Below are 42,077 nucleotides of genomic sequence, written 5' to 3'. Positions count from 1 at the left end.
GGCCTCGGTCACGTTCTCACTGGTCATCGGTGCATCCTCCATGATCGGGAGTTACACCGAACGATTTACAGTCCCCGGCGCCGGCAGCCCGGCCGCCGCACTCGCCATGGTGTTCAAGCTCGTCGAGTCCGCCCAGGCCCGCTGGCGGGCGATCACCGGCGCCCACCTGGTCCCCCTCGTCCGCGCCGGCGCCAGATTCGAGAACGGCGTCCTGGTCGAACGACCGGAAACGGCGGCCGCGGCCTGACCACAACCCGGTGCGAGGCCCGCCGGCAGCTTGGCGATCATGGACCTCACTCGGGTGTGAGTCTGCGGGCCATGAAGATGATCACCGACCCGGCCATGGCCTCGTGGTTCCGGGTAATCGCTCGCCCCGCCCTCACCGGCCCTTGGCCAGGACCAACAGGAACACCGCTTTGTCGCCGAAAGACCGGCTCAGCCGATCGCCGGCCCGACCCGTCAGTTATTGAATGGTCGCGCGCGGCCGAATGACCACTCGCGGCCGTCGGGCCGTTCGCTCCAGGCGAGATGGTCGCCCCACCACAGCTCCTCGGGCCGCTCGGGCCAGACGTCACCCCTTCCGGGCGCGTAATGAGCGGGAGGCTCCGGCCAGTCGGCCCCGAACGGCTCCCCGTAGTTGAGTTCCCGATTCTTCATCTCATCGATGGCCCAGTCGATCGCCCTGGCGCCGTCTGCGATCTGCCACACGGCCAGCAGGGCCTCAGCGGTGTCGGTGCCAGGATCGAACAGCTTGGCGGCGTCCCGGTCGCTGAGTCCGAGCGCGAGTTGACCGGCTCGGCAGACACTCACAACGCACTCCTCCTTGGACGCCTCGACGTTCCCATCCACAGACCGGAGCGTCCACCCGTCCAGGTGCGCGGCCCACGCCGCAATGGACAGCCTGGTGCCAGCGGGCACGGCCCGATGTGGTCCCAGATCGGCATCCCAAGACGGAATAGACAGCCAGTCATCCTCATCAAGCCGATCGGGACAGGCGTGAATGGCTACCAGGAGCAGTCGGGCAAGCTCGACATCAGGCAAGGTGTATTCCTCTGCAACATCGTGGTCCATGTAGTCGCGAACATCATCTCCCGTCCACAGGTTTTGGCAATTCCTCCGTTGTGAGACGTCAGCCCGCCACCCGATCAGTGGCCATTCTGAACAGCTCACTCAACGAGAAACGCACCCAGCAGGGGATCAGGTCCCCTGAGGAACTCAAGTTGATCTGAGACCACCCACACGTCGGTTATCTTGCCGTTCTCCACCTTCAGCACATCGATCGTGTGAACGCGTACACGCCTTCCTGTGGGCAGGATCTCACCCATTGGCGTCATCATCCGGCCGGTGTGATGGCCGAGCAGGAAGAAGACGACAGTGATGGTGTCTGTGCTGTCGACCCGACGGATCACATCGACATCCAGATCGGCCAGTGCGCGATGCAGGGCTCGCATCCGGGTCACCAAATCAGTGGCAGTCGTGGCAACACCGTTGATCGACACCGGGTCGGCGTAACAGGCACGGAAGGCCTGCGCGGCGGCCGCGTCGTCCGTGGAAGGATTGCACCACAACTCGAATACGCGATCGAGAAGTTCTGTCATTTCATGCCGCATGGCAGCCCTTGCTATCAGTTCACTGCCGCACCCGACCAAGGCGTGGGCCGTTCCAGGGAGGGGGATCAGCAGAACCCATCCAGCCCCAACTGCGGACAGCCGGCGCTGGCCCCGGCTCGCGCCGTTACCGCGTCGACGAAGTGCCTCAGTCCTTCCATGCTGCTTTGAAGGAACAGATTCGGTTCGATGAGCTCCAGTTCCAGGACCACGGGTTCCCCGATGTTGTTCAGCACCAGATCCACCCGGGCGAACAGCGGTGCTTTCGGCGACGGAATGGCTGCCAGCGCTGCCAACGCGGTGCGGATCTCCTCCTTGGTGGGTTGGTACGGGGCGACGCCGAGATGCGGAACCCGATCGTTGTCGATTACTCCTGGCTCCGTAAGCAGGGGATCCTTGCGGATCGCATGGCTGAATCCACCGCCGATGAAGATCAGAGCGCGCTCTCCCTCTGCCACCCGGGGCAGATACGGCTGAACCATCACGCTGCGGCCCTGGTTCAGGAGCATCTGGGCATGACGAGCGGCATCTTCGTGCCGCCCGGGCTCGTAGCGTGCGGTGTCCAAGGCACCCGCGGAAACCGATGGCTTGACCACCACACCGTCCGCCTGCGTGAAGTCTGCTGGGGTGAACTGCGTTCCCGGCTCGAGAAAGCGGGTCGGCACAACGGCGACCTCCCGCTGGGCGAGTGCCCGCAGGTAGTGCTTGTCGCTGTTCCAGCGGATCACGGGTGCGGGGTTCCACAGCCGAGTGCGCACCCCGGTGGTGTCGGCCCAGACCAGGAAATCGTCGAGCCGTTCCACGTAGTCCCAGGTCGACCGGATCACCGCTAGGTCAAACCGCTCCCAGGCCGCTGCGGGCGCATCCCACAGCACAGTCTCCACTGTCAGCCCATCGGCGCGCAGCGCATCTACGATCAGCGGAAGATCCACGTCGTACTCGATGCCGGCATCACTGGTCACGATCGCAATCCTGGTAACGCTCATGCAACTCTCCTGTGGGCATCTCGGCCGCATCTCGGAGACGTTGCAAGGCATCCCGACGCTGACCACTTGCCCTCCGAACCTACCCCTGGTCGGCATCGGCGCCGTGAGTAGTCATTACCTCATGCCTTTGCCCGACGCGCCCTGCGGTCACGCTGGGCTGATGAACATGGATTCGCACAGTGCGCAGCCGTACCGATGTGTCCGCTGTGTCCGCACGGCGCAGGCGACGATATGACTGGCTGGGTCGTCGGATGCGGTGGCCGAGCCAGCGGCGTGCCAGCCGGCATGCAGAGCGTCGATGGCCGCTGTCGTCCACTGGGGCTGCCGATGTGATCGAGCAGTCGTGGCGCTGTTGTTTGCGGGGCGGTGACCGGGTGCAGCGCATATTCGAGGGCTACGCCGAGGAAGCGGCGGCGGTAGGACTCGGCTGGTGTCTCCGGCAGCTCCGCAGGCCAGCTCAGTGGATCGCAGGAGAGGGCCGCCAGGGCGAGCAATGACACATCTGCCCAGGTTCGTAGTAAGCCGCGATCCTCGTTGCTGTGGCACAGCTTGGTCACTTGATCGCGGGCGCGGGCCAGGATCGCCGAGACAGTCAGAGGGGTGAGTACTGGTGAAGGCGGGGCTCTGGGGCTCTGCTGTGAGTTCTGTGGTGCCGCCTTCCATATCCTCGACTGCCCGTCGTTCGGACGGCGTCGTGGAGGGCCATGGTTAGGCCGTGTTACTCGCTGACCTGCCTGGTTGACCGTCCGGGGAAGTCGCGGGCAGCCAACCAGATAGTGAGGTCGCGGGCGATGTCGTTGATGCTGGTCGCCGTAGTGACCTCGTGCTCTTTGCGGGCGTTGTCACGGCGGACGATCTCGTAGCCGCTCTCGGCGAACTGCAGCACCAGAGCCAGTCGGCCCGGTGACCAGGCACGCTTGCCCCGTGCCGGGAACAGAGCGGCGAAGTCCTGATCCTCGAAGATCACCCCGAGCACATCCCGGATCCTGATCGCCAGGCTCTCCTTCGGGAAGGCGGGCCTGTGCAGTCGCGGTCGATGCTGCCGGCCACCAGGTGGCCCAGCGTCGGCCTGCGGCCTGTGGTCCCCGAGGACCAGACTACGATCCTGTGGCTGCTGAGCGAGCGGCACGACGACCTGGCCCACGAACGCACCCGCGTCCTCAACCGGCTGCACGCCGTCCTGCATGACCTGGTGCTTGGCGGCGCTCCCACTGGTCTGTCCGCCGACTAGGCCGCTGCCATCATGAAGAGCATCCGGCCCGCGACCGCCACGGATGCCTATGGCTGTCCGTGATCGTCGAGATGGTTGTCTTGGACATCTCGGCGCTGTAGACCTCGGCCAGGTGGGCGGAGATCTCTCCATGAGTCAGGCCGCGGGCGAACAGGGACAGCACCCTCTCGTCCACGCCGGACAGACGACGCTGCCGCTTCCTGAAGATTTGCGGCTCGAACGAGCCCTCACGGTCCCTGAGAACCTCGCTCTCGACAGGCCCGACCCCCGTCGTCACGGTCTTGGCACGGGGGCCGTTGCGTGTGTGGTCTTCTCATGCTTCTCGTGCCCGAGATGGTCGGTGATCTCTCCCCCCAGGGCGGACTCGAGGATCCTCTTCGTCAGCTGCTGCAGCAGTCCGCCTTCGCCGGTGAGCTTGATCCCGTCGGCCTGGGCCCGGTCGACCAGCTGACTGATCAGCTGGTCGTTCAGAGCGTCCAGCTCTCGAAGATCCACTGTTGACCGTACAGACCCGCCGGGCACACGCTCACCACAACCCGATGGACTTCAAGCCCAGTGGTTGAGTACGGATTCCTCTGCCTAGTTGGGTGTTGTGGCGCGTATGTGTTTGCAGTACTCGTCTGGCCTGCTCTTCGTGACATAGGAGGTTCTCTTGTCTGGACCGTGTGGCGTTGGGGGTTGTGAAGTGGGTGTGGGGCGGCGCTCGTTTGTGGTGGGTGCTGTGGGTGCTGTGGGCGTTCTGTTGAACGGGTGCTCGGCAGGGCCGGCGCCGAATCCGCGAGGTCTGGAGGATTCCCGGAAGGGGGCGTCAATCGCGGATGCTTCGAGCATTCCCAAGGGGGGTGGGGTTGTGGTTTCCGATGCGGGGATCGTGGTGGCCCGGGACGGGGAGGGGCGGCTTCATGGGTTCAGCGCGGTGTGTACACATGCGGGATGCCTAGTCGGCGAGGTCACCGATGGGCTGATCGTGTGCCCGTGTCATGGCAGCCGTTTTGATGCGTCCACCGGCGCACCGGTTGCGGGTCCGGCGAAGGCCCCGTTGGTGCGGGTGCCGGTCGGTGAGCTCGAGGGGAAGGTTGTCATCGGTTGACAAAGCCAGAACTCGTTGACTCATCGTTGGAACTCTGATCTGCGGCGGCTCTGCGAGGGGAAGTCATGTTTCCCGACGCAATCCGGTCAAATTCCAGTTGACGCGCTGAATCGAATTCCTGTGGCTGCCGCTTCCTAGTGGTTCGCTGCACTGGTAGATCAAGGCACAGCAACCGCGACTTTTGGGTTTCCGCCTGTGGCGTTTTGGCCTGACTGCGGAGGCCCCATGTTCCGCTCATGCCTTGTTCGGTTTTCATTGCGCCGTTTATTGCGATTTTGGAGTTTTTGATGGATGGAAGAGTGCGGTGGCCGATGTTGCGGTCGCTTGCTGTGGCGGTGTCGGGGGCGCTGTTGGCGGGGGTTGCTCCGTCAGTGGCGTTGGCGGCAGTGGATCCGCCAGGTGTGCCGAGGCCGCCGGTGCCGTTGTCGGTGTCGGCTTCGGGGTTGTCGGGGGCTGTGGGGGGTGGCTATCTGCCGGGCTCGTCGGCGGTGGATTCCTCAGGCGCCTACACGTATACGCTGCCGTTGGAGGTGCCTACGGGACGGGCGGGGGTGCAGCCGCGCCTTGCACTGCGGTACTCGAGCTCGGCCGGTGACGGCCTGTTGGGCATGGGATGGTCGATCGACGGTCTGTCGGCGATCCTTCGATGCGGGCAGACACTGACGGAGGACGGCCACAGGACGGCGGTGCGGTTCGCGGACACGGACCGGTACTGCCTGGACGGGCAGCGGTTGATGGCCCAGGGCGGGGCCAAGGACGGCGCGGACGGGACGCAGTACCGCACGCGGGATGAGTCGTTTGTGCGGGTGACGTCGAAGGGCGGAACCGCGGCTGCGGGTCCGGATTCGTTCACGGTCGAGGGCCGGGACGGGCGGATACGGACGTACAAGGCGTACACGCAGTCGTCGGTGGCGTCGGCGGCGGGCTTCAGTTCCTCGGGCTGGGCGGACAGCGACAAGACGACATCGACGCCTAAGGCGTTGTGGCTGCTGTCGGTGGAGGCGGACCGGTCGGGCAACGAGACGCGGTTCGAGTACACGCCGGACGATGCGCATCTGCCGCAGCGGATCACCTACACGCACGGCGCGGGTGGCCGGGCCGGTGTACGGAAGGTGGAGTTCACCTACGAGGACCGCGCAGACAAGTCGTTCACCTACGGCACTGGCGTGCGCATCGAGTCGAGCAAGCGCATCAAGTCGATCGACATGTACGCCCCGAACCCGGACGCGACCGCGCTGGTGTGGCAATACAACATCGGCTACAAGTCGGGCAAGTCAGGACACAGCATGCTGGCGTCGGCTGCTCTGTGTGGTCCGTCGTCGGGTTCGTGTTCGCGGGCGAAGAAGTTCGACTACAGCGATCCGTCCAGGTTTCCGTCGTTCACCACATCCACCCTTGCCACACCATCTGGCTGGCAGTCGGGTCTGAGTGGCAAGCCGGCGGCGATGCAGACCGGAGACTTCAACGGCGATGGCGTCGACGATGTGGTGGTGACCCCGGGCGGCGAGTCGGACGCGGTCGGGCTGGGGGTACAGCACTGGATCCGGCTGGGGAAGCGGACGGGGTCGACGGTTGCGCCGTTGGACTCGGCGTTCCGTCTGGACAATGCGGGGGAGTGGCACGACAACGGGGTGCTGTCCGGGTCGTTGCCATTCGACTTTGACGGGGACGGGCGGACCGAGTTCGCCGAGTCGTACTCGGACGCCGGCGGTGCCCATTTGTCGGGTCTGCGGTGGGATGAGGCGTCGCACACGTTCAAGTCAGCGGGCGGTTCGCTCCCGGCCGGTGCTGCGGCGGACCGGATCCGCACGTCGCAGGTCGACCTGAACGGGGACGGCCGTGCGGACACGGTGACGCAGGAGCTCGGATCGCGGCCGACGGCGGGGACGACTCTGCCGGCGGCGCCGTTCACGGCGCGGTTGAACACCTCCACCGCGGCGGCGACGAGTTTCGGCAACCAGTTGACGGGGGCGATGAACGCCTCGCTGTGCGATGTGCGGGTCGTCGACATGGACGGCGACGGCCGGGGCGAGCTGGTCGGCAAGCTCTACTCCGAGACGGGCCCCGACCCGAACAACAACGTGCCGCTCACCTCGGAGTGCGACAACACCAGCCTGTTCTCGGTGAAGCTGGATGACGCGGGCGGGTTGAAGGTCGAGCCGATGAGCAAGCAGGTCGGCGGGAAGACGTCGTTCTGGGCGATGAGTTCCGCGGTCTCGGGTGACTTCAACGGTGACGGCCTGCCGGACTTTCTGGTCCGGCACGAGGACAACATTGCGATCGACTTCCGGGTGCTGTTCAACACCGGGCGGGGTCTTGCCGTAGGTCCTGCGATCACGCTGGCCGCGGGTGACATGCGGGTGGCGGATGTCGACAACGACGGCCGGGACGATGTGGTACTGGTCGGGTTGAACGGTGTTGAGACGGACGTGGCGCTGTCCAACGGCGACGGTACGTTCACCGGCTGGGGCAAGCTGGCCGCCGCGACCGGTGACAAGGGCGTGTCCGGCCGGTACCCGGGCACGCAATTGGGCGACTTCAACGGCGACGGCCGCACCGACATGGCCTGGATCGACAACAGCGTGCTCAAGGTGGCTGTTCAGGACGCGCGCACGCAGGCGGACCGGATGGTGTCGGTCACCGACGCGGACACCCCGTGGCCGAACGAGGAGATCGGCTACAAGACGTCCTGGACCGAGCATCCGGACCAGATGGGCAACGTGCAGAATTGCGCGGCGGCATTCCCGCTGGTGTGTCTGCGGCACGGGCGGACCGTGGTCCGCTCGGTGCAGTCGCGGGCGCACAGCATGGCCGCCTCCGCGCAGGACGTGAAGCCGGTCGGCACGTATTACGCGTTTGAGGACCCGGTCGCCGATGTGCGCACGGGCTTCGTCGGGTTCGGTGAGATGCGGACCTGGGAGCCGTTGCGGAACGCGGAGACGATCACCACGTTCGACGTGCGGACGCTGACCGACGGGGTGTTCCACCCGGGCGTGGGCAAGGCCAAGGACGTGCTCACGGTCCAGCCGATCCTCACTGACCAGCAGGTCGCGAATCTGGCGACCAAAGCCACTGCCCGGATCGTGCACACCGTTTACACCGACGACACGGTGAAGATGAACGCCGGTACCACGTATGCGGTGCTGCCCGCCGGGTCGACCACCACCGAGTGGGAACAGCCCGTCAGCATCGAGTGGCGCGGCCTGGACGAGCCCGGTGTCACCGCGACCCGGCACGTGGGCGGCGTGAACGAGGCCGGGGCGACGATCCTGCGCAAGACCACCGTCACCGACAAGCACGACGACGGTTTCGGCAACACCACCAGCCACACGGTGGAGACCACCGGTGGCACCAAGGAAGTGACCGTCACCGGCTACGACAACCGCACCACGCCGTGGCTGATCGGCCTGCCGAACACCGCCACCGTCACCGCAACCGAACCCGACGGCACCACCAGCAGCCGCTCCAGCACCTCGCACTTCGATGACTACGGCCGCCTGGACATGGTCGAGGTCGAGAAGAACAACACCGACCCCGACGCCGACGACGTCAAGCAGACCACCACCTACGGCTACGACGCGCTTGGCGTGCTCACCACGACCACGCTGTCTACGCCGCACCGGCCGAATGCGGTCACCCACACCGAGTACAAGCCCGTCTTCGAGAACCAGCCCGACGAGGAGATCTACCCCTCCCTGGTCTGGAGCGAGCACGACGTGGCCGAGATGAGGCCCTCCACCTGGATGATCACCCATCCCGGCTACGGAGTGACCCTCGCATCCGAGGACGTCAACGGCCGGATCACCACCACCACCTACGACCAGCTCGGCCGGCCGTTGACCCTCAAGACCGCCGGCGAGGCCGACACCACCATCTCCTACGCCCGCACACCGGTGACCGGCGGCAGCAACGGCCAGACCGTCACCACCACCAAGGCTGGCACCACCACCAAGGTCACCACCGACCCGCTGGGCCGCGCGGTCTCCTCCGGCGCCACCGCCTTCGATGGCAACACGGCCACCAGCACCACCGCCTATGACCTCCTCGGCCGCAAGGCGTCCGAGACCGCCGCCGCCCCCGGCGGCACCACCCGCTACGAGTACGACACCCTGGACCGGCCGATCAAAACGATCCTGCCGGACGGCAAGACCATCACCACTGACAACACCTTCTCCAAAACCACCACCACCGATGCGGCAGGCCTCAAGAAGGAGATCTCCTTCGACCTCGACGGCCGCATGACCAAGAGCACCAGCTACCTCACCAGCGGCTCCACCACCACCGCAGTCCCGACCACCTTCGGCTACGCACCGTTCGGCCTGCTCGCCAAGACCACCGACGACAAGGGCAACACCACCGTCTTCGGCTACGACGTCCGCGGCCGCCGCACCAGCATCGACGACCCGGACAAGGGCACCACCACCACCCACTACTACGGCACCGGCCTGGTCCGCGACGAAACCCACGCCAAGTCCGGCCACACCACCTCGTTCACGTACGACGACCTGGGCCGCAAGATCTCCCAGACCAGCGAGGACGGCACCTCCACCTACGAGTGGGACACCGCCGCTCACGGCATCGGCCAGATGGCCACCGCCACCAACCAGGCCGACAACATCACCACCGCGTTCCGCTACGACGCCCAGGGCCGCCCCGCCGGCACCGACTGGACGGTCAGCGGCACCAGGTACTCCACCGACACCACCTACGACTCCTCCGGCCGTGCCGCCACACTCACCTACCCCGACGCCCCCGGCCGCACCCGCGCCGGTGGCAACGCCTTCACCATCACCTACGGCTACAACACCGCCGGCCAGCTGAAGACCCTCACCGACACCACCGGCGGCGGCCACAACATCACCAGCCCCACTACCGGCAGCCCGCAGACCCTGTGGACCGTGGGCTCCCGCAAGCCGGCCGGCGACCTCGCCTCCGCCACCCTCGGCAACGGCACGTCCATCACCCGTGCCTACGACCCCAACGGCACCGGCCGTACCACCAACATCACCGCCACCACCAGCGCCGCCCAAGGCTCCGCCAAGCGCCTCGACCTCGCCTACACCTACACCGACAACGGCCGCGTCAAGACCCGCACCCAGGACGACACCCGCGGCAAGCGCACCGAGACCTACACCTACGACACCCTCGACCGGCTCACCAACTGGAACCTCCAAAACGGCACCGCTCAGGCCATCGACCACGGCTACACCTACGACACCCTCGGCAACATCACCCCCGCCGGCCAGGACCGCACCTACGGCAAACCCGACACCGGCGGCCTCGCCCGCCCGCACCTGCTCGCCACCAACGACGCCGGCACCACCGGCGGCGTCATGAGCTACGACTACGACAGCGAAGGCCGCCAGACCACCGTCACCGACGAAGCCGGCACCACCCTGCGCAAAACCACCTACACCGCCGACGACCTCCCCCGCACCATCACCGACAAGGACGGCAAGGTCACCACCTACCTCTACGACGCCTTCGGCCACCGCATCGCTGCCCTCGACCCCGCCGGCATGACCCTCACCCCCGGCGGCCTCTTCGAACAGCGCACCACCACCGGCACCACCCCCCCCACCACCACCCAGACCTACACCATCGACAGCCCCGACGGCCCCGTCGCCCAGATCACATGGAACGGCACCACCCCCACCACCACCTACGCCCTCACCGACCTCCTCGGCTCCACCAACGCCACCCTTAACACCACCGGCACCACCACCAACACCACCCTCACCGACCCCTGGGGCGCTCCCGTCAACCCCGACGGAACCCCCCTCACGACCAACCCCACCCACCAGACCCACGGTTACACCGGCCACGAAACCGACCCCACCGGCCTCATCAACATGACCGGCCGCATCTACGACCCCACCCAGCAACGCTTCCTCACCCCCGACCCCTACATCGCCGACACCACCAACTCCCAGGCCTACAACCCCTACGTCTACGTCAACAACAACCCCACCAATAACATCGACCCCACCGGCTACCTCACCTGCGCCTTCGTCATCACCGGCCCCTGCGAGGAACCCGGCACCGGCGCCAAGACCCCCACCAGCACCGCCGGCGGCTGGTACACCCCCAAGGGAACCACCGTCCTCGGCGCCACCTACGACCAGACCAGCACCTGGGAACAGAACGAAACCGTCGCCCGCGCTGCCTGGAAACAAACCCGGGAAGCCTTCTTCGCCGCCGCATTCCGCGATCAATACAAAGCTGCACACCATAACCCCACGCCTGCACCCGTCAAAAAGACCACCACCGGCGGATACGTCTGCCTCCTCAACTGCAACACCGGCGCTGACCCAAGCCACCTGTCCGTCGTCTTCGCGGCCAATCCCGGATCCGACATCTCGCGCGAAGCCGATGCTAAGCAAAAGGCCCTCAACGAGAAAATCGCCACTGTCGAGAAGGTCAAGGCCGGCCTCCAGTACGTCCTGACAGGCGCCGCCTACGCCGAATGGGTTCTCCTCGCCATCTACACCAATGGCGCCACTGCCCCCGTCACCCCTGCCTCCATCGCTGGTATCCAAGCCGAAATCGCAGCCTCCGACGCAGCTGCCACCAGCGCAACCGTCGCCGGCGCCAGCGGCACTGGAGCCACCGTCGCCGCCGGCGAAGTCGCGGCCGGAGCATGCGCCACCAACCCCGAAAAATGCCAAGCAGTAGCCGAAAAAGTCGTACAGCAAATAGTTACGAAAAATGGAGGCTCTGCTGCAGCTGAAATTCAAGCCGCAATCGATCGAAGCCAGTCAATTCGCCAAACTCTAACTGCACTGGAGTCTGAATTCTCCCGCGTAACACTGTCGCCAGGGACTTCAATATCGGCCGGTGCCGCAAGGCTGGGATTCTCATCGGTCGAACAATATTGGGAGTATCATGACCACCTGATGCACTCAATAGCAGCCACGCGGGCACTCCTCCCTAAGTAACATTCCCGTCGGGATGATCGCGGTGGATTCCGTGATCATCCCGACGGGCATTCTTAGGGATTCATCTCCCAAGGGAATCGCTGGGGGTGTGTCAATTTAACGGCTGATCTTGGTTGTTGAGGGGGTAGTTGGCGGCCGGGGTGAGGCGGCCCTCGAAGGCGATCTGGAAGGCGTTGAGCGGTGCCTTCCAGCGCAGGGTCCACCGCCTGCGGCCCTTGCCCGTCGGGTCCAGTGGACATCAGCGCCATGTACACGCACTTGAGTGCGGTGGCCTCGTTCGGGAAGTGTCTGCGGGCCGGGACCGTCCTGCGGATGCACGCGTGCGGCGAAGCCCTGGACCGGTTGTGGTCCCTGATCAAGGGCGCACGCCATCCAGTGGGTGAGGTTGCGGCCGCGGCGTTCGCGGGCGATGGTGCTGAACTCCTGGGCGAGGTCGTGGGCCATGGCGAGATCAGGGCAGGCGTCCAGGATGCGTTCGAGGTGTTTGCGCTGGCTGTCGGTCAGGGTGTCGGGGTGGCGCATGATCCAGGTGGTGATCCGGCGAGGGCTGGGTATCGGCTGGGCGGGTTCCGGGGCTGCAGTGCCGGCGCGGAGGGCCGCGATGTCCTTGGTCACGACGACGCGGCTTCCGCGGTAGCCGCGTTCGCGGATCTCACGGAAGAGACCAGCAGCGTTGGTGGCGCTGCCGCGAAGCGTTGTGATCGCAGCCCAGATGCTGAGGGTTTCGGAGCGCTGGACAAAGGCGTTCGTAGTCACGTGTGTGCCGGCGGGCGTTCATCATCCAGGTCAGGGCGCGTTCCCTGACACAGAGGCGGGGGAGGATGACGAATCCGGATGCATCCCTCGGCCACCTGACGGTCTTGACCGTCAGGTTGTGGAGATCGGCTAGGGTGACCATCACCATCAGTGGGAGGCCGCGCGAGTCCAGACCAGGTGACGTTTGCGTCCGTTGATCTTCTTGCCTGCGTCGTAGCCGCGGGAGTCCTTGCCCACCGTGGAGGCCGCCTTCACGGACTGGGAGTCGATGATGGCGGCGACAGCCCGGAGAGCCATGCCCATCTCGCGGCGTATCCGCCCGGCGAGGTGGTCGCGGATCTGGCCGATCACGCCGCAGGCGGCCCCGCGGGCCATGAAGCCCCAGACCGTGCCGCCAGGGCGGATAGCCGCAGGTAACGCCCGCCCATTTGCAACCGGTGTCGACCACGTAGCGGATCGCGTCGACGATCTCGCGGCGAGGATACTTCTCCGGCCGGCCCCCGCCACGGGTTTCGCAGGCGGGGCCGGCAGCAGTGGTTCGATCAGAGCCCGTTCTCCAGCTTCGCGGCCGGTCGGCCGCGAAGCTGGAAGAGCCTGGCCGGTCAGGCGGTGGCGATGACGTCCAGGGTCGATTCGATGGAGTTGAGCTGGGCGACGATGTGCCGTACCCCATTTGTCGTTCGGGTGGGCGGCGTGCGGTGCGACGGTCCCGGTGATGAACCGGCGGAACTCGGTCAGCTTCTCCGAGACGACGGCCCGTTCGTATGCCTCCAGCGCGGCCCGTTCGGCGCCGAGCTGGTAGCCGTTCACGCGGGTCCAGATCAGCGGGTGCCAGCCCTGCGATCCCGCCTCGTCCTTCAGCGCGGCGAGACCTGAGCGGCCCTGGCTGGGTGACAGGCCGCTGGCCAGGGTGAGCTGATGGAACTCCAGCCCCGCCGGGCAGGCTTTGGACACGACGAAGCAGACGGTGTCTGCGTGCCGCCGGGCAGCGTCTCCCCGCCGCCCAGACGCGAGGCCCACGACTACTCGCCCTTCAGCAGACGGGCGAGCTCCTCGTCCATGTCGACCTTGCCGGTGTCCACAGCCTGCTCGATCCAGTCGAGTGTGGCCCGCACCCGGGCGACGTTCTCGTGCACGATCACCCGCTCGTCGCCCGACAGCTGACGGTCCCGCAGCCCGGGAACCGTGCGGCCGGCCGCCGCGACGACGGAGCGGCAGGCTGTGACCAGCTCCAGGAACTCCACCGTCCGCTCGATCCGGCAACCGCTGGGGCGACCGGGGCGGTGGTCTCGAAGTGCTCACGGGCTTACCGGACCGCTCGGGCCTGGGCATGGTTGACCTGAAAGCGGGCCGTGTCGTCGCTCATCGCCCGGAATGCGACGTCCGGTCGGCGCAGCAGGCTGGCCGCGGCTGTCGCCGCGACGCCCAATCAGGCGGCTGTCGGTGCGACGCGTGCCCAATGGGTGCTGTGACCGTTGGTGTGCGCGCAGGTGCCGTGCGCCTCGCAGAGAGCCTTCACCAGGTCCAGGCCGCGGCCGTGCTCGTCGTGGGAACACGAGCGGGTCCATGCGCCGTCGCGCGGGGCGGGGCCGCCATCAGTGACGCCGATCCAGATGCGGTGTTCAGCGCGTTCGCGGTGCAGATGGAGAACTACAGGTGCAAGGGCGTGTTCGACGGCATTGGTGACGAGCTCGGAGACCACGAGGAGCACCACGTCTGTGATGTCCTCGGCGACGTGCCAGTGTTCCAGTATGGCCTGGGTGCGGTGCCGGGCATCAGCCACTGCCTCAGGCCGGTGCAGAAGAGGCCACGACCTGTCATTGCAGGACGGCTGTTGCGCGGGGATCTGTACCGGCACCTGACGGTTGTCTGGTGTGATGCCCTCTGCTGCGGCCAGGATAGCGGCCCGCTGTGTCACGAGGGTGCCACCGGCCGGGCCGGTGAGGCTGGTGTCGGTGGCGTACATGGTGATCACATCCGAACTTGATGCTGCCGATCTGGTGAGACCGGGATCAGATTCATGGTTCCTTGTTCACACCTTCCGCCTTCGGCTCTTCAGCAGCCTGAGCAACCGCTACCCAAACGGGCAGCACCGTCAAATACCGGCTTATATAGCGCATAGTCGTCTATGAAGTGAATAAGTGCCCACTGTCAAGTCTTGTGAGAGGCTCAGGACTGTGGCGCACCTGCCCCTACCTGTGCACCCACGTCGGTTGGATGTTGTTGTTCAGGTGCGGCCGAATCCCCGGGCTCGAGTATTGCCCCGCGCCCGAGAGGGAGAGGCGTTCGAGCTGGCGGCGGGCCATCCGGCGCCATGCCGGACCCGCGACGCCTTCATCCTTGCGGGGGAGCAGCGGCAGGCAAGCCACATGGGGTAGCCAGGGGATCGATGTGGATGCGAGCGCGCTACGTGAGCAAGTCGCACGGGATCGTCCGCTGCTCTGTTCGAGGCCACCGCCTGCCGTTGTCTCACCATTCGTGGCGACGCTGGCTGTGGCCCCGTCGGTTATCCCTGTACTCCTGCGCCCAGCCTTCCCCTTCGGGGGCCTGAGAGGTATTGCGAGGCACTACCACCACCAAGGGGCCGCCAAGTCCACAGCGGCACTGTTCGGAGGCTCCCAGCCTCGCCCAGGCCCTTTCGGAGTTGCGTGCTCTCCTCGGCATCGCTGCCGGCTGCGAGAGGGCCGTCGCCCTGAACGCTCAAGCTCGTCGATGGTCTCGATTCGCGCGCCCTGGCGGCTATCGTCCGCAAGTCGCACCGGCCGCCGGGAGACAGCCGGCCCCGGATCTCCTGCTTGTTCTGCTACTTCGTCTCGTCCTGACCGGGCCAGCTCAATTTCCTTCCCGTACAGGGCTGGTGGGGGGCGGCACCTAGTTCGTTCAGCACGCACAGGGACCGTTCTAAGTCGGCTCCGTACGAGGTCGCCTGCGGCCGTGTGGGCACCTGGAGCTGGTGCCAGGGAACACATGTGTCTCTTCGGTGTCACCAGCCCACATCGGCCCGTGACACTGCTGGCGCCTCCTTGCCAACGGTGCTTCGCTCCGGGTCCGAAACACGCGCCGGCCGAAGCCTCGCTGCAATCGCGGCGCGGCCAGAGCATCACGAAGGTCACTCCGGTCAAGCCTATTGACGTGGCCTGGTGGGCGACGTGGCTGCGGCGCAACCGGGAGTCACCATGCCGCGCACACAAACGGTTTCGTCGTCCTGTGCGTAGGGCTGGGGATGCAGACGCCACACTGCAATGCGGCGAACGGGTCGGCCGGCCGTGCGGCGGCAGCAGGCACGGAGCAAAGGTGAGTAGCCCTTACTCATCCGCTCACAGCGGACGGGATCGCAGGGTGGCCACTCGATCGAGTGCGCATTGCCGCTGGACGGCGAGCCAGTGACCCACAAGGAATTATGCCCATGGCAGGACAAGACAGCGGTGAGCCCGGGAACATCCGGGTGCGTCTGACATCGCAACCGCGCTTGGTGGGGCGCGAGATTCTGCTGTCGCAGATCAAGGCGGAACTGGCCGCATCCGACCGCGCGGGGGTGGTTCTGTCCGGGGAAGCAGGTTGCGGCAAGACCCGTCTGCTGCAGGAAGCGTCCGCGATGCTGCAGGAGCAGGGCGTTCGTTCTCTTACCGTGCAGGCGGGACAGTCGACGCAGGGCGTACCGTTGCAGGCCCTGGCCAGCGCGATGGCATCGGCGGGGTTGCCCATTCCTCAATCCGCTGCAGAGGCCTGCGCCGTGGTATCTCGAGAGCATCGCCGACGACCTCTGCTCGTGTGTGTCGACGATGCCCACTACCTGGACCACGCCACTGGGGCGCTGCTGGCGCAGCTCGCTCGTGAACGACGCTGCCTGCTGGCGCTGGCGGTGACGGGCAGCCGGACCACATCGCAAGAGGTCCTCGGCCTGTGGAAGGACGGCTGGCTGTGCCGACTGCCCGTGACCAGTCTCTCCGAGAGCCAGCTCGTTGCTGTGTGCAGTGAACTACTCGCAGAACCCGTGGAGTTCACCACTGCAGCCAGATTCGCCATCCTCGCCCAGGGGAACTTGATAGTTCTGCGCGAGCTGATCGACAGCGCCCTGGAGAGCGGCATCCTGACCCGCAACACGCATGGCATGTGGGCTGATGCCGGTGACCACGTCGGGGCGCGCCTGCAGGAGCTGACAGCCCCCCGCACCGAGGCCTTGTCCGAAGCAGGGAGGACTGCCCTCGAGGCGCTCAGCCTGGCGCAGACACTGCCGCTGACGGCCGCACTGCGCATCGCCGACGCGGCAGTATGGGAGGAGCTTGAGTCACACACCCTGGCGCAGGTTGAGGAGGGGCCCGAGGGCGCTGACATCAGCCTGGCCGACCAGCTCGTGGGGCGGGTGACAGCCTGGAATGTTTCAGCTTTGCGCAGGCGCAGGCTGCTGCGGCAGTTGCTGTACACCTTGCAGCGCGAGGGCCATGCCGAGGGGCGTGAAGTGCAGTTCACGCTCTGGCGTCACGAAGTGGGGCGGAACGTGGCCGAGGGGGAGTTGCTGTCATCCGCACGCACGGCCTGGTGGTCGAGGGACTGGACAACGGCGCATGCCCTGGCTGAGGCGGCATGGCGCTCACACAGGACTCCAGCCGCCGGGCTCCTCTTCAGCAAGATCCTCAGCCATGCGGGCCGTCAGGCGCAGGCCCACGGCGTCCTGGACGTCCTGGCTTCGTCTCCCGAACCCCATGTCGCAGCGGCCGCGCAGAGCATCAGCAATCGAGCAAACATCCTGCATGCGCTTCCCATGGCCGAGGAGATCGGGGAGCCGTTGGGACTGCATCCCGATGCCCTGACCTACTCGCCCGCGGACCTCAGCGGCCTGCAGGTCCAAACCACCTTGGCCTCATCGGACCTCGACAAAGCCGTCCTCGCGTTCATGAGCGGCGACTGCCGCACGGCGTGGAAGTCTGCGAAGCGGCTGCTCGACGACAGCGATCCCCTACGCGTCGCCGTAGCAGGAGCGGTGGCTCTTCCGGCACTTCTGAGATTGGGCAGGCCCCTGGACTGCCTCGGCATCACCCCTCGCCTGGAATGGGCCATGCGGTCCCTCGACGAGGCTGACCTGCCCGACTACGAGATACTGAATATCCCCGTTCTGACCTGTTATGCCGAGGGCATCACAGGCAGACGACCCGGAGCCGTCGCGCGCCTGCGCAAGCTTGCCCGCGACGCCGCGACATCACGCAACACGATGCTCGCCAGCCGTGCCGGCTTGGCTCTGGCCCGTCTGCTGTTCGAACAAGGCGAAGTGGCGGAGGCGCACCGACTCTTCTGCGGCGCCGGCGGAAACGACGACCTACCACTGGTCCAGCAGCTCGCACGCGCGGGAGAAGTAATCTCCGCACTTCATCTCGATGACACCCACCTCAGGGAGGCAGCCCAGCTCCGCCTGGACCCTTACCTGAACGACGGCCCGCAACCCGTTGACATCGATCTGGCCCTGGCGACCTGCGACATGCACGACGGCCGCCGCCAGTCCGCCGCGAAACGCCTCACAGAGGCAGGACGACGCGTGCTGGAACACGGCGCTCTTGGCGAACTCGCCGACGTCGTACACGCCCTGACCCGAATCGGACACAGCGAGACCGCGGCAGCGCTGTGCCCCCCCGACAGCCAGAACGTCCAAGGCACAGTCGACAAGATCCGCATCGCCTTCGCGAAGTCCACAGCCATGGGATCAGCCAAGGACGTCACGCTGTGCGCCGAGATGTTCGAACAGGCCCAGGCCCCCCTGTACGCGGCGGAAGCGTGGGCGGTGGCCTCCCGCCTTCACCAGCGCGCCCACGAACCACGAATGGCGACCGCCGCCGCGCACAGGTGCGCAAAGGCACGCGAGAACTACCGCGGGTTCCCTACGTTCCTCCTGTACGCCGTCGAGGAACGCGAGCCGCTCAGCAACCGTGAGAAGGAGATAGCGCTGCTGGCCGCCGCCGGACACACCAGCCAGGAGATCGCCCAACGGCTCGTCGTCTCACCCCGCACCGTCGACAACCACCTCTACCGCATCTACCGCAAGCTCGGCATCGACAACCGGCGCGCCCTGCGCACCCTGCTCAACCAGAGATCCGACGCGGGATGATCACAGCCCGTGGACCCCGCTTCAGGACTGAGACGTGGAGCGTTTCGGCCGTCTTATCAGCAAGTGAGTAGGGATTGCTCACCGCGCCCGCTGACTACCGGGGCAGGCTGAGTGGCAGAGGTTACCGATCTCCGCCTTCGCCGGTTCGGAGATCCACTGGAAGGAGAAGCGACATGCGCGTCCGCGTACAGGTCGTCCCAAGCCGCCGCGTCGCCCGGCCCCTCTCGATCTTCGTACACCGTCGGGACGGCCCCTGCCCTACTGACGGAGTCGGCGGGGGCCCAGGAGCACAGTTCGCGGCCTGGCCCCCGTGGGCCTCGGCACTGACGCGCCATGGCCCTCCGGCGTTCTTCTGTCAGCGGGCGTACCCCTTGGACGAAACCGGCCCACAGCCCGTTCCGCCTCGGCCTGCCACCACCCTGTCCGCAGCCGGGTGCCTCAGCGTTCCAGGCGGCGACGGAATCCCCGCTCACTGGCGAGGTCCTCAGATGTTGCGCATACTCCGCCGTCGGCTCGTCCGCCTCCTGGTGCATTTTGATGCCGACAGACCCCCGGCTGGGGAAGTGAGATGTTGACGCCCCATACCCGTGCGCACCCAGCAATTCCGGGATGCGGCGCCGGCCGTGCGGGCCTGGCGCGAGCGGGTTAGACGTGACACCAAGAAACTCGCCGAAACGTCTTCGGGGAGGACGTCGCGTAACGCCTGGTTCTGGCCAGGCCTGGCGCGTCCAGCTGCGCCTGCACGGCGCCAGTGAAACCGTGGGTGCACGCCCTGAGCGTCTTCCCGGTCGGTGTCACGACAGTGAGGTCAAGCTCGTATCCGGAGGGGCCGTCTGGCCCGCACCCCACGTCGGCGCCCATGACGACAGCGAAGGGGTTGCCCAGCCCATTGTCCGGTTCGCGGGGGTCGACGAAGGCCGAGCCGAAGACGACACCGGTACCACCTGGAAGCGCTCCTGGTTCGGCCTTCCGCCAGAAGTCGCCGGACCTCTGCCGCGACGAGATTGACCAGGGTGCGGGAACCGTTTCCGCGGCCCTCTTTGATGCCGCTGCGGCGAGCGCTGTCGAGTCTGCTCAGACACCCCATGTCGTTGGACGTCAAGCGGATCTGCTTCGCAAGTGATCTTGAGAGTCTCAGGAGCGAGGCAGTCGGTCGCAGAGGAGGATTTCTCCTATCCTCGAATGGAAGCGATCCGCCTGTCGGCGGCGGGCAAGAGAGGTGATGACAGGTGTGGCCGCGGGTTAATGGCATGCGTTCGATGGAGCTCGGCACTCCGGACGGGATGCGGGCAGAGCTGAACTCCCTGGTGCTTGCCGGACAGAAGACCACCACCACTGGTCTGTTGGGGGACTACGCGAAGGAAACCGAGGGGCTGGAGTACCCCGGCGAACGGATGCCGCTGCTGGACGACCAGAGGCAGTCCATCGCCGTCATCGAGATCACTGGTGTGGAAGTCAAGGCCTTCAGCGAGGTGACTTGGGAGCATGTCCAAGCTGAAGGGGAGGGCGATGCCTCTCTGGAGGAGTGGCGCGCCGGACACCGCCGCTACTGGAATCGCTTGGGCACCCCGGTGGAGGACGACACTCCAGTGGTCTGCCTGGCCTTCCGTCTCGTCGAGGATTGATCCCTCGGGCCGGTCAGGAGGCTTGAGGCAGAGCCTGGTGTGACCAGGCGGTGGCCTCACCGTAGAGGGTGCGGGTCTTGAGGCATCTGTGGAGGACGCCGACGAGCCGGTTGCCGACCTGGCGGAGAAGCGGAGTTGTAGCCGGCCTCTCGGGCTCGCTGCTTGTCGTAGTAGCGGCGGGCGCTTGGGGAGGCGCGCAGGGCGGAGAACGCCTGGCGCTGGAGGGCGCCGGTGAGAGGGTTGTTGCGGACGTAGCGGGCCTGGACGAGTTCGAACCCGTGCATGCACCACAGCGGCAGACGCGCTCGGTACCGGCGATACGGCTGTCCGCTGCGGCACCGCCGCCTGGGCTATGGCCGCGCGGTGGTCGGGTCGTTCCCCTGCTCGAGGATGGCCCGGGCCAGGGCCGATCATCTGCACAGTCCTCGTTGCCGTTATGCGTGGTTGTCGGCTGCGTGCGATCACCCCCGCGCACCGGGTGGCCGTGGCCGGCTGCGTTCGTTTTCCAGCCGTGGGTGTGAGTCGGCGTGGCCACTGCTGACAGCGTCCCCTCAGGCCCGGCGGGGTGTGACGCCGAGGGCCCGGGCGAGTTCGTGGCGGGTGGCGACGCCGAGTTTCGTGTAGGTGTGCTGAAGGTGGTTGTCGACGGTGCGTACCGACAGGTGCAGGGTGTCCGCGATCTCCTTGCTGGCGGTGCCGGCCGCGGCGAGCATGGCTATTTCGCGTTCCCGAGCTGTGAGCGGGGTCGCGATCTCGATGGTGCTGAGATAGGTGAGTGCGGGGGTGCGTGCGCCTTCGCACCGGGCCGCTGCTGCCGTGGCCCGGCTGGCGGCTGCGGTGGCCAGGCGTGCTCGGCCGCCACGATGGTGCAGGTTCGCAACCTCGGCGAGGGCTTCGGCGGCGAAGAGGTCGGCGCCCGCATCGAGGAAGACCTGGCCGACCCGGGTGAGGAGTTCGACATCCCTGTGAGCGATCGCTCGGGTGTAGTCCAGCCGTGCTTTCAAGAAATCTCCCTGTGCGGGAATGTCCCAGTAGGGGCCGGCCAGGTCGGCCATACCAAGGCGCCCCATGGCATGAACGATCCATATCCTGTGCAGGTCCTGGCCGAGTTGCCTGGTTTCCTCGGCGGCCTGCAGCAGGAGTTGTTCGATTTGCGTCTTGTCGGAATCAAGCCAGGCGCGCCAGGCGCGGGCGAGCCGGTTGTTGCATGCCTCGAGATCGTCGCCAGCCGTTGGCAGGGATGCCAAGTACAGGTCGGCGCTTGAGGTTTGTCTGAGCAGCGCCGCGCAGGTGATGGCGTTGGCTTGGGACCATTGGGTGAACAGGTTCCAGTGGGTGCGTTGTGTGGCGACGGAGTGGAGAACGTTTAGCGCTGAGCGGGGCCTCCCGCGCTCCATGAGGACGAACCCCAGGCCGGTAGCTCTGCGCGCTGCTATCGCGGGTTCTTTCCTCGCGATGGCCTCTTCATATTGACGTGTCAGGATTTCCTCGGCCGCCCGCAGGTCTCCGCTGAGGGCGCGTGCGTACGCGTGGACATCCTCGATGAAGTCGGAAAACAGGGAGACCTTCCGCTCGCTGTTCTGCTGATCACCATCACCGGGCGAAATATACCGGCGCAGCGGTTTGAACGTGGATGTCGCTTCCTCGATGAGTCCCAGCCGCAGGAGGGCGGAGGTGGCGAAGATGGCGGCGTCCATGGCCGTCGCGGTGTCGGCTCCGGCGAGCAGGGGACGGCAGCATTCGAGGCTGTCGCGGAAACGTCCACGGAAGTACAGGACGGTCGCCAGTGACAGTTGGCTCCGAGGCTCGCGGCGGTCTTGGAGGAGCCGCTGAGCGTCGAGGAGGCGGCCTTGCAGGATGTCGTTGTTCACCCGGGCCTCGACGAGGGCCGGCCGTTCCATCTCGGGAACCAGGGCTTCGGCCTGCAGCAGCACGTCTTCCGCTTCATCATGGCGCACCAGGCCGATGAGCGCGGTGGCATAGCTCAAGGCCGCGGGCCCGCTCTGCTCCTGCTTCCAAGCCGCCTCGGCCAGGACTGCAGCTTGGTCGTAGTCGTTGGCATGGCGGGCCAGCGCGGCTGCCTGGATGAGGACTTCGGGGTCGGCGGTGCCGGTGGCGGCCAGGCTCCAGGTGGCCATGCGGAGGGTGTCTTCCTGCCGCCGGGCTCCGGATGCCCGGATGCGGTCGACCTGCTCAAGTAGCAGCGCGCGCCGCCGGGTGAAGGGTATGCGAGGGCGCAGGACTTCCCCGTAGAGGGGATGGGCGAGCTGCAGGGTGGCACGGCGGCGGCCCTTGGTGACCTCCACGAGCCCGGCGTGTTCCAGTTGGATCAGGACGCCCGGGGGAGCGGCCTGCTGGGCGTCGGCCAGCGGCAGCGGCTCGGCCAGGGCGAGCAGTTCCAGCACCGGCCGAGCTGCGGGGTCGACGGAGGAGAGCCGGGCCTCGATCAGCTCGGCCAGTCGCGGGGTGCCCGCCAGACCTCCCTCGGAAAGTTCCCACAGCTCCCCGTCGCTGGCCAGTGTTCCCGAAGCCAGCGCGCCCGTAACCAGCTCCCGCAGGTACAGTACGTTCCCCCCGGAGGCGGTGCACAGCTCGCGCAAGGTGCGTCGCCCCACCGAACCCCCCAGAGCGGCCGCCAGCACCGCCTGGGCCTGCTCTTGGCCGAATGCCTCCAGGTCGATGCGGTGCACCGCATCGACGCCGGCGAGCGCCTCGACCGCCTCACCCACCGGCTCGCCAGTGCGGATGGTGCCGATCAGCCGCACCACCCGGGCGTCGATGAGTTGGCGCAGCAGTACCGCAGAGGAAGCGTCCAGCAGGTGTAGGTCATCGACCCACACCGCCCACTGACGGTCCTGCCTGGGCCCGGCCAGCGCGGCGGCCACCGCCGCGAAGCCGGTGACGGGATCAGACAAGTCGATTCCTGGCGGGATGAGGTGCGCGATCGCGCCGAGAGGCACCGCTGCGGCCGCCGCCGACGCCGTCGCGCGGCGCCCCTTCCACCCGGCGTGGACGGTTCGGGCCAGGCACTCCTCGGCAAGCCGTGACTTGCCCACCCCCGCCGGGCCGTAGATCACCACGCCCCGGCACCGCCGGCCAGCCCACGCCTTCGCGAAGTCGTCCAGTTCGCCGTCCCGGCTGGTCAGCGGCCACCGCAAGATCTGCTGTGGTTGCGTGCCCATGACAGCCTCCGGTGGCTTCCGCCATCGGAGGAAACTCGAGCAGTTCCGGGCGCGGCGGTCAGCCGCTTCCAGATTACTCAGTCTCATGACACCCCGGACTGTCGGCGGCAGCCCCCGCAGCGGATGGTCACCGTCGCGCTGCGGTCCTAAAACGCGTTGCAGAGGTTGCGTCCGGGCAGGTCAGGGTTGGTTTTGGGGCCGGCCTGGTCACGCTGCCAGGGCGAGGTTGTGCATGTGGGCGACGGCCTGGACCGCGTGGTGGAGGCCGTTGCCGCGCTGGCGGCAGTCGCGAAGGATCTTGTAGTGCTTCATGCGGGCGAAGGCGTGCTCGACACGGGCCCGCGCCTGTCGGGGCTCGGCGTTGTCCTCCTACGCGGAGCGCACGTCGCCGGTCTTGTCGGTCGGGATGGCTGGGTGGTGTCCGCCTCGGCTGCCCGCGGCCCGTCGTAGGTCAGCTCGTGCTGTAGCTCGCGTTGGAGTTCGGCGGCGGCGGCGAGGGTCTGCACCATGAACTTCACGGTGGACAGCAGCTCGCCGGTGCGCCGGTGGCGGGAGGTGAGGTCCATCGCGGAGAACGCGCCGTCGTGGATGCGCAGGGAGAGGCGGTCGCGGTGGAGGACGTCGAGCACGTCGAGGATGTGCTGGTTGCCGCGCACGAGGCGGAACATCTCGGAGATGTGCACGGTGTAGCCCGGCCGCGCGTAGGTGAGCAACTCGCGGAACTTCGGGCGCTGAAGAGGATGGAATTGGCTGGAAGTGCCCGGTCCTCCTCGAAGACGACCGGGTCCTCGATCCCGGCCTCGGCCAGGACGAGGTTCTGCCGGGACGTCGACTGCTGGTCGGTCGAGACCCGCTTGTAGACCAGGTTCGCCGCCGAAGGGCCCCTTCCGTACGGAGGATCGGACCCTATCTGTCATCAAACCCTGAGCAATCGCCACCGGATCTGACTGGATTCGCGCCGCCTCGAACCCCCGGATTGCACGGGTTCATTGAACGCGTGGATCGCCTGTCGTCATTCGATGGCGGGCTCAAGCGGTCAGCGCAGCACCGCTGCTCAGGAAGTCAGCGTAGACCTCTGACGGAGTCCGGTAGCCGTGGGTCTTGCGCGGGCGATGGTTGAGTTCGTGGGCAATGGCGTCCAGGTCGGCCTGACTGAAGGCGCGAAGGCCAGCCCCGTTGGGAAGGTACTGCTGCAACAGTCGGTTGGTGTTCTGTCGGTGCCGCGCTGCCACGGGCTCCGCGGCTTGCAGAGGTAGATCGGCTTACCCGTCTCGGCGGTGATGGCCTGGTGCTCGGCCATCTCCCGGCCCCGATCCCAGGTGAGGGTCCGCCGCAGCTGGGGCGGGATGCCAAGGAGACTCCTGATGAGGTGCGGTGCGACCTGCTCAGCCTTGATGCCGTTCGGCAGCGCAACGACGGCCGAGGGGCGGGTGCCCATCACGAGTCACCCTCCCAGTGGCCGGGACCCTTTCGGTCTTCGACCTCGGCGGGGCGGGCGGTGATGGACACCATGCCGCGGATGACGCCCCGTCCAGTGGGCCGGCGGGCGATCTTCGGACGACGCATCGGCCTGCCTGACCGCAGCCGCTGGGTGAGGCTGCGGTCGATTGCCCGGCGCCGGCGAGGGTCGTAGATCGAGAGGGCGGGTGAACCGTCCATGGACGGTCTGCCAGGTTCCGAACCGCTCGGGCAGGTCTCTCCAGGGCAGGCCGGTGCGGAACTTGAACACGATGCCCTCGAGAACCTGGCGGTGATCTCGCCACCAGCCACCAGCCACCAGCCACCAGCCACCAGCCACGAGCCCGACCCGCGGGCCGTAGCAACGGCGCGATCACCACCCGCGCAGCGTCAGAAACCTCCCCATCCCTCACAACCGGACCAACGATCCGAGATCGGAAAGACCTCCCCTAGTCGTTGCCGGTGAGTGCGGCCTGCGACCCTCGCGATCGGCCTCGGCGGCTGGTCGGGCTCGGCAACCATCGACCGTGAGTAGTAAGTACTCAAATGAGTATGGATTACTCATACGAGATTCAGTCGAGAGTTGGGTAAATGGGACAGAACCTGATTCGACGCGATAGAGGGTCCACATGATGACGTCGACAGCGCTGGTTCTGCACGGCCGGCCAGCAGTATCCCTTGCCAGTGATTCATCGCACGAGATAGCGGCTGGGCGGGGTGGGTAAGGATGACTGTGCGCGAACTCTCTTTGACCAGTCCGGGCCTGTTCCATTCTCCGCACCCCGTTCTGCACACACTGCGCGAGATTGATCCCGTTCACTGGAGCGAAGAGTTCTCTTCCTGGCTTCTGCTGAGATATGACGACGTGGCGGATGCCCTTCGCAGCGAGGCCTTGTCGCCAACCGGGATGACCCGGCGGATCGAGCACCTTTCCCCCAGTGCGCAGCGTTCTCTCGAAGAATTGCGCCGGTCGGTCGAGCAGTGGATGGGGCTTCCCAGGATTGAAGACCACAAGCGTTATGCGAAGCTTCTCCGCCCGCGTTTCTCCCCTCGTGAAATCGGCCGGCTGGAACCATACATTCGCGAGTCGGCAGATTCGCTGCTTCTGGACATCGCCCGTCGGGGTGGGGGCGACGTCGTCACCGAATTTGCCTACCCCTACAGTGCGAGCGTCATTGCGCATACCATCGGACTTCCACCGGAAGATCGCAGCATGCTGATCGACTGGTCGCAGGCCATCAGCGAGGTCTTTCACGTTAGCGACTTTCCCGCGCTGCAGGATGCCCAAAGAGCAGTCGAAGAGACGGCTGAATACCTGCACCGGGTGATCGAGGCGCGCAGGCGTGAGCCGCGGGACGATCTGGTGAGTTTGTTCTTGGAGGGTATGCGGACCGGCTTGATCCTGGATGAGGACGAGATCGTCGCGAACCTCATCATGATGGTGGCCGTTGGGTTCGAAACCACGTCAAACGTGATCGCTACCGGCACGTTTCTGCTCTTGGAGAGCGCTGGTCAGTGGTGTCGCCTGTTGAACGATCGCTCGCTCGTGCCCAGGGCGGTCGAGGAGGTGGTGCGCTACGACGGTCCGGTGTTCATTACGACGCGGGTGGCCAAGGCCGAGATGGTTCTCGGCTCAAAGCACGTCAAGGCGGGCGACACGGTGCTGATAGCCGTCGCGGCAGCCAACCGCGATCCTTCGGTATTTGCCGACCCGGACGAGTTTGTGATCGACCGGGCTGACAACCGGCATCTCGGATTCGGCACCGGGCCCTACTCCTGTCTGGGTGCACAGCTGGCCAGGCTGGAGGTCCGGATCGCTTTCGAGCAGATGCTGTCACGTATGCCGGATATTTCGTTGGCGCGGAGCCCTGAGTGGCAGGAGTTCCGTCCACTGGCTCGCTGGTTGTCTCATCTCTGGGTGGAATGCTGAGCCACCCGTCACCTCGCAAAACTTGGGACCGTCCTAGGAAATAGAGCGGGTCGGGCATAACCACCTCTAGTGGCATCATTCGATGAAAGGGTTCAAGGATGGAAACCGTGCTTCGACACATTGAGCGGCGTCGCGAGGTGCTCGGGAAGCATCCGTTCTTCGAGTGGGTTGTATCCAACGAGACCCCCCTCGGGGACAGGCTGACGTTCCTGCCGATGCTCTCGAATTTTTCCATGGGCTTCCGCGATGTGAACAAGTGGGTCCTTCGTTATCCGCAGGCCGGCAACGTACTCGAAGAGGGAATCAATCTCCACTCGTTCGAGGACGAGACACATTCGCGGCTGTTCCTGGATGATTGGCGTCGGCTCGGACTGGACGAGCGGTTGGGTTGGCGTGCCAGCGACACTCTGTGGTGGCTATTCCTGGCCGAGGCCAACGAGGTGGCGCGTGGTCACGGCATCCGCTTCCTGTCTCTTGCGGCCGCCGATGAGGGAGACCCGCTGCTGCGTTTCGCTCATTCTGAGGTTATCGAGGCCTGCGGCGCCGTCTTCTTCGGTTACGTGGCACCGATCGCATCCCAGCTCACCGGCACGACCGGCATCGACTACCCCTATCTGGGCCCCTATCACCTGGCGCGGGAGACGGGCCATATGGACTGCGAGGAAGTCTTCGAGTCTGTGCTCCTCGACGATCGTCTTCGCGACCGGGCCATGGAACTGGCCGATGCCATGTTCGACGTGTTCTCCGAGATGTTCGACACCTTCATGCGCTTCGCGCAGCGGTATGTCGTCTCCGGCGCCGTGCCCTTGCCGGCTTTCACACCTCCTACCGAGGTGGCCAGCGCGAGCGGGGCACGCTATGTCGTGGACACGGGCGGCCCGATCCATCCCAGCCAGGTCCCGCTCCAGCGCCTGCTTGGCGAACGCAAGGAGCGCACTGCACGGCACCCCTTCTACCTGTGGCTGCGGGACCGGCTGGATCTGTCCCCGCTGCAGGCGATGCGACGGTTCATCCCGCTGTGGGCGATGGACATCATGGGATACCGCGACCTGAACACCTACGCCATGCGGTACGACCGCCCGGCGAACGCGCTGGAAGGTGCGGTCAACAGCTGGGTCGACGATCTACAGACGCACAGCGCGCTATTCCTCAGCGACTGGCGAGAACTCGGCCTGGACCAACTGCTCGGATGGACGGCCAGCGACACCCTGGAGTTCTGCTTCCTGGACCCGCAGATGGACATCCACCGGCGCAACATGGCCGGCTTCACCCATCTCGCTGCCGCACATACCGACCCGGTCCTGCGGCTGTGGCTGATGCACGCCCTGGAGTCCAACGGCGACGCCTTCTTCGAGCACTCCACCAAAGTGGCCGGCGACATCGAAGCCGACACCGGCCTCAGGCTCGACTACCTCACCGGCCGCCACGAACTCGCCCACATGCCAAAGCATCCGGCCGAGGCGCAGAGCACCCCGGTCACCTTCAAGGACCAGCCCCTGGACCCCCAGCGTTGCGAAATCGTCAGCGGCATGATCGAAGCGTCCTTCGACGCGATCGACGAACACCTCACCCTGGCCCTCGACGTCGCGCTATCGAACAAGTTCCGGATTCCGTAGGCGAAGTCCCGCCAGACCTGTCGTTGGCCCGCAAGCCGCTCCCGGAATTCCTGTCAGTCCTGACTCATAGAACGGCCCTCACCAACCGACCCGAAAGGTGCACTGCCATGACCCAACACGCGCCGTCAGCCCTTCATCCCGCAGAAGCATCGATGCTGCCCTGCTGCTCGGATGCAGCAGCAGCCGACGCCAGCACGCGACATGTACAGGGTGGGTTCACCCTGCAGTTCCACGCCCCCGGGTCCGCAGAAGGCGGCAGCTCACAGGGTCCTTCCCTGACCGGAGCCGCCACCGGTGACCTGGCCGGCGAGGTCTTCATCGAGGTCCTGCCCGCCACCGTCGCGGAAGGCTCAGCGAGAACGGTCAGCCAGTCCGGAGCAAAGATCACCATTACCCGCCCCGACGGGCAGCTCGACGGCGTGGCCGCAGGGCTCCTGGACCACGCCACCGGAGAGCACAGCAACTGGATCTACTGGACCGGAGGCACCGGCTCGTACGCCAATGCGACGGGCCGAGTGATCACCGACGGGCCGATCAACCTCGCGACCGGACAAGAGCATTCGTCCTACCACGGCACGCTCATTACCCGACCTTGACGCGGAAGCACATGTGAGGACCCAGATGAATCCCGACCAGACGACATGCCCAGCGCCAGCCGCGCGGGCCGAAGGCGAAGGCATACGTGGATGCCCCGTCCCACCGGAACTTATCTCCACCTACGACCCCAGGGGCGCGCCCCAGCGTGACGACCCGTTCCCCTACTACCGGTGGGCGCGAGATGAGCAGCCCGTCGGCTATATTGCGGAGCTCGACGCCTGGATGGTCACCCGTTACGACGACGTGCGCACCGTGCTCAATGACCCGGCGCGTTTCTCATCCCGGAACGCCACGCCCATGCCGTCGGACAATCCCCCAGAGGTGCAGGCGATCCTCGCCCGTGGCATCCGCGAAGGCCGGATCATGATCAATGAGGATCCGCCCGACCACACCATTCACCGAGCCATCACCAATCAGGCGTTCCACGGACGGCGGATCAACGCCCTGCGCCCGAGGATCCGCCAGGCCGCCGACGAACTCATAGACGAGTTCATTGACGACGGCCAAGCAGAGGTCATCTGGCAGTTCGCCGACCGACTCGCCTACGCCGTCATCTCGGCCGCCCTTGGCATTCCGCCAGTCGACGTGATCCGCACCAGGCACTGGAACGACGACATGATGACGCTGTCGATCCCGCTGTCGTCTCTCGAGGACAAACTCGCCGCCGCCCACCGGTTCATCGACTACCAGACCTACCTCCTCCACCTGGTCGAGGAGCGTCGTGACGACCCCCGCGACGACATCATCTCCGACCTCGTACACATGGACAACCTGCCCGGAACGCCACTGCCGCCGGAAGACATCGTGGTGTTCGTGTGGGGGGTCAGCGCCGGCCTGAACAGCACCCGCGACGCGATCGGCAGCGCCGTGTTCAGCATGCTGACCGAGCGGCGACACTGGGAGCACGCATGCGCCGAACCGACCGTCATTCCGGCTATGTTCGAAGAGGCGGTGCGGCGCGAAGCGCCGCTGCGCGGACTGTTCCGGCAGACCACACAGAGAGTCGAACTGGGCGGCGTCACCCTGCCCAAAGGTACGAACCTGTACATCCTGTACGGATCGGCAAACCGGGACGAGAAGCATTTCAGCGACCCGGACACCTTCCACCCCGGCCGCACCGACGCCCGCGGGCACTTCGGTTTCGGAGGCGGGCCACACCGCTGCGCCGGCTCACATCTGGCCCGCACACAGGGACGGATAGCCCTGGCCGCCCTCACCCAGCGCATCCCCGGCATGCGACTTTCCCCCGACTACACCCCCACCTACCTGCCTCAATACTTCTTCCGTGGCCTCGAGCGACTCGACGTGACGTGGTGACGTGACGTGAAATTCCCGTCTCACCCCATACCTCGAAGACCTCCGTGAGTAGAAGCCGACCGCTGGATCGCCGACCACGTGATCGATACCGACCGCGACTCGGCACGTGGTGGTGAACGGGTACAGCGTCGCCGACGTGCTCGCAGCCGAGAGGGCGGATGCCGACGAGTAGTCGAGCGTGAGCCGTGCCAGGCGGTCCGGAGTCAGCGGGGCCGACGGCTGCTTACAGCCCGGCTCCGGGCTCGTCGACGGCCACGGTCCGCAGGGGCCGGTGGCCCTGCTCGTCGAGCTGGGCGAGTTCGTGGTCGTGATGGAGCCGTCGTCGTTAACCATCGAGCTGCGGGCCGGGTAGATGTGTCCCAGGACCTCGGCGTCCACTTTGCGGCTGGCACCGCTCAGTTCGCCGATGGCTACGAGCTCGTGCACGGTTAGCGGTGAGACGTCGAGCCCCGGATGGTTGATCATGGTCGGGTGGTGGGAACCGTGACTCGTGCAGTGATCGTCATCAATCGCCGGATCACGGGGCTGTCGGCCGATGTGATCGCCGAACTCATCGCCGTCTTGGGCCCGTTATGGCATGAGCGTCACCAGGCCAAGCTGGCCTCTCGGCCGCGAAGCGTGCTGTGGGCGCCGGTGCGAAGCACCGGTTCGTGTTCGTCGACCGACTCCTGGCCACTCTCGTCCATCTCCGCCACGGAGCCACTCACGACGTGCTGGCCTGCTGGTTCAAAGTCGGCCGCTCCACCATCACCCGGGCCATCGGCGAGATACGGCCCTTGCTCGCCGAGCGGGAGTGCACGACCAGCACAGGCGTCCGGCTGCGAACACGGGCCGAAGTCGTCGGCCACCTCGGTGCCAGTGGGCAGACCGGCATCATCGACGGCACCGAGATCCGGGTCCGCCGTCCGGCCGCCGGACGCAAGGACCGGGACGCGTTCATCTCCGGGAAGAACAAGCAGAACGCCGTCAAGACCATGGTCCTCACCGACCAGAACGGGCGGGTGCTGTTCAGCAGCCCGGCCAGGCCAGGCAGCTGCGCGGACATCACCCACGCCCGTGAGTTAGGGCTGGCAAGCTCCTGGCGGACGGCCCAGCGGTGGAGATCCTCGCGGACGCCGGCTACCAGGGTCTCGGCGCCCAGACCGGTGGACGTGTGGTGACGCCACCGCACCGCAGTTCAAGAAGAAGGCCCCGGACTGGTACGAGGAGAATGCACGAGCGACAGCGCAAGGGCACATTCCTCCCGGCGGATCCGCGTCGAGCACGGCATCGCCCACCACCTCAAGAACTGGCGGGCACTGGCCCGCCACCACGGCCGCCGCGAGCACCTGAGCGACATGGTCCAGGCCGTCGCCGGCCTGCTCTCCCACCAGCAGACCGCGGACCTCGCCCCTCGATGACAGAGGTGAGCACCAGTCCTCCGAAACCCTCGACGTCTCACCGCCTACCGTGCACGAGCTCGTTAGGGAAGCCCTCAAGGCCGATTTCGAGTAGTTGTCACTCTGTTCGCCGGGAAAGCGTCGGCTGAGGATGGATGGGTACAGCCTTCACTTGACGCAATAGGTACTTGACTTTGTCTTCTCTAGCCATGTCGTGGTGTGTTGATTCGTTCTTTGTTCCGCAGGAGCCGGATGCGGCGACTGCAGCCAGGCTGGAACGGTGTCGCGAGTTTCGTGCCCGTGTTCTGTTTGATGGTGGTCGGCGCCCAGAGTTTCGTGCCGCAGATGGGCGTTACGTCGATGCACAGGTGCTGGATCTGGGGTCTTGGCACTTCACGGCCCGCCAGGGGCCCGGCGGACCCGTGATCGGCTATATACGGCTCGTGACGCCGGGAACCGTCGAGCACTTTCAGTCCCGTGTTTTCCTCGGGCCGGAGCGGTTTACTGCTCTTCTGCGCGTAGAGGAGGCCGGGGCGGGGGGAGTGTTCGAGCACAGTCGTCTGGTGGTGGACGCAACAGCGCGTGGCCTGGGCCTTGGGGCGTACATGTACGCGGTGGCGATGGCGGCTGCCCGGCAGCTCGGGGCCGAGGCGATGATCGGCATCTCCGGGACCGCGGACGGCCAGTTCCGGCTCTACAAGCGGTTCGGTTTCCACATCGTGAAGGGCACCCGTTCCTACGTGGAGCATTACGGCGAAGACGTGTGTGTCATTTTCAACCACACTGCGGACGGTGCCGGTGAGTTCGAGGCGCTCGTTGAGCGCCTACACGGTGAGCTGGATGTTCGCCCTTCGACCGTGGCCCGGTGAGCAGGCCAGGGCGGCGAGCGCGGAGAGGAAGATGGCTCGTTCAAGCTGCTTGTTTCCCCTCCGGGAGGGGTGTTCGCCCGGATGGATGAGCCCGAGCTCCGGGTTTGCCGGGCGAGTGCTGCGTAGGCGGCGAGGTGGCCGGCGGTCGGGAAGGTGTGCTGCCGTCGCCGATCTCGATCAGGATCCTGGCTCCGGTCCTGACGCCGATGCCCGGCATGGACATCAGGATCTTCGAAAGAGACATCCGATGCAGTTGATCTGTCAAGCGGCAACGGAGAGTTGAGGGGCTTGAGGGACGGAATGCGGTGGCTTCGTCGCAGTGGGTTCGTTTCGTGGGGCAGTGGTGGAGGCGGCCGAGCATGCGGTTGAAGAGGTTGCGCTGGGCAGCGGTGTGACGGTCGCCGTCGGCCCCGTCGGCCCCGTCGGCCCCGTCGGCCCCGTCGGCCCCGTCGGCCCCGTCGGTCGTAGTGGGCGCGGGCGCCGGGTGAGGCGGGCAGTGCGGCGAAGGCCCAGTGGTGATCTCGGCGTCGGGTGCGTTTCAAAGGACTCCACCGCAGCAGCGGGCAGGTCGTCTGTCGCTGGCTCAGTCCATCCCGCAGTCGATGGTCATCGTGTCGTCTCGTCCTCTCGGTCGGGGAGGGGTGTGTTGCTGCTGGTCGCAGCCGTGCGGGGGCACGTGTCTCCCTAATGGAAGGGCTCATGGCCCGGCATCCGATTAGCCGTTCGTGACCCCAGCGATCCGCGGGGCCCTCGGTCTGCTCAGGAGCTCGGCGGCTCCAGGCTGGATGAGAGGTGATCCTCGCAGGCGGCTCGGACCACGGATTCCAACGATCCGATCGTCGGACTGGACGCGGCAGTTGCGTCTGGTCTCGGGGTGATGAACGGTGCCGGGGGCCGGCGCTAATCCAACGGCTGAAGCGGGTCCCGCAGTTACTGTCAGGGCCTCGACGGGCCCGGGGTGGCCCGGGTGCCCCGCTTCACTGCCCATTAGGGTGGGCCTCCAGCAGTTCCTGGATCCGTCTGGCCAGCAGTTTCCGCTGGTCAAGGACGGCCGTCAGCGGGACAGCCAGGCTCGGGACGATCAGCGCGGCCGCGTCCGTGCCAGGGACGACCACGGTCTGCCCGTCCAGCGCGGTGAAGATCTCCTCGATGAGCCGTTCAGCCATCCGTGGTGTCTGTGGACGCAGCAGGGGCACGAGCCTGCGGCGCCCGGCTCTGCCGATCTGGGCCGGGGACACGAACCGTTCCAGCAGCGTGAGGACTGCCGGGTGCTGGACGCGCGGGCCCAGGACGCGCTTGAGGTCTGGGTGGATCTGCGTCGACAGGCCGCGGAGGCGGTTGGAGATCCGGGTTGCTTCGCCGGCCAGGTCGTCGTCGAAGCCGACGATCATCTCCAGCTCAGCGATGGTCGCGTCTTCGAGGTCGACCGAGCGGGGGTGTCTGGGGCATGACGCGGGCCGCGTCCGCGATGAGGAAGGCGTCACGAGCATCGGTCTTGGCCTTGCCGGGATAGAGGTCGACGATCCGCCGCATGGTCAGACCGGGCAGTAGGCGACTGGGCAGCCCATGTCGCGGGCTACCGCCAGCGTCAGAGCACCGCTGGAGACCGACTGGTCGACCGCTACGAGCATGGTTCCGTGCTTGGCCTGCAGTCTGCCGAAGACCTCGCGGAGCCTGGGTTCGCTGTTGGGCAGCCGCTTGTCGAACGCCTTCTTCCCGATCGGGGTGACGGCGTGGTGTGTGCCCTTGCCGACGTCCAGGCCGAGGAAGGCGCCGATGTCACTGACGTCGATCACGTGCGCCCTTCGGTCGTCCCCGCCCGGCCGTTCCACGGCACCGATCGCCACATCCACATTACGAAGCGCTTCCCGACCTGCGAAGAAGCCGGTGGGCATGCGCCTAATCAGTGGTCTGCCGATGCCTTCGGAGCCGGAGCCGGAGCCTGGAACTGCGGCGGGTGGTGCTTCGTGGGCGCAACGCATCTGCTCACCTGGACCATCAAGATCCAAGCCTCTCGGGCAGCTTCGAGGATCTGGAGTCTGGGGACCAATCGCTACTCCTCGGGGCCAGGCATTTCGCTGCTCGGCTTGACACACTGCAGAACCCGACGGCGACGCGGTACCGTGGCAGCGGAATGCTTGCGGCGCGTGGGACCCAGGAGGCCGGCCCAGCCCGGGATCGGACCGCCATCCGCCCAGGTCCTGCGGGCAGGCGTGAACGGACATGCCGGGAGGTGCGGCATTGGACACCGGCAACTACAGTCGGGCCTGGCCTCTGGTTGGCCGCGAGACCCAGATCGAGATCTTCGAGCAAGCGCTGGCAGGTCGCCAGAACCAGGAATTGCTGATTAGCGGTCCTGCAGGCGTTGGTAAGTCTCGACTGGCCGAGGAATGCTTGCGCAGAGCAATAGGCGCCGGACATCGTACGGTGCAGGCCACGGCAGGCGCGGCAGCTGCCTCAGCACCGCTGGGTGCCATTGCGCACCTGGTCCCGACCGGGATGGGCCTCTCCGATCCGGCAGCCGTGTTCTCAGCCGTCGCACATGCGTTGACCGGTACGGCGAAGCACCGGACGGTGCTGCTGGTGGACGACCTGCACCTACTGGACGCCACGTCCGCGATGCTGCTCCGCCAGCTGCTCGATGCTGGAGCGATCTTCCTGGTGGCCACGATGCGGTCGAGTGAGCCGGTGGGCGAGGCGACTGCGGCGCTGACCTTTGGGGACGCGGTTCGGCGTGTGGACCTGGGAGAGCTGGACAGCAAGCAGGTGGAGGTGCTGCTGCAGACCGTACTGGGTGGTCCCGTCGGTTGGCAGGCTGTGCACGAGCTCTACAACGTTTCTGGCGGCAACGTGCTGTACCTGCGTGAGCTCGTACTGGGGGCACTGGCAAACAGGAGTCTCGCCAGCGACGGGGGGGTGTGGGAACTAGCACCTGACTGGCTGCCGAGCACCCATCGACTGAGTGAACTCATCGGCACTCGCCTGGCTGCGGCAGGTGCTCTGGCCAAGCCGCTTCTGGAACTACTCGCCCTCTGCGATCAGCTGCCTTTGGCGGACGCCGGAGACCTGGTCGACGAATCAGCAATGGTGGATATGGAGGAAGCCGGCCTGATTCGTACCTTCCTGGACGGCCGACGCAACTGGGTCACCCTGGCACACCCTCTCTACGGCGAGGTCCTGCGCGCGGCCATCCCTTCCGAACGCCGACGCCAGATGCTGCTCGAGCAGGTCCAGCGCACCGAGGCGCGCGGGGGCCGCCGGCGCGAAGACCCGCTTCGAGTCGCCTCCTGGCGTCTGACCGCCACCGGCACAGCGGACCCCCAGCTGCTGATCAAAGCAGCCGCCCTGGCCAGGCATTCGCACGACAACCAGCAGGCCATCAACCTGCTGACGGCAGTACCGGACGACAGACACACGCGTCAATCGCGGCTCCTTCAAGCCGCGGCCCTCATCGAACTGGGCAGATTCGATCAAGTGGAGACGGTGCTGGCAGAGGTCGACGCACAGGCCACCGATGAGCATGAGCAGCTTGCCGCCGCGATTCCGCGGAACCTGAAACTGTTCGCGGACGCAGCCCGCACCAACCAAGCCCTGGAGTTCAACGAAGCTGCCCGGTCCCACGTGGCCAGCGCCACAGGGCAGCGACTGCTGAAACTCGGAGAGGGCATCATCAGAACGGTCTCCGGCGAGCCGGTCCGCGGTCTCGAACTGCTGAAGGACTTGGAAGAGGATGTCCACCAGGCAGCCGACATCAATACCTGGCTCCTGGCTGCCATGATCAAATCGCTTGGGCTGGCGCAGCGCGGCCGAACCGAGGAAGCAGTCCAATGGGCCGGGCACGTCTACGCCGCACACCTGCACACGGCCGGGGAATCGCTGATTCCCCACCCTGCCTCCCAGATCTCCCCCCTGATCGTCGCGCTTGCCGAATCAGGGAAGCTGCCCGAGGCCCGACGGACCGGAGAGCAGGCCCTGGCCGAACTGGTCACTTCACGCTCCACCGCGCCCGGTGTGTGGGTGGCCTTCCACTTGGCACGCGTCGAATGGCTCGCCGGACACCCGATAGCGGCCCGTCGGTGTTACGCCGAAGCCGCCGTGATGGCCCGCGCACAGCACTACATCGGTGCGCTGCGCCTGATCCTCTCCGGTCTCGCAGCGTCGGCCGCCGTGCTCGGCGACACTCAGGCTGCCCAGGCCGCCGTGGCAGAACTGGAGGACGTCCCGGCTACCGGGTACCTGGCAGGCGAGGACAGGCTCGGCGAGGCATGGCTGCATGCCTCGTGCGGCCGGCTCGCCCAAGCACGCGCCGTGCTTCTGGAAGGAGTCGAATCCGCCCGCAGGACCGGCCACCTGACCTCAGAAGCACTGTTGCTCACCGATATCGCCCGTCTAGGCGCACCCCGTGAGGCAACCGAGCGGCTCACCGCACTCGCCGAGCAGTGCGACGGCACTCTTGCCCCTGCGCGCGCCCGTTTTGCCACGGCCCTGGCCGCTGACGATCCACACCAGCTACTCGAGGCTGCCGACACTCTCCAAAGCATCGGGGCGGACCTTCTCGCGGCAGAAGCGGCCACCGCAGCCGCAACCGGGTGGCGACGAGCCGGCGAAACACGCCGCGCCACTGCTGCTACCCGGAAGGCCACAGAGGCCATCAGGCACTGCCCCGGGGCGCGCACTCCGCTCCTGTCCAACGCCCAGGCTGCCATCCCACTCACCACGCGGGAACGGGAAGTGGCTCTGCTTGCGGCCGGCGGAGCGTCGAGTAAAGACATTGCCGAGCAGCTCGTGCTGTCCGTGCGCACAGTGGACAACCACCTTCAGCGTGTCTACAAGAAACTCGGCGTGGCGACCCGCAACGAAATTGCCGAGCAGCTGAGACCGAAGAAGACTGGCAGCGGCATCTGAGCAGCGCCGTATTTCCTCCAGATGAGCGCCCCGAATGCAGTTCAGCCCTCCACACATTGAAGTCATCTGATCCCGACGGCGTGAGGCCCGGCGCAGTGTGACACAGCGGGTGCTGCAGTGCTCTTCCACGGTCGTCCAGGCGCGACGGGAGGCGCTGTGAGCGGACATGAACGGACGGAACAGTGGCCGCTGATGGGCCGCGATCGAGAACTTGCAACCCTCGACGGGACGCCGACTGGCTTGCCGTGCCAGGAGATCTTTTGAACGAACAGCGGACGTTGGCAACGACCTAGCCCGGCCGGGGAGCGATTAACTCGAGGGGTACGGACGGGTCAAAGGGGCGACCAGGTGCGGGGGGCGAGCGCCAGGCCGTCCGAGTGCCACATTCGGTTCGGACTTCCTACCTGTGCCAGCCTCTTCCAGGATCCTGTCACGTCAGCACCGACCTCGCCTCCCATCAGCCACCGCGACGCGGGAGAAGGAGGGGCTCGGCGGCGAATAGGTAGCAACTACTCACCCATCCACGGTGCCTGGGGATGACGCTGGTAGCCACTGCGGGGGCCTCGCTGCGCCGGAATTGCACTTGTCCCGCGCGATGTATTTCCCCGCTCTTTCGGCCAAGGCACACGGATGGACACCATGACCGACTCGATCCAGGCTGTATCCCCTTCTCGAAACGGTCGGCATTGTCGGCCAAAGCTGGCCAAGTTCGCCTTGATGGCGGCGCTTTCATTCTTTGCGGCAGCCGCCATTTCAGCACCTCTTCAGCCGCCCTCTTACAGCTCCTACTACGACACGGTCAGCCTGCTGGCCGCAATGGACGCGTCAGCACCGTGGATTATGATCAGCGGTTTCGCTGGAATGGCGGTGGCGATGTTGCTCGCCGCGTTGGGCATTCAATCCATAAAGGCCGGCAAGGCAGCGATGGTCGCAGTGGTTCTTATCCTGATCGCATCCGTGGCTACCGCAGTGGCCGGATTTGCCCGGGCTGACTGCAATCCGAGAATCCCTGCCTGCGCCTCCCGTATGGAATCGGGAATGTCTTTTCATAGCCAGCTGCATGGGCATGCTGCCCTCCTGGTATTTCTTCCGCTCATTCTGTCGGCATTCTTCCTCGCTATTGCTGCCCACCGAATCAATCCGGCGAAAAGGGTTACCCTGCGGCTCGCCGGGGCATTTTCCGGTCTGATGCAACTGGGTTTGGTCTTCCTTGTGGAGAATCATCTGATGGGCGCGGACGGGCTACTGCAGCGTGTATTTCTTGTCCTCTGCTACGGAACGCCCGTGCTTTTTGTGTGCATGGCGTCTGCCCCTCGGGAGTCGGCCGTCTCGTAGCGCAATGCAGCCCCCGCGCTGACAGACGACTTCCCGCTGGTGTCGAGTGACCATGCATCATGCCGTTCGAACGGATCCATCATGACCGATGATTCCACCGCTGCTCCCACGCGTATCGACCGCCTCGCAGTAGTCGTGCTGTACGGAGCAATCGTGTTTGAGGGAATGAGCCTGTCCGGAATCGGCGTCCAGCTCTCTCCGGTGCAACGGGATCTGGGGCTGCGTGCTGATCAGCTTCAGTGGTTCGCAACCGCCTTCTTGGTCATGTATGGCGGGTTCCTCCTGCCTGGGGGCGTTGCTGCCACTGCCTGGGGAGGCAGGCGTGTGTTCCGCTGCGGTCTGCTGCTGTTCGCACTTGGTTCCGCTGTTGTGGCAGTCGCCGATGGCCCGTGGCTCGTCATCCTTGGGCGAGGGGTGCAGGGTGCGGGAGCGGCGTTCAGCGTCCCGGCAGCGCTGGCGCTGCTCATGATGACCTTTCCCGAAGGCAGCGCGAGGGATCGTGCGATCGGCGCGTTCGGCGCGATGGGAGCTGTCGGCTTCTGTCTGGGCCTGGTGGCCCAGGGGGGACTCACCGAGGCGTTCGGCTGGCGATCGCCCTTCGCGATCAGCTCTCTTCTGGCACTGGCCTTGGTGACTGGATCGGCTTCCATACCGCCCGTCGCTCGCACTTCCGGCCGAGCCCGCACACCATGGGTTTCGGCGGTGCTCATCATCTGCTGCCTCCTCGCGCTGATATACGCAGCCAGCGGATCAGCGGCCTCCGCCTGGGCGAAACTTGCCGGCCTCGCAACGGGGATGGGACTGGCGGTGCTGTTTGTCACCCTGCAGCTGAGGGGACGCAATCCGCTGATCCCTCGGCGGATACTCCTGGACCGTCGTGCCCTTTCAGCAAACGGGGCCTTGGGAGCGGTATTCGCCGCGGTCATGGCCAACACGGTCGTCGTCGCAACCGCCCTGCAGGACAGGAACGGCTACTCGCCAATGGATGCCGGGGCAGTGTTTCTTTCCCAGGGGCTTGCGGTGGGGGCCGCGTCTCCAGTCGCATCAAGACTGGTCAGCCGGTGGTCGGTGTCTGTCCTCATGCTCATCGGAGCGGGCCTGGTTCTGCTCGGCCAGGTGCTATGCCTCCTCGCGCTCGACAGCAACGACGTTCCTCTTCTGCTGACGGCTGGTCTCCTTGCCGGCACAGGGATCGCGGGTGTCTACACCGCTGCCACAGTGGAAGTCATCGGCGCCGTCTGTGAGCGTGACCACGCCGTCGCATCGGGCACACTGGCCAGTTGCCAGCAGGTGGGCGGCGCCTTCGGCATCGCAGTCGTGGCCAGTCTCCAGGGCGCGCCGGACCACGGCGGAACATCCGCCGCCCTGGCCGCTTGCGTCCTGCTCGCCGGGTGTGGGCTCGCCAGTGCTGCGGTCGGTTCCTGGACACGCCACTGAACGATCGGGTGATGGCGGCGTTCACCTGGCTACGCCGCGTCACGGCCGCCACGTGATCCAGGGCGATGCGAGCGTCCCGCCCGCTGACCGGGCGACCGCGGTATAGCCAAAGAACCGGGCGCACCGGCCACAGCACCGTGCTATCCACAGCCAGCGGCCTCACCCATCGGCGAAGCACTGCCTGGCTGAGTAATCTGGAAGAACCTATCCGCCCAGCACCCGTTCGGTTCCCGGGGCAACGGAAGACCTCTGGGAGGCTGCCATGGGTACGCAACCACAGCCAGTGTCGCGATGGCCGCTGATCGGCAGGGACAGCGAGCTACAGGCGTTCACCAGAGCGTGGGCGCAGAGGCAGTGCCACGGGATCGTGATCTGCGGCCCAGCGGGGGTGGGCAAGTCGCGGCTGGCTGAGGAGTGCCTGGCCAGGGCCGCCCGGCAGGGCTGGAGGACACGCCGGGTGACGGCGTCTGCGGCGGCTGCCCAGGTGCCGCTCGGAGCGATCGCCCATCTGATCCCGCCCGGGACGGACCTGTCCGACCCGGTCAAGGGCTTCGCGACCGTCGCCACCGCACTCGCCGGCCCGCAGCACGACAGCCACTGGGCAATATGGGTGGACGACCTGCACCAGATCGACGCCACCTCCGCCGTCCTGCTGCGCCAGCTCCTCGACGCCCGGGTGATACGGCTGATCGCCACCGTCCGCACCGGCGAGTCGCTCGCCGAAGCCGTCGATGCACTCACCAGCAACGACCAGGTGCAGCGAATCGAACTGGCCACGTTCAACCAGCAGCAAGCCCAAGCGGTACTGGATGCCGCACTGGGCGGGCCGGTCAGTCGACGCACCCTGCAGCAGCTATACGCAGCCTCCGGCGGCAACGCCCTGTACCTACACGAACTCGTTCTTGGCGTCCTGGCCTCCGGTGAGCTGGCCAGCGACGGAGAGATCTGGGAACTGACCGGAGAACGCCCGGCTGGCACCCCGAAGCTCGCCGAGCTGATCACGGCCCGGCTCGCCACCGCCCGACCTACCGCACGCCCGGTCCTGGACCTGCTCTCGCTCGCCGAGCCGCTGTCCCTGGCCGAGGCCCAGCAGGTCACCCCACCCGACGTCCTGGCCGAACTGGAGCAGGCCGGACTCATCCAGGTGACCACCAGCCGCCGCCGCACCACCCTGCAGCTCGCCCACCCCCTCTACGGCGAAACCCTGCGCGCCCATATCCCCGCCCTGCGTCAGCGCACCCTGCTCCAGCAGCAGGCCAACCGCACCCAGGCCCACGGCGCCCGCCGCCACAACGACCCCCTGCGCCTGGCCACCTGGCAACTCGCCGCCACAGGCACCGCCGACCCCCAGCTACTCATCCAAGCCGCTGGCCTCGCCCGCCATGCCCACGACTACCAACAGGCCGTCACCCTGCTCGAGGCCCTACCAGAGCCACATCACACCACTGACAGCAAGGTTCTTCTCGGCGAGGCCTACTACGAACTGGGCCAAGTCGAACTCGCCCAGTCCTTCCTCGCGAAAGCGGCCGACTCGGCCGCGACGGATGGCGACAGGCTTGCCATCGCAATGGAACACTGCCAAACCCTGCTCTGGGGAGCCGCCCGGATCGATGAAGCACTGGCCGTCAACGACGCCGCCCGTGCCGACATCACCGATCCGGGCATGCGCCACGCCCTGACCATCAACGAGGGCGCCATGCGGGTCACAGCCGGGCAACTCCA

The 42,077-nt window shown here is 66.3% G+C and carries 25 protein-coding genes and 10 pseudogenes (1 of these 35 only partly in view); 17 read left to right on the top strand and 18 right to left on the bottom strand.

Annotated elements, in window-relative coordinates:
• A pseudogene (locus KV205_RS31900) lies at positions 1 to 247 on the top strand (hypothetical protein); the annotation flags it as partial.
• 212 nt (positions 248 to 459) lie between these two features.
• On the opposite strand, the gene KV205_RS31895 reads toward KV205_RS31900, so the two are convergent.
• The 4 genes from KV205_RS31895 to KV205_RS31880 all read right to left on the bottom strand — a co-directional run bounded on the left by KV205_RS31895 (position 460) and on the right by KV205_RS31880 (position 3,569).
• Positions 460 to 1,071 (bottom strand): hypothetical protein, encoded by a 612-nt coding sequence (locus KV205_RS31895; RefSeq protein ID WP_265868298.1) that lies wholly within the window; start codon positions 1,069 to 1,071, stop codon positions 460 to 462.
• Between the two features lie 95 nt (positions 1,072 to 1,166).
• Complete coding sequence (locus KV205_RS31890; RefSeq protein ID WP_265868297.1) at positions 1,167 to 1,598, bottom strand: ester cyclase; 432 nt, start codon at positions 1,596 to 1,598, stop codon at positions 1,167 to 1,169.
• A gap of 77 nt (positions 1,599 to 1,675) precedes the next feature.
• Positions 1,676 to 2,593 carry a RimK family alpha-L-glutamate ligase gene (locus KV205_RS31885; RefSeq protein WP_265868296.1) on the bottom strand — a complete coding sequence of 306 codons (918 nt, stop codon included), beginning with the start codon at positions 2,591 to 2,593 and terminating at the stop codon, positions 1,676 to 1,678.
• Between the two features lie 718 nt (positions 2,594 to 3,311).
• On the bottom strand, positions 3,312 to 3,569 hold the full coding sequence (locus tag KV205_RS31880) for a hypothetical protein (protein WP_265868306.1): 258 nt from the start codon (positions 3,567 to 3,569) through the stop codon (positions 3,312 to 3,314).
• Between the two features lie 60 nt (positions 3,570 to 3,629).
• Here KV205_RS31880 and KV205_RS31875 point away from each other — a divergent pair, with 60 nt between their 5' ends.
• Positions 3,630 to 3,824, top strand: coding sequence for a hypothetical protein (locus tag KV205_RS31875; protein ID WP_265868305.1), 195 nt, complete (start codon positions 3,630 to 3,632; stop codon positions 3,822 to 3,824).
• Positions 3,825 to 3,879: 55 nt separating this feature from the next.
• Here the strand turns inward: KV205_RS31875 and KV205_RS31870 are convergent.
• Positions 3,880 to 4,319, bottom strand: a pseudogene (locus KV205_RS31870) (transposase); the annotation flags it as partial.
• Between the two features lie 190 nt (positions 4,320 to 4,509).
• On the opposite strand from KV205_RS31870, the gene KV205_RS31865 reads away from it, so the two are divergent.
• The gene (locus KV205_RS31865; protein ID WP_308404120.1) at positions 4,510 to 4,914 is read left to right on the top strand and encodes a Rieske (2Fe-2S) protein; all 405 of its coding nucleotides are present in this window, start codon (positions 4,510 to 4,512) and stop codon (positions 4,912 to 4,914) included.
• A 236-nt stretch (positions 4,915 to 5,150) separates the two neighbouring features.
• Positions 5,151 to 11,852 (top strand): FG-GAP-like repeat-containing protein, encoded by a 6,702-nt coding sequence (locus KV205_RS31860; RefSeq protein WP_306806360.1) that lies wholly within the window; start codon positions 5,151 to 5,153, stop codon positions 11,850 to 11,852.
• 91 nt (positions 11,853 to 11,943) lie between these two features.
• Here KV205_RS31860 and KV205_RS31855 read toward each other — a convergent pair.
• The 5 genes and pseudogenes from KV205_RS31855 to KV205_RS31835 all read right to left on the bottom strand — a co-directional run.
• Positions 11,944 to 12,181, bottom strand: a pseudogene (locus KV205_RS31855) (hypothetical protein); the annotation flags it as partial.
• A 208-nt stretch (positions 12,182 to 12,389) separates the two neighbouring features.
• Positions 12,390 to 13,214: pseudogene (locus tag KV205_RS31850) on the bottom strand (transposase); the annotation flags it as partial.
• Positions 13,211 to 13,628: pseudogene (locus KV205_RS31845) on the bottom strand (RacP protein). The pseudogenes KV205_RS31850 and KV205_RS31845, both read right to left, overlap by 4 nt.
• A 2-nt stretch (positions 13,629 to 13,630) precedes the next feature.
• Positions 13,631 to 14,031, bottom strand: a pseudogene (locus tag KV205_RS31840) (DUF6192 family protein); the annotation flags it as partial.
• A gap of 6 nt (positions 14,032 to 14,037) precedes the next feature.
• On the bottom strand, positions 14,038 to 14,574 hold the full coding sequence (locus tag KV205_RS31835) for an ATP-binding protein (RefSeq protein WP_265868294.1): 537 nt from the start codon (positions 14,572 to 14,574) through the stop codon (positions 14,038 to 14,040).
• A gap of 1,440 nt (positions 14,575 to 16,014) precedes the next feature.
• On the opposite strand from KV205_RS31835, the gene KV205_RS31830 reads away from it, so the two are divergent.
• Both KV205_RS31830 and KV205_RS31825 read left to right on the top strand, forming a co-directional pair.
• Entirely contained in the window at positions 16,015 to 18,705 is a 2,691-nt protein-coding gene (locus KV205_RS31830; RefSeq protein ID WP_265868293.1) for a LuxR family transcriptional regulator, read from the top strand.
• Between the two features lie 1,259 nt (positions 18,706 to 19,964).
• Positions 19,965 to 20,330 carry an ASCH domain-containing protein gene (locus KV205_RS31825; protein WP_265868291.1) on the top strand — a complete coding sequence of 122 codons (366 nt, stop codon included), beginning with the start codon at positions 19,965 to 19,967 and terminating at the stop codon, positions 20,328 to 20,330.
• A gap of 551 nt (positions 20,331 to 20,881) precedes the next feature.
• Here the strand turns inward: KV205_RS31825 and KV205_RS31820 are convergent.
• From KV205_RS31820 to KV205_RS31800, 5 genes and pseudogenes are all read right to left on the bottom strand, one after another.
• Positions 20,882 to 23,512 carry a helix-turn-helix transcriptional regulator gene (locus KV205_RS31820; protein ID WP_265868290.1) on the bottom strand — a complete coding sequence of 877 codons (2,631 nt, stop codon included), beginning with the start codon at positions 23,510 to 23,512 and terminating at the stop codon, positions 20,882 to 20,884.
• 207 nt (positions 23,513 to 23,719) lie between these two features.
• A pseudogene (locus tag KV205_RS31815) lies at positions 23,720 to 23,860 on the bottom strand (transposase); the annotation flags it as partial.
• Positions 23,821 to 24,429, bottom strand: coding sequence for a recombinase family protein (locus KV205_RS31810; RefSeq protein ID WP_265868303.1), 609 nt, complete (start codon positions 24,427 to 24,429; stop codon positions 23,821 to 23,823). The gene KV205_RS31810 and the pseudogene KV205_RS31815, both read right to left, overlap by 40 nt.
• Before the next feature lie 111 nt (positions 24,430 to 24,540).
• On the bottom strand, positions 24,541 to 24,708 hold the full coding sequence (locus KV205_RS31805) for a hypothetical protein (RefSeq protein ID WP_265868289.1): 168 nt from the start codon (positions 24,706 to 24,708) through the stop codon (positions 24,541 to 24,543).
• 446 nt (positions 24,709 to 25,154) lie between these two features.
• Positions 25,155 to 25,283: pseudogene (locus tag KV205_RS31800) on the bottom strand (transposase); the annotation flags it as partial.
• A 414-nt stretch (positions 25,284 to 25,697) separates the two neighbouring features.
• On the opposite strand from KV205_RS31800, the gene KV205_RS31795 reads away from it, so the two are divergent.
• From KV205_RS31795 to KV205_RS31765, 7 genes are all read left to right on the top strand, one after another.
• Positions 25,698 to 26,900, top strand: a complete 1,203-nt coding sequence (locus tag KV205_RS31795) for a cytochrome P450 (protein WP_265868288.1) — start codon at positions 25,698 to 25,700, stop codon at positions 26,898 to 26,900.
• A gap of 98 nt (positions 26,901 to 26,998) precedes the next feature.
• Positions 26,999 to 28,516 (top strand): hypothetical protein, encoded by a 1,518-nt coding sequence (locus KV205_RS31790; RefSeq protein ID WP_265868287.1) that lies wholly within the window; start codon positions 26,999 to 27,001, stop codon positions 28,514 to 28,516.
• 107 nt (positions 28,517 to 28,623) lie between these two features.
• Positions 28,624 to 29,112, top strand: a complete 489-nt coding sequence (locus tag KV205_RS31785; RefSeq protein ID WP_265868286.1) for a hypothetical protein — start codon at positions 28,624 to 28,626, stop codon at positions 29,110 to 29,112.
• A 25-nt stretch (positions 29,113 to 29,137) separates the two neighbouring features.
• Positions 29,138 to 30,430 carry a cytochrome P450 gene (locus tag KV205_RS31780; RefSeq protein ID WP_265868285.1) on the top strand — a complete coding sequence of 431 codons (1,293 nt, stop codon included), beginning with the start codon at positions 29,138 to 29,140 and terminating at the stop codon, positions 30,428 to 30,430.
• Between the two features lie 178 nt (positions 30,431 to 30,608).
• Positions 30,609 to 30,782 (top strand): hypothetical protein, encoded by a 174-nt coding sequence (locus tag KV205_RS31775; RefSeq protein ID WP_265868284.1) that lies wholly within the window; start codon positions 30,609 to 30,611, stop codon positions 30,780 to 30,782.
• Positions 30,783 to 31,080: 298 nt separating this feature from the next.
• On the top strand, positions 31,081 to 31,590 hold the full coding sequence (locus KV205_RS31770) for a transposase (RefSeq protein ID WP_265868282.1): 510 nt from the start codon (positions 31,081 to 31,083) through the stop codon (positions 31,588 to 31,590).
• A gap of 407 nt (positions 31,591 to 31,997) precedes the next feature.
• Positions 31,998 to 32,678 (top strand): GNAT family N-acetyltransferase, encoded by a 681-nt coding sequence (locus tag KV205_RS31765; RefSeq protein WP_265868281.1) that lies wholly within the window; start codon positions 31,998 to 32,000, stop codon positions 32,676 to 32,678.
• A 6-nt stretch (positions 32,679 to 32,684) separates the two neighbouring features.
• Here KV205_RS31765 and KV205_RS31760 read toward each other — a convergent pair.
• From KV205_RS31760 to KV205_RS36620, 3 genes and pseudogenes are all read right to left on the bottom strand, one after another.
• Positions 32,685 to 32,916 (bottom strand): annotated as a pseudogene (locus KV205_RS31760) (IS110 family transposase); the annotation flags it as partial.
• A gap of 739 nt (positions 32,917 to 33,655) precedes the next feature.
• The gene (locus tag KV205_RS36625; RefSeq protein WP_374214759.1) at positions 33,656 to 34,168 is read right to left on the bottom strand and encodes a hypothetical protein; all 513 of its coding nucleotides are present in this window, start codon (positions 34,166 to 34,168) and stop codon (positions 33,656 to 33,658) included.
• Positions 34,077 to 34,573 (bottom strand): annotated as a pseudogene (locus tag KV205_RS36620) (IS110 family transposase). The gene KV205_RS36625 and the pseudogene KV205_RS36620 overlap by 92 nt, the downstream one beginning before the upstream one ends.
• A 346-nt stretch (positions 34,574 to 34,919) precedes the next feature.
• On the opposite strand from KV205_RS36620, the gene KV205_RS31750 reads away from it, so the two are divergent.
• The 4 genes from KV205_RS31750 to KV205_RS31735 all read left to right on the top strand — a co-directional run.
• Positions 34,920 to 37,583 carry a LuxR family transcriptional regulator gene (locus KV205_RS31750; RefSeq protein WP_265868280.1) on the top strand — a complete coding sequence of 888 codons (2,664 nt, stop codon included), beginning with the start codon at positions 34,920 to 34,922 and terminating at the stop codon, positions 37,581 to 37,583.
• A gap of 639 nt (positions 37,584 to 38,222) precedes the next feature.
• Entirely contained in the window at positions 38,223 to 38,918 is a 696-nt protein-coding gene (locus tag KV205_RS31745) for a DUF998 domain-containing protein (RefSeq protein WP_265868279.1), read from the top strand.
• An 81-nt stretch (positions 38,919 to 38,999) separates the two neighbouring features.
• Complete coding sequence (locus KV205_RS31740; protein WP_265868277.1) at positions 39,000 to 40,355, top strand: MFS transporter; 1,356 nt, start codon at positions 39,000 to 39,002, stop codon at positions 40,353 to 40,355.
• A gap of 262 nt (positions 40,356 to 40,617) precedes the next feature.
• A protein-coding gene (locus KV205_RS31735) for a LuxR C-terminal-related transcriptional regulator (protein WP_265868275.1) crosses the window boundary here: on the top strand, positions 40,618 to 42,077 show its 5' portion. 1,201 nt of this gene lie beyond the right edge of the window; 1,460 of the gene's 2,661 nt are visible here — the first part of the coding sequence; the start codon lies at positions 40,618 to 40,620; its stop codon lies beyond the right edge, outside the window.

The sequence above is a fragment of the Streptomyces sp. SKN60 genome (assembly GCF_026236535.1).
Lineage (GTDB): Bacteria > Actinomycetota > Actinomycetes > Streptomycetales > Streptomycetaceae > Streptomyces.
The sequence above is the reverse complement of the archived record's forward strand: the minus strand, read 5'-3'. Positions and strand labels throughout refer to the sequence as shown.

Bases quoted from the DNA above. Each gene is read 5' to 3' on its own strand.
- KV205_RS31895 (WP_265868298.1), bottom strand. From the start codon at position 1,071: ATGGACCACGATGTTGCAGAGGAATACACCTTGCCTGATGTCGAGCTT.
- KV205_RS31890 (WP_265868297.1), bottom strand. From the start codon at position 1,598: ATGACAGAACTTCTCGATCGCGTATTCGAGTTGTGGTGCAATCCTTCC.
- KV205_RS31885 (WP_265868296.1), bottom strand. From the start codon at position 2,593: ATGAGCGTTACCAGGATTGCGATCGTGACCAGTGATGCCGGCATCGAG.
- KV205_RS31875 (WP_265868305.1), top strand. From the start codon at position 3,630: ATGCTGCCGGCCACCAGGTGGCCCAGCGTCGGCCTGCGGCCTGTGGTC.
- KV205_RS31860 (WP_306806360.1), top strand. From the start codon at position 5,151: ATGCCTTGTTCGGTTTTCATTGCGCCGTTTATTGCGATTTTGGAGTTT.
- KV205_RS31835 (WP_265868294.1), bottom strand. From the start codon at position 14,574: ATGTACGCCACCGACACCAGCCTCACCGGCCCGGCCGGTGGCACCCTC.
- KV205_RS31830 (WP_265868293.1), top strand. From the start codon at position 16,015: ATGGCAGGACAAGACAGCGGTGAGCCCGGGAACATCCGGGTGCGTCTG.
- KV205_RS31825 (WP_265868291.1), top strand. From the start codon at position 19,965: ATGGAGCTCGGCACTCCGGACGGGATGCGGGCAGAGCTGAACTCCCTG.
- KV205_RS31820 (WP_265868290.1), bottom strand. From the start codon at position 23,512: ATGGGCACGCAACCACAGCAGATCTTGCGGTGGCCGCTGACCAGCCGG.
- KV205_RS31810 (WP_265868303.1), bottom strand. From the start codon at position 24,429: ATGACAGATAGGGTCCGATCCTCCGTACGGAAGGGGCCCTTCGGCGGC.
- KV205_RS31795 (WP_265868288.1), top strand. From the start codon at position 25,698: ATGACTGTGCGCGAACTCTCTTTGACCAGTCCGGGCCTGTTCCATTCT.
- KV205_RS31790 (WP_265868287.1), top strand. From the start codon at position 26,999: ATGGAAACCGTGCTTCGACACATTGAGCGGCGTCGCGAGGTGCTCGGG.
- KV205_RS31785 (WP_265868286.1), top strand. From the start codon at position 28,624: ATGACCCAACACGCGCCGTCAGCCCTTCATCCCGCAGAAGCATCGATG.
- KV205_RS31780 (WP_265868285.1), top strand. From the start codon at position 29,138: ATGAATCCCGACCAGACGACATGCCCAGCGCCAGCCGCGCGGGCCGAA.
- KV205_RS36625 (WP_374214759.1), bottom strand. From the start codon at position 34,168: ATGCTCGTGACGCCTTCCTCATCGCGGACGCGGCCCGCGTCATGCCCC.
- KV205_RS31745 (WP_265868279.1), top strand. From the start codon at position 38,223: ATGACCGACTCGATCCAGGCTGTATCCCCTTCTCGAAACGGTCGGCAT.
- KV205_RS31740 (WP_265868277.1), top strand. From the start codon at position 39,000: ATGACCGATGATTCCACCGCTGCTCCCACGCGTATCGACCGCCTCGCA.